General features: G+C 58.9%; 40 protein-coding genes (1 of these 40 cut by a window edge). 20 read left to right on the plus strand and 20 right to left on the minus strand.

The genetic code is table 11. From position 1 onward, the window contains the following. Both AB9K37_RS13135 and AB9K37_RS13140 read right to left on the minus strand, forming a co-directional pair. Nucleotides 1-1,176 carry the 5' portion of an MFS transporter gene (locus AB9K37_RS13135; protein WP_369839502.1) on the minus strand. 177 nt of this gene lie to the left of the window's left edge, so the window shows 1,176 of its 1,353 coding nt (coding positions 1-1,176); its start codon is at nt 1,174-1,176; its stop codon lies beyond the left edge, outside the window. 56 nt (nt 1,177-1,232) lie between these two features. Next, nucleotides 1,233-1,769 (minus strand): thioesterase family protein, encoded by a 537-nt coding sequence (locus AB9K37_RS13140; RefSeq protein WP_369839504.1) that lies wholly within the window; start codon nt 1,767-1,769, stop codon nt 1,233-1,235. Between the two features lie 136 nt (nt 1,770-1,905). On the opposite strand from AB9K37_RS13140, the gene AB9K37_RS13145 reads away from it, so the two are divergent. The 3 genes from AB9K37_RS13145 to yaaA all read left to right on the plus strand — a co-directional run bounded on the left by AB9K37_RS13145 (nt 1,906) and on the right by yaaA (nt 5,101). Continuing rightward, nucleotides 1,906-2,193 carry a YggT family protein gene (locus tag AB9K37_RS13145; protein ID WP_072709199.1) on the plus strand — a complete coding sequence of 96 codons (288 nt, stop codon included), beginning with the start codon at nt 1,906-1,908 and terminating at the stop codon, nt 2,191-2,193. Nucleotides 2,194-2,277: 84 nt separating this feature from the next. Then, the gene (gene recQ, locus AB9K37_RS13150; protein WP_369839507.1) at nt 2,278-4,317 is read left to right on the plus strand and encodes a DNA helicase RecQ; all 2,040 of its coding nucleotides are present in this window, start codon (nt 2,278-2,280) and stop codon (nt 4,315-4,317) included. A gap of 28 nt (nt 4,318-4,345) precedes the next feature. Next, a complete protein-coding gene (gene yaaA / locus AB9K37_RS13155; RefSeq protein WP_369839509.1) occupies nt 4,346-5,101 on the plus strand; it encodes a peroxide stress protein YaaA in 756 nt (251 codons plus the stop codon). Here yaaA and AB9K37_RS13160 read toward each other — a convergent pair. Further along, the gene (locus AB9K37_RS13160; protein WP_369839512.1) at nt 5,047-7,596 is read right to left on the minus strand and encodes a response regulator; all 2,550 of its coding nucleotides are present in this window, start codon (nt 7,594-7,596) and stop codon (nt 5,047-5,049) included. The two genes, yaaA and AB9K37_RS13160, sit on opposite strands and share 55 nt — an antisense overlap. A 72-nt stretch (nt 7,597-7,668) precedes the next feature. Further along, a complete protein-coding gene (locus tag AB9K37_RS13165; RefSeq protein WP_369839515.1) occupies nt 7,669-8,841 on the minus strand; it encodes an acetyl-CoA C-acyltransferase family protein in 1,173 nt (390 codons plus the stop codon). A gap of 128 nt (nt 8,842-8,969) precedes the next feature. On the opposite strand from AB9K37_RS13165, the gene AB9K37_RS13170 reads away from it, so the two are divergent. From AB9K37_RS13170 to tdh, 3 genes are all read left to right on the plus strand, one after another. Continuing rightward, nucleotides 8,970-9,548, plus strand: a complete 579-nt coding sequence (locus AB9K37_RS13170; RefSeq protein WP_303961742.1) for a helix-turn-helix domain-containing protein — start codon at nt 8,970-8,972, stop codon at nt 9,546-9,548. 115 nt (nt 9,549-9,663) lie between these two features. Then, nucleotides 9,664-10,851, plus strand: coding sequence for a glycine C-acetyltransferase (locus AB9K37_RS13175; RefSeq protein WP_369839518.1), 1,188 nt, complete (start codon nt 9,664-9,666; stop codon nt 10,849-10,851). Nucleotides 10,852-10,865: 14 nt separating this feature from the next. Beyond that, a complete protein-coding gene (gene tdh, locus AB9K37_RS13180; RefSeq protein ID WP_369839618.1) occupies nt 10,866-11,891 on the plus strand; it encodes an L-threonine 3-dehydrogenase in 1,026 nt (341 codons plus the stop codon). Between the two features lie 247 nt (nt 11,892-12,138). On the opposite strand, the gene AB9K37_RS13185 is transcribed toward tdh, so the two are convergent. The 3 genes from AB9K37_RS13185 to AB9K37_RS13195 form a co-directional block, all read right to left on the minus strand. After that, a complete protein-coding gene (locus tag AB9K37_RS13185; RefSeq protein WP_369839521.1) occupies nt 12,139-12,891 on the minus strand; it encodes a metallophosphoesterase in 753 nt (250 codons plus the stop codon). A 70-nt stretch (nt 12,892-12,961) separates the two neighbouring features. Beyond that, nucleotides 12,962-14,557, minus strand: a complete 1,596-nt coding sequence (serA, locus tag AB9K37_RS13190) for a phosphoglycerate dehydrogenase (RefSeq protein WP_369839524.1) — start codon at nt 14,555-14,557, stop codon at nt 12,962-12,964. A gap of 72 nt (nt 14,558-14,629) precedes the next feature. Then, nucleotides 14,630-15,775, minus strand: a complete 1,146-nt coding sequence (locus tag AB9K37_RS13195; protein ID WP_369839527.1) for a phosphoserine transaminase — start codon at nt 15,773-15,775, stop codon at nt 14,630-14,632. A gap of 158 nt (nt 15,776-15,933) precedes the next feature. Here AB9K37_RS13195 and serB point away from each other — a divergent pair, with 158 nt between their 5' ends. After that, nucleotides 15,934-16,809 carry a phosphoserine phosphatase SerB gene (serB, locus tag AB9K37_RS13200; RefSeq protein WP_369839530.1) on the plus strand — a complete coding sequence of 292 codons (876 nt, stop codon included), beginning with the start codon at nt 15,934-15,936 and terminating at the stop codon, nt 16,807-16,809. Nucleotides 16,810-16,894: 85 nt separating this feature from the next. Here serB and AB9K37_RS13205 read toward each other — a convergent pair whose 3' ends face one another. Together AB9K37_RS13205 and AB9K37_RS13210 are read right to left on the minus strand one after the other, a co-directional pair. After that, a complete protein-coding gene (locus AB9K37_RS13205; protein WP_369839533.1) occupies nt 16,895-17,446 on the minus strand; it encodes a 2OG-Fe(II) oxygenase in 552 nt (183 codons plus the stop codon). A 152-nt stretch (nt 17,447-17,598) separates the two neighbouring features. Further along, nucleotides 17,599-19,257 carry an NAD+ synthase gene (locus AB9K37_RS13210; RefSeq protein WP_369839536.1) on the minus strand — a complete coding sequence of 553 codons (1,659 nt, stop codon included), beginning with the start codon at nt 19,255-19,257 and terminating at the stop codon, nt 17,599-17,601. Between the two features lie 166 nt (nt 19,258-19,423). Between AB9K37_RS13210 and AB9K37_RS13215 the strand changes: the two genes are divergently transcribed. Beyond that, nucleotides 19,424-20,944 (plus strand): MORN repeat-containing protein, encoded by a 1,521-nt coding sequence (locus AB9K37_RS13215; RefSeq protein ID WP_369839539.1) that lies wholly within the window; start codon nt 19,424-19,426, stop codon nt 20,942-20,944. Between the two features lie 12 nt (nt 20,945-20,956). Here the strand turns inward: AB9K37_RS13215 and AB9K37_RS13220 are convergent, their stop codons facing one another. Beyond that, nucleotides 20,957-22,489, minus strand: coding sequence for a cryptochrome/photolyase family protein (locus AB9K37_RS13220; RefSeq protein WP_369839542.1), 1,533 nt, complete (start codon nt 22,487-22,489; stop codon nt 20,957-20,959). Continuing rightward, nucleotides 22,486-23,151, minus strand: coding sequence for an SDR family NAD(P)-dependent oxidoreductase (locus AB9K37_RS13225; protein WP_369839545.1), 666 nt, complete (start codon nt 23,149-23,151; stop codon nt 22,486-22,488). The genes AB9K37_RS13220 and AB9K37_RS13225 overlap by 4 nt, the downstream gene beginning before the upstream one ends. A gap of 344 nt (nt 23,152-23,495) precedes the next feature. Here AB9K37_RS13225 and AB9K37_RS13230 point away from each other — a divergent pair, with 344 nt between their 5' ends. Next, nucleotides 23,496-25,055, plus strand: coding sequence for a 2-isopropylmalate synthase (locus tag AB9K37_RS13230; protein ID WP_369839547.1), 1,560 nt, complete (start codon nt 23,496-23,498; stop codon nt 25,053-25,055). A gap of 128 nt (nt 25,056-25,183) precedes the next feature. Here the strand turns inward: AB9K37_RS13230 and AB9K37_RS13235 are convergent, their stop codons facing one another. Next, entirely contained in the window at nt 25,184-25,966 is a 783-nt protein-coding gene (locus tag AB9K37_RS13235) for a 23S rRNA (adenine(2030)-N(6))-methyltransferase RlmJ (RefSeq protein WP_369839550.1), read from the minus strand. A gap of 158 nt (nt 25,967-26,124) precedes the next feature. Between AB9K37_RS13235 and AB9K37_RS13240 the strand changes: the two genes are divergently transcribed. The 6 genes from AB9K37_RS13240 to AB9K37_RS13265 are packed head-to-tail and all read left to right on the plus strand — an operon-like array spanning nt 26,125 to nt 32,688. Further along, on the plus strand, nt 26,125-27,171 hold the full coding sequence (locus tag AB9K37_RS13240; protein ID WP_072709162.1) for a rod shape-determining protein: 1,047 nt from the start codon (nt 26,125-26,127) through the stop codon (nt 27,169-27,171). Nucleotides 27,172-27,208: 37 nt separating this feature from the next. Continuing rightward, nucleotides 27,209-28,168: a rod shape-determining protein MreC gene (gene mreC, locus AB9K37_RS13245; protein ID WP_369839554.1), complete on the plus strand. Its 960-nt coding sequence runs from the start codon at nt 27,209-27,211 to the stop codon at nt 28,166-28,168. Continuing rightward, on the plus strand, nt 28,158-28,697 hold the full coding sequence (locus AB9K37_RS13250) for a rod shape-determining protein MreD (RefSeq protein ID WP_369839557.1): 540 nt from the start codon (nt 28,158-28,160) through the stop codon (nt 28,695-28,697). The genes mreC and AB9K37_RS13250 overlap by 11 nt, the downstream gene beginning before the upstream one ends. Next, entirely contained in the window at nt 28,694-30,619 is a 1,926-nt protein-coding gene (gene mrdA, locus AB9K37_RS13255) for a penicillin-binding protein 2 (RefSeq protein ID WP_369839559.1), read from the plus strand. The genes AB9K37_RS13250 and mrdA overlap by 4 nt, the downstream gene beginning before the upstream one ends. Beyond that, nucleotides 30,616-31,755, plus strand: coding sequence for a rod shape-determining protein RodA (gene rodA, locus AB9K37_RS13260; protein ID WP_072709154.1), 1,140 nt, complete (start codon nt 30,616-30,618; stop codon nt 31,753-31,755). Before mrdA ends, rodA begins: the two co-directional genes overlap by 4 nt. 3 nt (nt 31,756-31,758) lie before the next feature. Further along, on the plus strand, nt 31,759-32,688 hold the full coding sequence (locus AB9K37_RS13265) for a 2-hydroxyacid dehydrogenase (RefSeq protein ID WP_369839562.1): 930 nt from the start codon (nt 31,759-31,761) through the stop codon (nt 32,686-32,688). A gap of 66 nt (nt 32,689-32,754) precedes the next feature. Here AB9K37_RS13265 and AB9K37_RS13270 read toward each other — a convergent pair whose 3' ends face one another. The 4 genes from AB9K37_RS13270 to AB9K37_RS13285 are packed head-to-tail and all read right to left on the minus strand — an operon-like array spanning nt 32,755 to nt 35,892. After that, nucleotides 32,755-33,315, minus strand: a complete 561-nt coding sequence (locus AB9K37_RS13270) for a sulfotransferase family 2 domain-containing protein (protein ID WP_369839565.1) — start codon at nt 33,313-33,315, stop codon at nt 32,755-32,757. A gap of 8 nt (nt 33,316-33,323) precedes the next feature. After that, nucleotides 33,324-34,142 carry a 3-deoxy-8-phosphooctulonate synthase gene (gene kdsA, locus AB9K37_RS13275; protein WP_369839568.1) on the minus strand — a complete coding sequence of 273 codons (819 nt, stop codon included), beginning with the start codon at nt 34,140-34,142 and terminating at the stop codon, nt 33,324-33,326. Beyond that, nucleotides 34,139-34,939 carry a 3-deoxy-manno-octulosonate cytidylyltransferase gene (locus AB9K37_RS13280; protein ID WP_369839571.1) on the minus strand — a complete coding sequence of 267 codons (801 nt, stop codon included), beginning with the start codon at nt 34,937-34,939 and terminating at the stop codon, nt 34,139-34,141. The genes kdsA and AB9K37_RS13280 overlap by 4 nt, the downstream gene beginning before the upstream one ends. Further along, the gene (locus tag AB9K37_RS13285) at nt 34,936-35,892 is read right to left on the minus strand and encodes an SIS domain-containing protein (RefSeq protein ID WP_369839573.1); all 957 of its coding nucleotides are present in this window, start codon (nt 35,890-35,892) and stop codon (nt 34,936-34,938) included. The genes AB9K37_RS13280 and AB9K37_RS13285 overlap by 4 nt, the downstream gene beginning before the upstream one ends. 210 nt (nt 35,893-36,102) lie before the next feature. On the opposite strand from AB9K37_RS13285, the gene AB9K37_RS13290 reads away from it, so the two are divergent. After that, complete coding sequence (locus tag AB9K37_RS13290; RefSeq protein WP_369839576.1) at nt 36,103-38,262, plus strand: YjbH domain-containing protein; 2,160 nt, start codon at nt 36,103-36,105, stop codon at nt 38,260-38,262. Beyond that, nucleotides 38,259-38,918 carry a YjbF family lipoprotein gene (locus tag AB9K37_RS13295; RefSeq protein WP_369839579.1) on the plus strand — a complete coding sequence of 220 codons (660 nt, stop codon included), beginning with the start codon at nt 38,259-38,261 and terminating at the stop codon, nt 38,916-38,918. The genes AB9K37_RS13290 and AB9K37_RS13295 overlap by 4 nt, the downstream gene beginning before the upstream one ends. Nucleotides 38,919-39,001: 83 nt before the next feature. Here AB9K37_RS13295 and AB9K37_RS13300 read toward each other — a convergent pair whose 3' ends face one another. After that, entirely contained in the window at nt 39,002-39,256 is a 255-nt protein-coding gene (locus AB9K37_RS13300; RefSeq protein ID WP_369839582.1) for a hypothetical protein, read from the minus strand. A 148-nt stretch (nt 39,257-39,404) separates the two neighbouring features. On the opposite strand from AB9K37_RS13300, the gene AB9K37_RS13305 reads away from it, so the two are divergent. Together AB9K37_RS13305 and AB9K37_RS13310 are read left to right on the plus strand one after the other, a co-directional pair. Further along, complete coding sequence (locus AB9K37_RS13305) at nt 39,405-40,079, plus strand: sugar transferase (protein WP_369839584.1); 675 nt, start codon at nt 39,405-39,407, stop codon at nt 40,077-40,079. 141 nt (nt 40,080-40,220) lie between these two features. Further along, nucleotides 40,221-42,104, plus strand: coding sequence for a polysaccharide biosynthesis protein (locus tag AB9K37_RS13310; RefSeq protein WP_369839587.1), 1,884 nt, complete (start codon nt 40,221-40,223; stop codon nt 42,102-42,104). A 3-nt stretch (nt 42,105-42,107) separates the two neighbouring features. Here AB9K37_RS13310 and AB9K37_RS13315 read toward each other — a convergent pair whose 3' ends face one another. Beyond that, the gene (locus AB9K37_RS13315) at nt 42,108-43,181 is read right to left on the minus strand and encodes a DUF2793 domain-containing protein (RefSeq protein WP_369839589.1); all 1,074 of its coding nucleotides are present in this window, start codon (nt 43,179-43,181) and stop codon (nt 42,108-42,110) included. Nucleotides 43,182-43,328: 147 nt separating this feature from the next. Next, nucleotides 43,329-44,435, minus strand: a complete 1,107-nt coding sequence (locus AB9K37_RS13320; protein WP_369839592.1) for a polysaccharide biosynthesis/export family protein — start codon at nt 44,433-44,435, stop codon at nt 43,329-43,331. A gap of 155 nt (nt 44,436-44,590) precedes the next feature. Between AB9K37_RS13320 and AB9K37_RS13325 the strand changes: the two genes are divergently transcribed. Further along, entirely contained in the window at nt 44,591-45,415 is an 825-nt protein-coding gene (locus AB9K37_RS13325) for an NAD-dependent epimerase/dehydratase family protein (RefSeq protein WP_369839595.1), read from the plus strand. A 1-nt stretch (nt 45,416) separates the two neighbouring features. Here AB9K37_RS13325 and AB9K37_RS13330 read toward each other — a convergent pair whose 3' ends face one another. Beyond that, entirely contained in the window at nt 45,417-45,692 is a 276-nt protein-coding gene (locus AB9K37_RS13330; protein ID WP_369839597.1) for a hypothetical protein, read from the minus strand. Nucleotides 45,693-45,852 lie beyond the last annotated feature (160 nt).

Here is a 45,852-nt window from a genome sequence, read left to right on the forward strand (position 1 = left end):
GGCATAAAGCCCAAACGCCTCGGTCATCCGCGCAGGGTTCGCCTGCCTAGCCAGCATCGTACGGCTCGCAGACTGCAATACGCCGCCCGCGGCACCGATCAGCACCCCGACAAACATGAAGGCCTTGTCCGGTAGGGTGGAGCCTTCGGGCACAGGCACAAGCATCACAGAACTCCGAGAGATCGTGACCGTCAACACCGAGGCCACGAGCAGCACGATGATCGACATGATGATCACGGGTTTGGGGCCAAACCGCACGTCAAGCCGCCCCCCGAACCATGCAAAGATTGCCCCGGATATAATCGCCAGCAAGCCAAAGACACCGGTTTGCTGAACGCTCCAATCCAGCACCCCCGCCGCATAGATACCGCCAAAAACATACATCCCGTTCAAAGCGTCACGATACAACATCGAAGACGCCAGATAAGCTGCAAGAGACGGATGCTTGGGCAGGCCCCGCAAAGTCCGTCCCAGATCCTTGAGCGCCGCGGAAATCGCACCATTCGGCGCGCGGACAGGCTTTGGGTCGCGGACAAAGGCAAAGAACGGAATCATGAAGACCGCGTACCAGATGGCCGTCAGCGGCCCGACAAAGCGGGTGCCTTCGCGGGTGTTTGCATCCAGCCCGAACGCCGGATCTAGGCCCAAAAAGGTTTTGCCCGTGATCGCATTATCCGCAAACAGCGCCAGCACGATCACCAAAGCGATCAACCCGCCAACATAGCCAAAGGCCCAACCGTTGCCGGAAATACGGCCCACATCGTCCCGCTCACCAAGGTCAGGCAGCATTGAGTTAGTAAAGATCGTTGCAAATTCCATCCCGATCATGCCGACCGCGAAACTGGTCATCACAAAGACCAAATTGAAACTTTCTGGATTGGCAAACCAGAGGCCCGACGCGCCCAAAACGTACATGACCGAGAATACCCAGATCCATGTTCGCCGATTCCCCGAGGTGTCCGCCATCGCCCCCAGCACGGGCGCAAGAACGGCAATTACGATGCCAGCGAGCCCGACGCCAAAGCCCCAAGCCGTCTGGGCCTGAGCGCCGTCATTAAGCAGTTCTTTCATGTATGGCGCGAAAATGAACGTCACCAGGAGGGTGGCATACGGCTGGCTGGCCCAGTCAAAAAAGTACCATCCCCATATGCGCTTACGCACATTCTCAGTTGCCATCTGACCCATCCATTCTTGTTGCCTTGACAGAACAGAATTGGGGCGCGCAGTGCAAGCTATTCTTGCATAGGTGGCCAAGGCCGAACGGCCTCTGCGCTGATCCACGCAGCAACCCAATCGGGGATTGGCGGGCTTTCAGAGGGCACATTCATCGCCGCACAGACACGTTCAGGCGCGACGATGCCGTTTCGATCCGTCACAGCCGTGCGGTACAACACGTGGCTCGCGCATTCGCCGTTCGTCTTCCACATGCTTTGCTCGATGTAGATAAACTTGTCATCCCAACACAGGCCGCGACTGCGGATCGTAAACTTGTCGAACATACGGACGCGGCGGCGCCAGCGGACCGTCACTCCGGCCATCGTCATCAGCCAGCCCTCTTTGCGCAGCGCTTTCCACAGCGGGGTGCGCATCGCCAAGGGAATGCGGGCCAGATCATAGAGCGACAAGGACCGACCGTTGTTCAGTTCCATCCAGATATCGATGTCCCAAGGCCAACAGATGTGCTGCGTTTCCATCGTCTCGGTCAAACCGATGGGCGGCTGTTTACGCTGTTTTAGGACACCGTAGGCTAGACGAATGAATGGGTACATGGGGCTCTCCGTTCCGCATTGCAGCATGACGCGTGCAATTGTCGGGTCAACGCGCAACGTTGCGTCACGCGGCACCCTTGCCCTCGGGCGTTCGGTCGCCTACCTATTTTGCGATGAAATTTGACAGGATGCGCCGATGACTTCGCTTTACCAGATCCTCATGCTGATCCTCGACGTGGTGTGGTTCATCATGATCGCCCATATCATCATGAGCTGGCTGATCAGCTTTCAGGTTCTGAACCTGTACCAGCCTTTGGTGCGTCAGATCTGGGACGGCCTGAATCGTTTGCTCGAGCCGATTTATGGGCCGATCCGCAGCATCCTGCCTGCAACGCCAGGCTTGGACCTTGCGCCGCTGGTCGCGTTCATCATCCTGATCGCGATCCGGATCATCTTGCAGAACAACGTCGGGCTGTTCCTCTAAATCTGGGGGCTGCGGCCCCTTGCCTGCCGAGTCTTGGTGTTGGACAGTCGCGCCCACCTCGAGCAGTATCCCAGAAGACACCCCATGCAGCACGCACATGATCTGTTGCGGCAGGTATTCGGATTCGATGCCTTTCGCCCCGGACAGCAAGATATCGTCGAAGCCGTAACAGGCGGCCAGAATGTGCTGGCCATCATGCCCACTGGTGGCGGCAAATCCCTGTGCTTTCAGCTGCCGGCTTTGGTACGCGATGGCGTCACGGTGGTGATTTCCCCTCTGATCGCCCTCATGCGCGATCAGGTACGAGGGTTGCGCGAAGCAGGTGTTGGTGCAGGTGCCCTGACATCCGGCAACACCGCCGAGGAAAACGATGCTGTGATGGAGGCTCTGCACCGCGGCGAAATCAAGCTGCTGTATATGGCGCCCGAACGCCTTGCCTCAATGGGGACAGAGCGTCTGTTGCGCAACGTTGGCACCAGCTTGATTGCGGTGGACGAGGCGCACTGCGTCAGCCAATGGGGCCACGATTTCCGCCCCGACTACCTACGGATCGGTGAGTTGCGACAGGCTCTGGACGTGCCCTTGGCCGCCTTTACCGCCACAGCCGATGCCGAAACCCGTGACGAAATCGTCCAAAAGCTGTTCGCCGGTGTCCAACCCACCTCTTTCCTCCGCGGCTTTGACAGACCCAACATCCATCTGGCCTTTGCTGCCAAAGACAGCCCGCGCAACCAAATCCTGTCCTATGCCGCCGCACGACGGGGCCGCTCTGGTATCGTCTATTGCGGGACACGCGCGAAAACCGAAGGGCTCGCCAAGGCCCTGCGCGACGAAGGACATCTGGCCTGCCACTATCACGGCGGGATGGAAGCCGACGACCGCCGCGATGTGGAACGCCGCTTCCAGCAAGAAGACGGTCTGATCGTCGTCGCCACTGTCGCCTTCGGCATGGGGATCGACAAACCGGACATCCGCTGGGTTGCCCACGCAGACCTGCCCAAGTCCATCGAAGCCTACTATCAGGAAATTGGCCGCGCTGGCCGTGACGGCGCCCCAGCCGAGACATTAACCCTGTTCGGTCCTGACGACATCCGCCTGCGCCGCAATCAGATCGACGAAGGGCTCGCACCACCTGAACGCCGCGCTGCCGACCATGCCCGCCTGAATTCGCTGCTCGGACTGGCCGAAGCTGTCACGTGCCGCCGCCAGTCCCTGCTGTCCTATTTCGGCGAGGACAGTGGACCTTGCAGTAATTGCGATCTGTGTGACCAGCCGCCAGAGACCTTTGATGGCACCGAAGCCGTGCGCAAAGCCCTGTCCGCGATCCTACGCACGGGCGAATATTTTGGTTCGGGCCATCTGATCGACATTCTGACCGGCAACGCGACAGAAAAAGTCCGCGATCGCGGGCACGACGGCCTACCGACCTTTGGCGTGGGCAAGGAATTCGACCGTCGCGGCTGGCAGGCTGTGTTTCGCCAGATGATGGGCCATGATCTGGTGCGGCCCGATCCTGAACGCCACGGTGCCCTGCGCATGACCGATCCAGCGATCCCGATCCTCAAGGGTGAGCAATCCATCACACTTCGCCGCGACACAATATCTGTCACGTCACGCAGACCCGCCATCAAGATGATGGTGTCCGAAGAAGACATGCCTCTACTGTCCGCGCTCAAGGCCAAACGCCGCGCATTGGCCGAAGCCGCAAGCGTGCCCGCTTATGTCATCTTCAACGACAAGACCCTGATCGAGATGGCAGAGCGCCGTCCATCGAACCTTGACCAGATGGCGCGCATCTCTGGCGTTGGGGCGAAAAAGCTGGAACGCTATGGGACAGATTTCCTCGAAGTCATCAACGGCGAGGCGGCAGCCTTGCACCCCAGCCGACGGAAATTGGCAGGCCGTAGCGCTGCGAACCTCTACGACGCATTGCTAGAGGCGCAGGCCGATCTGCTACGGGGATCAGACGGATTGGACAAACCGCTGAGTTGCTCTGCCTCGCAGCTTGCCAAAATCGCGGAACTCCGCCCTCGGGACAATCAAACACTGGTTCGACTGCTCGGGGATCGCCGTGCCGAAAGATTTGGCGAAGCATTTCTGGACGTCCTACGGGAGGCGGGCTAAATCCGAGCGAAAGACTAAGGAGACAGAGATGCTGGCCGTTCTATCCCCCGCTAAAAAGATGGACATGGAGCCCCGCGACGGCGCCACAACCACGCCCGATTTCTGGGACAGTGCCGTAGAACTGGCAGGCGTAGCCCGCGATCTGACCGCCGCCGATCTGTCCAAGCTGATGCACATCAGCGACAACCTCGGGAAATTGAACGAAGAGCGTTTTGCCAATTTCGGCGAACAAGGGCGCAAGGCCGCCGTCTATGCCTTTGCCGGTGACACCTATCAGGGTCTAGAAGCCAAAACTCTAGACGATGACGCCATGCGGTGGGCCGACGACCATCTGCGGATTTTATCCGGACTTTACGGGGTATTGCGTCCGCGCGACGCGATCGAACCCTACCGCCTAGAGATGGGCAGCCGCCTGAAAAACCCGCGCGGCAAGAACCTGTATGAATACTGGGGCCCACGCCTGTCTGAAGCGTTGAATGCTCAGGCGGAAGCTGCCGAAACAGATGTTCTGGTGAATTGTGCCAGCCAAGAATACTTTGGCGCTGTTGACCAAAAGGCTTTGAACCTGCGCATCATCACGCCCGTTTTCATGGAAGAAAAAAACGGAACGCCCAAGATCGTCAGCTTCTATGCCAAAAAGGCGCGTGGCTCGATGGCACGCTATATGATGGAAAACCGTCTGACCGATCCAGCCGCGCTGCGCGACTTTGACGTCGGTGGATATGTCTATCAGCCCGACTTGAGCGAAGACGACAAGCCGGTATTCGTGCGCCCCGCCTCCTGAAGCGTTTCTCTGCGCTGGTCGATCTGCTCCAGAACCTCTGCCTTGCGCAGGGGTTTTGTCAGATAGTGATCGGCCCCTGCTGCGATCATTTTCTCCCGATCTTCGGGCAGCGCATGGGCGGTCATCGCGATCACAGGGGTCCGCGGCCAACCCTGCGCCTCTTCCTCATGGCGGATTATCCGTGTCGCCTCCATCCCGTCCATGCCGGGCATCGAGATATCCATAAAGATCAGATCAGGCCGAATTTTCGGGAACAGATCGACCGCCTCGGCACCATTGTCGGCAAACGTCAGCTCGATTCCCGCCGCTTTGACCATCTTGGAAAAGACGAGTTGGTTGGTTTTATTGTCCTCGGCAGCAAGGACGCGCAGAACCATCTGCTCGGTCGGCACCGGTGGCTCAGGCACGACGGCAGGCGCGGGGGCGGTCTCGGCGATGTCTTGCAAGGTAGCATACAGGAATTCACGGGGGATCGGCTTCTGCAGGATGCGCTTGAACAGGTGCTTTGAAGGATCGTTCGCCGCCGCCCCAGGGTTTGATGACAAGAGGACCATGGGCAACCGGATGCCCGTATCCTCTAGGGCCTGCGCGAGCTCCAGCCCGTCCATCCCCGGCATTCGGTGATCGGTCAGCAGGATATCAAACTCCTGATCCGCCTGAATCGTGGCGAGTGCGGCCGGCCCGTCCGCAACGGCGGTAACCTCTACTCCCATCAGCGAAAGCTGCTTTTCCAGAATGCACCGGTGTCCTTGTTCGTCGTCCGCGACCAAAGCTCTGCGAATGCGCTCACCAATCGCAGGCGGCGCGGGCAGTTCCCCGTTTTCGGGCAGAGGCAGGCGGAAGCCAAAACATGTTCCCTTGTCAGGTTCGGATTCGCACCAAAGCTCGCCTTGCATCATGTCGATCAAGCGGCGCGTAATGGCCAACCCAAGGCCTGTGCCTTCGAATTTGCGGTTCCTGTCATCCTCGACCTGATTGAACTCGCCAAAAATGTGCTCGATCATTTCGGGCAGAATGCCGATGCCGGTGTCTTCGATCAGGACGTGGATGTTGGATTTCTTGTCGTCTTTGTGGCCAGTGACGCGTACCCGCACGTGACCCGTTTCCGTAAACTTCACAGCATTCCCGATCAAGTTCGTGAGAATCTGCCGGATACGGCCGGGATCGCCAACGAACTGGGTCGGCATAAACAGATCATAATCCAAGAGCAGCGCCAGCCCCTTTTCCCGCGCTTTGGGTTGCAAGAGCATCAGGATCTCGTGGATGCAGCGCTCCAGATCAAAGGTGACAGCGTGCAGAGCCATCTTGCCCGCTTCGATCTTGGAGTAATCCAGAACGTCGTTAATGATGACAAGCAGTGCCTCGGCGGAATTGCGGATCGTATCCACATACAGTCTCTGTTCGTCATCGAGCTGCGTGTCACCAAGCAGGTCCGCCATTCCCATGACACCGTTCATCGGCGTGCGGATTTCGTGACTCATGTTCGCCAAGAAGCTGGATTTCGCCCGAGAGGCTGCCTCGGCTCGGACTTTGGCATCCTTGAGTTCGGCTTGGTTTTTCTTGGTTTGGGTAATGTCCACGCGCAGACCCACACGGCCACCATCCGGCGTTTGATGCTCCAGGATGCGCAGCCAACGCCCGTCGCTCATCTGCTGCTCGCGCTCGGCACCCGTCCGGTGATGCGACAGCCGCGCCTCCAGCCACTCTTTCTCGTGTCCCAGAGCCTCGGCGTATTGTCCGCGATCCAATCCAAAACGCAAAATCTCTTCGAACGAGGCACCGGGCACCAACGCTGGCGCCGTGTCCGCATAATATTGCCTGAACGTGTCGTTACAGGTGATCAGGCGGTCATCTTGGTCGTACAGGATAAAGCCGTCCGGAACCGAATGCACAGCAGCCCAAAGCCGCATCAGATCCGTCACGTCGACCCCAAGGGTCACCATACCACCTTGGGGCGTCCGTTGATCCACCAGCTTGATGAACTGGCCATTCCAGAGACGGAGAACCTCTGGCTCGGTCGCTTGGGATTGCCATCTTTGGATCATCCTCTGACACCAATCCATGGGCGTCTCACCCTGCAAATCCACAGTGCCCTCGAACGCAAGCGCATGGATGATACCGGTGTAGCTGACCCCTTCTTGGATCTCGGCCAGTCCGTCAAAAATCTGCAAATAGGCACGATTGGCAAGGATCAGCCGCGCGTTTTCATCAAACAGCGCAAAGCCGTCCTGCACTGCTTCGATCGCTTGCCACAGACGCATTTCTGCGACCTCGGCCTTGGTCATCGCGACACCTAGGTCGACCAGAACACGGCTGTGGTCTTTGCGGATCGTCTCGACTTCATTGCGGGTTTCGGCAAGGTCGGCGGACAAGGCCTCGGCATGACGCCCCAACTTGCGATTGGCCGCACTCAACTCTTCCTGCTTCATCTCGAGCAAGCGTTCCGCCGCCAGTCGCGCGCGTCGTTCCTGAGCCAGTCTGGAGGCCAGATCCATGAGCCGATTCCCTGTTCCGAATAGGGGCAACCTGACGGAACAGGGTGAATAGGCTCTTAAATTGCGGTGACTTTAGCGTTCAATCGCCAGCGCAATGCCCTGCCCGCCGCCGATACACATGGTGATCAGGGTGCGCTTGCCGCCAATCCGCTCGAGTTCGTACATCGCTTTGACGGTGATAATCGCGCCAGTTGCGCCAACCGGATGACCCAACGCTATCGCGCCCCCGTTCGGATTCACCTTGGCCGGATCAAGTGCCAGTTCGCGGTTCACAGCGATGGCTTGCGCGGCAAAGGCCTCGTTCGACTCGATGACGTCGAAATCATCGACAGTCAGTCCGGTTTTCGCCAACAAGGCTTGCACGGCAGGGACAGGGCCAATGCCCATCACCTCAGGGCGTACACCTGCGTGGGCATAGCCGATGATGCGCGCCCGAGGCGTCAGGCCCGCGGCAGTTGCTGCCTCTTCTCGCGCCAGAACCAAGGACGCCGCGCCATCATTCAAACCACTCGCATTGCCTGCGGTGACAGAGCCATCCTTGCGGAAGGCGGGGCGCAGTCCGGCCAGCGTTTCCAATGTGGTCGCCTTAGGGTGCTCATCGGTGTCAAAGGGGACCAACTCGCGCTTGCGCTTCACCTCGACCGGCACGATTTGATCTGCGAAATAACCCGCTTCGATTGCGGCGGCTGTGCGGCGTTGGCTTTCGACCGCAAAGGCGTCCTGATCTTCGCGGCTCACGCTATGCTCACTTGCCACGTTTTCAGCGGTGATCCCCATGTGCCCCGTGCCAAAAGGACAGTTGAGCGCCCCCAGCATCATGTCCTGCGCCTGCATATCCCCCATTTTGGTGCCCCAGCGCGCGCCGGGCACGATGTAGGGCGAACGGCTCATACTCTCGGCACCGCCCGCCAGCGCATAGTCTGCATCCCCCAGCATCAGCGATTGCGCCGCAGAGATAATGGCCTGCACACCCGATCCGCAGAGCCGGTTCACGTTCATCGCGGGCACGCTGTCGGGAATACCCGCATCCATCGCAGCGACGCGCGACAGGTACATGTCGCGCGGCTCGGTGTTGATGATGTGGCCATAGGCGACGTGACCGATCTGCTCCGGCGCGACGCCAGCCCGCTCCATCGCCGCTTTGGCCGTGATTGTCCCCAAAGCCGCTGGCTCGATCCCCGCCAAGCTGCCGCCGAACGTGCCAATCGCGGTGCGTGCGCCGCCTAGAATTACGATACCTGTCATGGGTGCTCCCTCCCCCTGTGATTGCAGGTAGGTTAACCCTGCAAAGAGCAGCATGTCATAAAAACGTGGGGTCATATTTCGCGGCAGGATCGCTTGACTTGGCGCCCGCGCAGGGGCTTAGTTCCGCTATGACGGATGAAGCCTCCACCCCCGATACCGAAGTCCTCTCCCTTCTGCCCACCCGCCTGCGCGCTGCGCGTCGGGACAAGGGGCTGTCGCTGGATGCGGTCGCCAAACTGTCAGGCGTATCGCGTAGCATGGTCAGCCAGATCGAGCGCGGGGAATCCAGTCCCACCATTGCGACCCTGTGGAACCTGACGCGCGCGTTGCAGGTGGATTTCGCAGGGCTGCTGGAAGGCGTGGATGAGCCAGCTGGCATCGAAGTGCTACGTAACGCGAACGTCCCGCTGATCGCCAACGCGGGCCAAGGATGTTCGATTCGCATTCTGTCCCCACCCGAGGAAGTCGGCCGCCACGAAGTCTACGACATCCGGTTTCAGGACAGCGGGATTCTGGACAGTGCCCCGCATAAACGCGGAGCGCGGGAACATTTGACCGTCATTAGTGGTAATGTTCGTATCAAGGCGGGCGACAAGGTCGAGATGCTCGGACCCGGAGACACGGCCCGTTACCCGGTCGACCAGCCCCACACGATCAGCGCCGAGGCTGGCCCTGCACAGGTGTTTCTGGTGGTTCAGGATGCCTAATTCCGTCGTGCAGTCGCGAATTTCTGATATCACGGAAATTTTCCCTTAAAGCAGATTTCCGGTATTTTGGAATTCCGTCCGTCATGCTACCTTTGTGGAAACACGGAGGTGATTCATGACGACCGCATTTCTGAACCAGATCACAGAAACCCTGCACGAGATCGAAAAAGACGGTCTGTATAAACGGGAGCGGATGATCACTTCGCCCCAGTCCGGTTGGGTGTCTGTGGGCGATCGCAAAGTGCTGAACCTGTGTGCGAACAACTATCTGGGGCTTGCGGACCACCCCGACCTGATCGCCGCCGCCAAGGGCGCGATGGATGATCACGGGTACGGCATGGCCTCGGTCCGGTTCATCTGCGGCACGCAGGACCTGCACCGAGAACTGGAGCATCGGCTGGCAGACTTTCTTGGCAAGGACGACGCGATCCTGTTCACCGCCTGTTTCGACGCGAACGGCGCGCTGTTCGAACCTCTGTTGGGCCCCGAGGACGCCATAATCTCGGACGCGCTGAACCATGCGTCGATCATCGACGGCATTCGGCTGTGCAAGGCGCAGCGCTACCGCTACGCCAATTCCGACATGGCGGATTTAGAGGCCAAACTGATCGAGGCTAAAGAGGCCGGTGCGCGTCACATCATGATCGCCACTGACGGCGTCTTCAGCATGGACGGCTATTTGGCCAAGCTGTCCGAGATCACGCATCTGGCTGCCCAATACGGCGCGGTGGTCATGGTGGACGACTGCCACTCGACCGGCTTTATGGGCCCAAAGGGCGAAGGCACCGCATCGCACCAAGGGGTCGACGTCGATATTCTGACCGGCACCTTGGGCAAGGCTTTAGGCGGCGCTTTGGGCGGCTACATTGCAGGCCCCCAGCCTGTGATCGACCTGCTGCGCCAGCGCGCGCGGCCCTATCTGTTCTCGAACGCGCTACCGCCGTCTGTCGTGGCTGCGGGGATCAAGGCGCTGGACCTTGTGGAACAGGGCGACAACCTGCGGGCTCAACTGTTCGAGAATGCCAAATACTGGCGGGCGGGGCTGACCGATCTGGGTTTTGACCTGTTGCCCGGCGAACACCCCATCATCCCCGTCATGCTCGGCGAGGCGCAAAAGGCCCAAGACATGGCGAACGCCCTGTTCGAAGAGGGTGTCTACGTATCCGGCTTCTTCTTCCCCGTAGTGCCCAAGGGCCAAGCCCGCATCCGCACCCAGATGAACGCCGCCCTGACCCGCGATGATCTGGATTTCGGCCTGAGTGCTTTCGCCAATGCGGGCCGCAAGATCGGAGTGATCGCATGACCCGCCCCAACACCATGAGCGCGCTGGTTAAGGCGCAGCCTGCTGTTGGCCTCTGGCAGGAACAGCGCCCTGTTCCCGAGATTGGTCCCGATGACGTGCTGATCCGCGTCAAGAAAACCGGCATCTGCGGCACCGACATCCATATCTGGAACTGGGACGCGTGGGCGCAGAAAACCGTTCCTGTCCCCCTGATCACGGGCCACGAGTTCGCTGGCGAGATCGTCGATATGGGCCGCAATGTCGAAGGGCTATCGATCGGCCAACGTTGTAGCGGCGAAGGGCACCTGATCGGCAAAACCAGTCGCCAAAGCCGCGCGGGACGTTTTCACCTCGACCCTGAAACGCGGGGGATCGGGGTGAATGAACAAGGTGCCTTTGCCGAATACCTACGCCTGCCCGCTTTCAACGTGGTGCCCCTGCCCGACGAGATTAGCGATGACATCGGGGCGATCCTCGATCCCTTGGGCAATGCTGTGCACACGGCGCTGAGTTTCGATCTGTTGGGCGAGGACGTGTTGATCACCGGCGCGGGCCCCATCGGGATCATGGCTGCCGCGGTCGCCCGCCATGCCGGTGCGCGCCATGTGGTAATCACGGATATAAACCCCGACCGTCTAGCGTTAGCCGGTCAGGTCGCTGACATCACGCCAGTGAACGTCGCCGCAGAAGATCTGCAAAGCGTGATCGCACGGCTCGGGATGAAGCAAGGATTTGACGTCGGCCTAGAGATGTCCGGCAACCAGCAAGCCCTCGACCAGATGGTAGAAGCACTGGTGATGGGCGGGCGGATTGCCTTGCTCGGCATCCCGCCGGGCAAGAGCCCGGTGGCTTGGTCTCGAATCGTTTTCAAGGCGATCACAATCAAAGGCGTCTATGGCCGAGAAATTTTCGAGACGTGGTACAAGATGATTGCGATGCTGCAAAACGGGCTCGACGTGAGCCGCGTCATCACACACCGGTTTGCGAAAGATGACTACATTCAGGCCTTTGAGATCATGCGATCAGGCAAGTCCGGAAAAATTGTTTTGGACTGGACATAAGGCCCCTCGAAATCCGCAATCTCGCGCGTGCAGCATGCGATATTTTTAGGTCGGAACCTTTGGAGTAGTGTGAAGTTATCAGACTGAGTGACTGATTTTCAGACTGCTCTGCCGACAGCCTGACCCGCAATTTGCGCGGCACGGTGGCAATTCCCGCGATTGCGGGCTGCATCGCCCCAACGATGCCATGTAGTTAAAGACCTTTGAAATCAAAGGGGGAGAGTTGCGAAGCCTCTCCCCCTTTCTTTTACTCGACCGTCACACAAGGCCGCACAGGCACGCGCCCCTCTTCGGTCAATTGCCAGATGTCTCGCCCCTCGACCACGACGACCGAAATCGGTCCGCCATACGCGGCGCCTGTGTCAACATCGATACGGTTCCCGAAATGCGTGATCCGATCCAAGTGCGTGTGGCCATGCAGAATTAGGGGACCAAAGCTGTCTTTGTGCTCGTGAAACGGGCCACGAATCCACACCAAGTCGTCCTGCTCCTGTTGTTCAAGCGGCACCCCGGGGCGCACTCCGGCGTGGCAAAAGAAGACCTCGTCAGTCGGGTAGTATTCTCGCAAGCCGGCGATGAAGTCCAAATGCTCAGTAGGCACTTTTGCGCGGCCTTCGGCGTGGATTTCGTGGATCGGGCGGTCTTCGGACACATCGACACCATAGGACGCCAGCGTTTTGCGCCCCCCGATATTGATATCTTGCATCAGCCAATGCAGATCGTGGCGCAAAGGGTCAGGTTGCTCGACCGGTTGCAGAAAGTGCCACATCATGCGGTCGTGATTGCCCAAGAGATTGATCCAAGGTTTTCCCTCTGCCTCCCCGGCCATCAGGTAATCCAACACGCCGCGCACATTTGGTCCGCGGTCGGCGTAGTCCCCCAGATGGATCACTGGCGCGCTCGTATCTCCGATCCGCTCGCGGTCCAACTCAATCAAGCGGTGCACGCCTTGCAGTTTGTCCAGATGACCGTGGATATCGCCAATCGCGTAGCAGCGCATGAAACCTCCGAAATGAAAAAGCCTGCCGCATTTCTGCGGCAGGCCGATCTCTAGCACACCTAAATGGCGATTACTTGACGTCGAATTGAAGCGGCTTGACCTGCTTGAATTTTCCGGTGCCTTTCAGCGCGCTGACAACAGTCTCGTCGATCGGTGCATCGACATAGAGCAGAGCGATTGCTTCGTCGCCCGATGCCTTACGGCCAAGGGTAAAGTTCGCGATGTTGACGCCGTTCTCACCCAGAACACCACCCAGAGTACCGATGATACCCGGTACGTCGTCGTTGGTGGTGTAGAGCATGTGCTCGCCGATCTCGGCGTCGATGTTGATGCCTTTGATCTGGATGAAGCGGGGCTTGCCGTCGCTGAAGACGGTGCCTGCGATCGAACGCTCACGTTTCTCGGTGACAACGGTCACTTTGATGTAGCCTTCGAATGCGCCCGACTTGTCCTGCGTGGTGGTCGAGATTTTCACACCGCGCTCTTTGGCGATGACCGGTGCGGAAACCATGTTCACGTCAGGGTTAGTCGCCTGCATGATGCCAGCCACAACAGCCGAGGTCAGCGCGTCTGTGTTCATGTCAGCCGACACACCGTCGTACAGAACGTTGATCGCGGTGATCGCTTCGTCGGTCATCTGGCCGATGAACGCACCTTCGTGACCAGCCAGTTCGATCCAGGGGCCCATGACCTTGGCTTCTTCGGCAGTGATCGAGGGCATGTTCAGCGCGTTTTCAACAGCGCCGGTCAGAAGGTAGTTCGACATCTGCTCGGCGACCTGAAGGGCGACGTTTTCCTGTGCTTCGGTGGTCGATGCGCCCAGGTGAGGGGTGCAGACTACGTTGGGCAAGTTGAACAGAACGTTCTCTTTTGCGGGCTCTTCCGCGAACACGTCGAACGCCGCGCCAGCCACGTGGCCGGACTTCAGCAGTTCTGCCAGAGCCCCTTCGTCAACCAGACCGCCGCGGGCACAGTTGATGATGCGAACGCCCTTCTTGGTCTTCGCAAGGTTCTCTTTGGACAGGATATTGCGGGTGCCGTCGGTCAGAGGAACGTGCAGAGTGATGAAGTCAGCGCGCTTCAGCAGGTCTTCCAGTTCCACTTTCTCGACCTGCATCTTTTCGGCTTTTTCTTCCGACAGGTAGGGGTCGAATGCGATGACCTTCATCTTCAGGCCGCGGGCACGGTCGCACACGATGCCACCGATGTTGCCTGCGCCGATGACGCCAAGGGTCTTGCCGGTCAGCTCAACGCCCATGAACTTGGACTTTTCCCACTTGCCCGCGTGGGTCGATTCCGACGCTTCGGGAATCTGGCGGGCAACAGCGAACATCATAGCGATGGCGTGCTCGGCAGTGGTGATCATGTTGCCGAAGGGTGTGTTCATGACGATCACACCTTTTTTCGACGAGGCTTCTTTGTCGACGTTGTCAGTGCCGATGCCTGCGCGGCCAACGACCTTCAGGTTGGTGGCATGCTCGAGCAGCGAAGGCGTGACTTTGGTCGCCGAACGAATGGCCAGACCGTCATACTCGCCGATGACTTCGGCCAGCTTTTCTTTGTCCTTGCCCAGTTCGGGCATGAAGTCGACGTCGATGCCGCGATCGCGGAAGATCTGGACGGCGGTTTCGGACAGCTTGTCGGATACGAGAACTTTGGGAGCCATTTTGATGGTCCTTTGATCTGAGAATTCTATGAGGATGTTCGGGGGCGATACAGCACCCCCAAAAGGGAAAGCTTAGGCTTGCGCTTCGATTTCAGCTTCGAAGGCCCACTCGAGCCAAGGCATCAGAGCCTCAACATCAGCGGTTTCCACGGTGGCACCGCACCAGATACGCAGACCTGCGGGCGCGTCACGGTATGCACCGATGTCCAGCGCAACGCCTTCTTTTTCCAGACGCTTTGCGACGGCCTTGGCGAATGCAGCGCCGTCCTGAATGCGGTCGTCAGTGAACTTCAGGCAGACCGAGGTGTTCGAACGGTTTTCGTCGTTCACGGCCAGGTTCGCGACCCAGTCTTTCTGCCCGCAGAAGTCCCAGATGACTTTGGCGTTTGCATCTGCGCGCGCCATCAGAGCAGGCAGGCCACCGATTTCGCGAGCCCAATTCAGAGCAACCAGATAATCCTCAACAGCCAGCATCGAGGGGGTGTTGATGGTCGCGCCGGTGAAGATACCGTCGATCAGCTTGCCACCTTTGGTCATGCGGAAGATCTTGGGCAGGGGCCACGCGGGGGTGTAGCTTTCCAGACGCTCGACCGCGCGGGGGCTCAGGATCAGCATACCGTGGGCCGCTTCGCCGCCCATGACCTTCTGCCAAGAGAAGGTGGTCACATCCAGCTTGCCCCAAGGCAGGTCCTGCGCAAATGCGGCCGAGGTGGCATCGCAAATGGTCAGACCTTCGCGGTCGGCGGGGATCACGTCGCCATTGGCCACGCGCACGCCCGAGGTGGTGCCGTTCCAAGTAAAGACGACGTCGGTGTTGTAGTCGATGGACGCCATGTCAACGATCTCGCCGTAGCCGGCTTCTTTGACCTCTGCGTCGATTTTCAGCTGCTTGACCACATCGCTAACCCAGCCAGCGCCAAAGCTTTCCCAAGCAACCATAGTTGCCTTGCGGGCACCCAGAAGCGACCACATGGCCATCTCTACCGCACCAGTGTCGGATGCGGGAACGATGCCGATTTTGTAGTCAGCGGGGATGCCAAGAATGTCACGGGTTTCTTCGATGGCAGCCTTCAGCTTGTCCTTGCCCACAGCGGCACGGTGCGAACGGCCCAAAGCAGCGTCCGACAGCAGTTCCAGCTTGAATGTGGGGATTTTGGCGCAGGGGCCAGAAGAAAAACGCGGGTTTGCCGGCCGCGTTGCCGGTTGTGCGATAGCCATTGCTGGTACCCTTCCAGATAATCGCCTCTCGTTGGGGAGAGGTGTCCCGCTGACGCAGATACGGGGCTTCGCGCTCTTTCACAATAGCCAATTTGTCGCTATAGCGCCGCTTGAGTGACGAAAAACGACGACATTGTTCCCTATAGGAAACTTCCCCCATGTATGTGGCAACTCTACTGACCAATCCTGCCAATCCTGCGCTGGACGCGATGCTTGTTGATTCTCTGCGCAATGCGTGGGGTGGTGGGGCCGTTCAGTGGCTGTGCCCCGACGTGGCCGCAGAGTTCGGTCTGGACGTGTTGCCTGACAACCAGTGGGATGTGTGGGAAGACCTGCAAAAGCAAGGCGTTGATCTGGTGATCCAGCCTGCGGAAGGTCGCAAAAAGAAGATGCTGCTCGCGGATATGGACAGCACCATGATCCAGCAAGAGTGCATCGACGAATTGGCGGACGAAGCAGGTGTCGGCGAGCGCGTTAAAGACATCACCGCGCGCGCGATGAACGGCGAGCTGGACTTCGAAGGTGCCCTGACCGAGCGCGTGGGTCTGCTGAAAGGTCTGCCCGAGAGCGTGATCGACAAGGTTCTTGCCGAGCGCATCACCTTTATGCCCGGTGGCCGCGAATTGCTGGCAACCATGAAGGCGAACGGCGGCTACTGCGCGCTGGTATCTGGCGGGTTCACGGCGTTCACCGCCAAAGTGGCTGCAGAGTTGGGCTTTGACGAAAACCGCGCGAACACCCTGATCGCCGAGGGTGGCGAGCTGACCGGTGACGTTGGTCGCCCGATTCTGGGCCGCGAAGCCAAAGTTCAGGCTTTGGAAGAGATCACAGCGCGTTTGGGGATCACCGAGGCGGATGTTGTGGCCGTGGGGGATGGTGCGAATGATCTGGGGATGCTGGGTCGGGCTGGCGCTGGCGTGGCTCTGCACGCCAAGCCCTCGGTCGCGGCGGAGTGCGATATCCGCATCAACAACGGCGATCTGAGTGCGCTGCTGTACATTCAGGGCTACGCTAAAACGGAATTCGCTGGATAACGGGGGCGCGGCTGGCGCCGCGCTGCCTTCGGCGAGGGTATTTTCACCAAGAAAGAGGGGCCTGTGTGGCCCTTTTTGCTTTACGTCAGCGGAACGGAGTTCCATGGCTCCAGATCGTCAGGCTCTGGCGGGTGCCGTCGGTAACAGGGGTTACGCGGTGCATCATGAAGCTGGGGAACAGGGTTGCGGTGCCGCGTACGGTGTTTGCTGCGACACAATCGCGGCCGGTCATGAGCTCGAGCTTGCCGCCTTGGTAGGCGTCGGTTTCGGAGAGTTGGACCACCATGGTGAGCTTGCGACGGCTGGCGATGCGGCCCTCGCCAATGTCAGAGTGCCAGTCGAAGTGCCCACCAGCGCTGGCGCGATAGGTCGCGACTTGGGCGCTTTCTGCAAATTCGCTGATCTCGAAATCAAATACGTCGCGGTTGGCCACGCGCACCAACTGTAGGATACGATCCATTACCCACTCTGTGTCCGACACTTCATCTAGCCAAACCAGTTCAGCGCGACGATAATTGTGATCTTTCTGAGCCCGAACCAGCTTTGCATCACTCGGGATAGCGGCATTTGCGATCTGGGTGATACGGTCGCATTCGGCCGAGGAAAAGGCGTCCGGTATCTGGTGCACGGCGATCATTTGGGGGCATCCGTAAAAGTTGCGTTCGGAAGCGTCCCGTTATGCGGCAGACTTGAACAGGTCTTGCCGAATTTCGACATCATCGACAAAACACGACGATAAAATTCGGTTTAGGTGAGAATGCGAGCGGACCACGCGCGCAGATGTTCAGGTCACCGGCTCGTACGGAAGCGATTCACGATGGGATAGCGGCGGTCCATCCAGAACGCCTTTGTCGTGAGACGCGTGCCAGGGGCTGCCTGATACCGCTTCCATTCATTGATGTAGAGCAGATGTTCCACCCGTTTGACGTCGTCTCGATCATAGCCGCGCGAGACGAGATCATCGACGGACTCTTCGTGATCCACGAGGCCGGTCAGGATCGCGTCCAGCACGTCGTAGGGGGGCAGGCTGTCCTCGTCCTTTTGGTCGGGGCGCAGCTCGGCGCTCGGGGGTTTGGTGATGATGCGGGGCGGGCAAACTTCGCCATCAGGACCCTGCATCCAGTCGCGGTGGTGGGCGTTGCGCCAGCGACAGGTCTCGAACACACGGGATTTGTACATGTCTTTGATCGGGTTATAGCCGCCGTTCATGTCGCCATAGATCGTGCAGTAACCGGTGGCCATTTCCGATTTGTTGCCGGTGGTCAGCAGCATTTCCCCGAACTTGTTGGACAGCGCCATCAGGATGGTGCCGCGAATGCGGGACTGGATGTTTTCCTCGGTCACGTCTTCGGCCAAACCCTCGAACATGGGGGCCAGCGTTTCGGTAAAGGCATCGCGGGCAGGCGTGATCGGGACGGTGTGATATTTCACGCCAAGGTTTTCAGCGATCTCCTTGGCGTCCTCGAGTGAGTGTTCGGAGGTGTATTCGGAGGGCAGCATGATGCAGCGCACATTGTCCGCTCCAATGGCGTCCACAGCGACCATCGCGACCAAGGCCGAGTCGATGCCGCCGGACAGGCCCAAGAGCACCTTCTTAAAACCGGATTTACCAAGGTAATCGCGCAAGGTGACGACCATCGCGTGGTAGTCTTGCTCCCACGCGTCGGGGTGATCGGCCAATTGGGCTTGCTCCGCGTCCCATCCGTCATCGGTGCGGTTCAGGGTGATGTGGGCGACAGCCTCTTCGAACACGGGCAATAGGACGGCCAGTTTGCCACCACGATTCAGCACGAACGAGCCGCCGTCAAAGGCCTGATCGTCTTGGCCGCCGACCATGTTCACATAGACCAGCGGCATGTCATTCTCGATCACACGGGATACCATATGGGTCAGACGCGTGTCGTACTTGTCCCGGCGATAGGGCGAGCCGTTGGGGACCACCAGAAACTCTGCGCCTGTTTCGGCCAGTGTTTCGGCGACGTCTTCGTGCCAAGCATCCTCGCAGATTGGGGTGCCGATGCGGACGCCGTTCAGCACATAGGGGCCGTTCATCTCGCCAGATTTGAAAGTCCGCTGTTCGTCAAACACGTTGTAGTTCGGCAGGTGATGCTTCAGCAGTTGGGCGCTGATCTTGCCGCCGTGCAGGACAAAGTACCCATTGTGCAGGTTCGGACCGACCATCACAGGCGCACCAATCCCGATGGCAGGGCCGTTGGCGCAATCGGCCGCCAGTGCCTCCAGATGCTCCATGCAAGCGTTCTGCAGGGCAGGCTTCATCACAAGATCCTGCGGGTTGTAGCCAAGAAGGAACATCTCGGGGCAGACCACATAATCAGAACCGGCCTCTTTTGCCTCGGCCCAGACCTGACGCACGCGATTGGCATTGCCCGAAAGGTCCCCCATCACTGGGTTCAACTGGGCCATGGTCAGGCGGAAACTCTGGGTCATGTCGATAGCCTCTTGCGGTCATATGCAGGGGTCGCGTCCCCACCGCTTTACCAGAATGCGGCCCGAGGGAAAGAGATCGCGCGAAATCCGTTGCCCGAAGTCGGGGGGTGAATTAGGGTCCGGTGTAGGTTGTTTACTGGGATCTTCCCCGTAAGAGGAGTGAAAGATGCGCGATTTCAAAAGCTTTGCGGCGACGACAGCACTTGCCGTGATGTTAGGCGGATCGGTTCTGGCACAAGACGCGGGCGAGGTAATTACCAAGCAATATGACGACGGCGGCATCTACGAGGGCACGTTCAAAGACGGTCTTCAGGATGGCACCGGCACCTATCGTTTGCCGAACGGATTTACTTACACGGGCGATTGGGTCGCGGGTGAAATCCGCGGCGAAGGTGAGGCGCGTTTCCCCAACGGATCAGTCTATGTGGGCCAGTTCGCCAAGGGTAAACCCGATGGCGTCGGCAAAATCACCTTTGCCGATGGCGGCACCTACGAAGGCGAATGGGTCCAAGGTGAGATCACCGGCCAAGGCGTCGCCGACTACGCAACCGGCGTCCACTACGAAGGCGGCTTCCTAAAGGCGATGCATCACGGCAAAGGCCGGATGGAGAGCCCCGGCGGCTATGTTTACGAGGGTGACTGGGCCAACGGCGTCAAAGAGGGGCGCGGCACGATCACCTACCCCGACGGCGCGGTCTACGAGGGCGAAATCAAGGACGGCACCCGCGCGGGCGAGGGCACTTTGACCATGTCCGACGGACTGACCTATCAGGGCAACTGGTCCGACGGTCAAATCAACGGCGTGGGCAAACTGACTCTGGCCAACGGCGACGTGTACGAAGGCGAACTGGTCGACGGCAAGCGTCAGGGTCAGGGCAAAGTCACCTATGCCAACGGCGACACCTACGAAGGTGCGTTCGAAAATGACCAGCGCCACGGCCAAGGCACGTTCACCGGCGCGGACGGCTACGTCTACAACGGCGACTGGGTCAGCGGCGAAATTCAGGGGCGGGGCAAGATGACCTACCCCGACGGCTCGGTCTATGTGGGCGAAGTCGCCAAGGGTTTGCCCGATGGGCGCGGCACCATCCGCTATCCCGATGGCAACAGCTACACGGGCGACTGGGAATCCGGCGTGATCGAAGGCGAGGGCAAGATCACTTATACCAACGGCCTGGTCTACGAGGGCGGCTTCAAAAACGCCCGCAACGATGGCCAAGGCGTCCTGACCATGCCCGACGGCTACCGCTACGAAGGAGAATGGTCGAACGGCGAACGTCAGGGCAAAGGCACAGCAACCTACGCAGACGGCACTGTCTACGAAGGGGACTTTGTCGCGGGCAAACGCGAGGGCACCGGCACCATCACCATGCCCGATGGCTTCCGCTACGAGGGTGAGTGGAAGAATGGCGAAATCAGTGGCGAAGGCACGGCGACCTATGCCAACGGGGACGTCTACCAAGGCACCTTTGTCGAAGGCAAACGTCAGGGCTTTGGCGTCATGCGCTACACCACCGGCCAGCAGACCGAAGGGCAGTGGGACAACGGTGCGCTCGTTACCGAAGGCGCAGAGGAGGTGCCAGCTGACACCGCGACCAATGCGCCCGAAGTTCCTGCAGAGACTGAAACCGAGGCGCCTGCAAACGACGACGCAGAGCCTGAAGCAGAGGTCCCAGCAACCGAGTGACTTAAACGGGTGTCAGATAACCCCGCCCTGATCCATTCGGCGCAGCAGGCTATCGGCTTCAGAGAGCACCGTTTCGCGGTGCTCTTCGTCCATCCGGTCCCACGTGCGATACATATTCCCCATGCGCGGGTTCTTTTCGAACCGCTCTCGGTGACGATCCAGAAAATGCCAGTACAGCAGGTTAAACGGGCAGGCCCCCTCACCCGTCTTCTTGCTGACTTTGTAGTGGCAGGATTTGCAGTGATCCGACATCCGATTGATGTAGCTGCCAGAGCTGACATAGGGCTTGGATCCCAATAGCCCCCCGTCGGCGAACTGGCTCATCCCGATTGTGTTCGGTGCCTCGACCCACTCATAGGCGTCCGCATAAACGCCCAAGTACCATTCGTGCACCTCGGCGGGATCAACACCCGCGAGTAGCGCGAAATTCCCCGTGATCATTAGTCGTTGGATGTGGTGCGCGTAGGCCTCTTCCTGAGTAACCTTAACCGCACATTCCACACACTTCATCTTGGTCTCTGCGCCCCAGTAAAACGCGGGCAACTTGCGGCCATGCTCCAGCGCATTGCTCTGCATGTACTCGGGCCCCTGCAGGAAATAGATGCCGCGCACGTATTCCCGCCACCCAATGATCTGCCGGATGAACCCCTCGACCGCATTGATCGGCGCATTGCCGTTATCGTATTCCTTTGCAGCCGCCTCACAGACCTCCAGCGGGTTCAACAGTCCCGCGTTGATGTAGGGCGACAGGATCGAATGATAGAGCCACTTCTGGTCCGTGAGCATTGCGTCCTGAAAGTCCCCAAACTTGGGCAGCGCGTTCGTCATGAAGTCCTTCATCGCATCCAGCGCTTGCTCCCGCGTGGTCGCAAAAAAGAAGCCATCCAGATTGCCAAGATGGCTGTCGAACCTGTCACCAACCAGATCCAGAACCTTCCGAACGTCTTCATCGGGTTCGAACCTTAGCGGGCCGTCGTGGCTCACATCGTCTGGCGCGGGCTTGCGGTTGTCGTGGTCGAAATTCCACTTTCCCTCGACCGGATCGTCGCCATCCATGAGCAAACCGGTCTTCCGCCGCATATCGCGATAGAAATACTCCATCCGCAGGGATTTGCGCCCCTCGGCCCAGTCCTGAAATTCGGTGTGCGATGCCAGAAAGCGATCATCGTTGAACATGTGCACGCTGACCGGACAATTCTCGAGCGCACTGATCAAGCGGAACTCCCCCGGCTCGGTCGCGATGACCTCATGGGCGTCGAACTGTTTTGCGCGACGCATCAACTCACCGCAAATGCTATCACTGCCCTCGTCTTCGAACCGCTTGTACGCAACCTGCCAGCCGTCCGCCTCCAAAGCCTTCGCGAATTTGCGCATCGCAGCGAACAGAAAAGCAATCTTCTTCGGGTGATGCTTCACATAGGTCGCCTCGTCTCCGACCTCAGCCATCACCACAACATCGCGGTCCTTATCCCCTTCGCGCAGGGCAGACAGGTCCATGGACAGCTGGTCCCCCAGAACCAGAATCAAGCGTCGTTTCTGGCTCACCACGGAATCTCCTTCATCGCGTAGTCGTAAAATCCACCGGACTGCTCGACTGTCAGCCCTTCCAGCACATCCACCAGACGCACAGCTGCGTCCTCGGGCGAAACCGCGGGATGCCGACCCAAATACTTGCGAGTGAACTCGGTCGCGACAGTCCCCGGATGCAAAGCGACGCAGATATGCTCTTTGTGCGTCCGCCCCAATTCAATCGCTGCCCCCCGCACGATCTGGTTCACCGCCGCTTTGGCCGCGCGATAACTGTGCCAGCCGCCCAACCGATTATCCCCAATACTGCCGACACGCGCGGACAACACTGCCAGCACCGACCGCCCCTCTTTCGGCAGCAACCGCACCGCATGCTTTAGAACCAAGGCCGGCCCAATGCAGTTCACCGCAAACTGATCCGCCATCGCCTTGGCATCCAACTGGCGCACAGACTTCTCTGGCGCTGCGCCATCCACCTCAAGGGCACCCGTGGCGTTGAACACCACATCAAACGGCCCCTCCAGACGCCCGAGAACTTCGGCAACAGAGGCCTCATCCGTGACATCCAGCCCATCCGCCGACCGCGACACACCAACGACATCATATCCGCGACGCGAAAACTCCGCGCGCATAGCCGATCCGATTCCCCCCGATGCCCCGATCACCAATGCCCGTTTCATGCACGCCCCTTGCAGACTTCTTTTTGCGATAAATACTCAACAGCGTGCGGCCCGAAGCCCGCAAACACCTTCTGGACAAGGCACCTAGCCTTGATGCAGGCCCAATCAACAAATCGGCTCTTTTCTTCCCTGCATCGGCATGTATAGATGCGCGCCATGATGATGATGGGACATATTGCGTCGAACGCACCTGCTGGCCGTGCTCTTGCACAGGCCCTGTCCCTACTTCTCCTAACTCGCCTCTGAGCGTGCCCGATGGGCGCGTCCGCTCAGAGGAGTTATCTATCGCGCCCCTGTTTACCCATGAACAGCCCTCGGGCTCCGGAGAATAAAGCGAGATTCCTATGACTACTGCGACCAACCGCGTCAAAATTTTCGACACCACCCTGCGTGACGGCGAGCAAAGCCCCGGCGCGACCATGACCCACGATGAGAAGCTCGAAATTGCAGAGCTTCTGGATCAGATGGGTGTCGATATCATCGAAGCGGGCTTCCCGATCGCATCCGAAGGCGACTTCCGGGCCGTATCCGAGATCGCGCAGCGCAGCCAGAACGCCACCATCTGTGGCCTTGCCCGCGCGAACTTCAAAGATATCGACCGCTGCGCCGAGGCTGTGCGCAACGCCGCCAAGCCGCGCATCCACACCTTTATCGGCACATCACCCCTGCACCGCGCCATCCCGAACCTGACGCAGGATGAAATGGCCGAGCGTATCCATGACACGGTGACCCACGCCCGAAACTTAGTCGAAGACGTGCAGTGGTCGCCCATGGACGCGACCCGCACTGAGTGGGACTATCTTTGCCGTGTGATCGAAATCGCGATCAAAGCTGGCGCAACCACCATCAACATTCCTGACACCGTGGGCTACACCGCCCCGCGTGAAAGCGCAGACCTGATCAGCCGCCTGATCGAAACCATACCCGGCGCGGACGAGATCACATTCGCGACCCACTGCCACAACGACCTTGGCATGGCGACGGCAAACTCGCTGGCTGCTGTCGAAGGCGGCGCGCGCCAGATCGAGTGCACCATCAACGGCCTTGGCGAACGTGCGGGCAACACCGCACTCGAAGAAGTCGTGATGGCGCTGAAAGTGCGCAACGATATCATGCCTTTCACCACGGGCATCGACACCACCAAGATCATGAACATCTCGCGCCGGGTTGCTTCGGCGTCGGGCTTCAACGTTCAGTACAACAAGGCAATCGTCGGCAAGAACGCCTTCGCCCACGAAAGCGGCATCCACCAGGATGGCATGCTCAAGAACGCTGAAACATTCGAGATCATGCGCCCTGCCGATGTGGGTCTGTCGGGCACTTCGCTGCCCCTTGGTAAGCACTCGGGCCGCGCTGCGCTGCGTGCGAAGCTCAAAGACCTTGGCTATGACGTTGCTGACAACGAGCTGATGGACATCTTTGTCCGCTTCAAAGAGCTCGCTGACCGCAAGAAAGAGGTCTACGACGAGGATATCGTCGCGTTGGTCCAGGCTGGCGCACCCGCGAGCGAGCATCTGAAGGTCAAGTTCCTGCGGGTGATCTGCGGCACCGAAGCGCCTCAGTCCGCCGACCTGACCATGACCGTCGATGGTGAGGACAAACAGGTCACCGCACAGGGTGACGGCCCCGTCGATGCGACCTTCAACGCGGTCAAAGCTCTGTTCCCCCACGGCGCGCGCCTGCAGCTTTATCAAGTGCACGCCGTGACCGAGGGCACGGATGCACAGGCCACCGTCACCGTGCGTCTGGAAGAGGATGGTTTGGTTGTTACCGGTCAGTCAGCGGACACCGACACCGTGGTCGCCAGCGCAAAAGCCTATGTCGGCGCGCTGAACCGACTGATCGTCCGCCGCCAGAAATCGGGCAAAGACACCAAAGAGGTCAGCTACAAAGACACCGTTTGATCGGGTTTTTGACCTCACAGTCTTGGGGCTGGCCATTGGGCCGGCCCTTTTCTTTGTCAGCGGTGCGCTTGGCCACTGATGCGACGTGAGTATTTTCGCAAAGCAGAAAGAGCAGGTGCGGCGAAAGCTCAGCGGTTGAAGAGCTTGTCGACCTGCTTCATCGCGTCTTCGGTCCCCCAAGGCGCGTTCGCGATGTACATGCCAGAGCCGATCATGCGGTGCCCTTCTCGGACGGGCGGGAAACGGACCTCGTGCACCATAGCGTTCGGCAGGTCTTGGGACTTCAGCGCAGCGATCATCGGCTTGTGGGCGTCCGAGGTCAGGATTGGATACCACAGGGCGATGATCCCCACGTTCCACTTGCGATGCAGGTTCGCAATCTCGCGCGGGATACGCGCGTAGTCCTCTTTGACCTCGTAGCTGGGGTCGATCAGGCAGAGCCCGCGGCGCGGGGTCGGCGGGCACATGGCTTGGGCCAGTTCAAAGCCATCCTGTTTGTGCACTTTGGCACCCGTTCCGCGCATCGCCGTGCGCAGGGCATCGAATTCACGCGGGTGCAATTCGGCCAGATTGATGCTGTCCATCGGCCGCAAGAGCTGCGCCGCGATCATCGGAGAACCCGGATAAGCCGTCGCGCCATGCTGTTCGCGGATCGCAGTCACAGCCCGCACGTAGGGATGATCTGCGGGCAGAGCCTTGCGGGCCAGCGCAGACGTGATCCCTGCCTCGGCCTCGCCTGTTTTCACCGCCTCTGGCGCGTCCAACATGTACAAACCGCGCCCCGAGTGGGTCTCGACGTAGGACAGGGGTTTGTCCTTTTGCGTCAAATAGGACAGGACCGCCGCAAGAAGCATGTGCTTTTGCAGATCTGCGGGATTACCGGCGTGGTAGATGTGTTGATAGGACAGCATAGCGCCTCTTACCCGTGCAAGTGGCCCCAAGGAAAGGCGGAATGGTGCTGATTTGACCGTTCTGGCCCCTTTTCCGCGGCGAAATGCGCCCCTATAAGGTCTCACGCCTGCCTCTCTGAAGTCGCGGGTTTCGAATTATTTAATGTGAGGCCTCCACAATGGCGTTCCTTGGAAGTTTGCAGGGCGTATTTTCATCTGACATGGCGATCGACCTCGGCACCGCCAACACTCTGGTTTACGTGAAGGGTCGCGGTGTGATCCTGTCCGAGCCCTCTGTGGTCGCTTATCACGTCAAGGACGGCACCAAGAAAGTGCTGGCTGTCGGCGAAGATGCAAAGCTGATGCTGGGCCGTACTCCTGGCAGCATCGAGGCCATCCGCCCCATGCGCGAAGGTGTCATCGCGGACTTCGACGTCGCCGAAGAGATGATCAAGCACTTCATCCGCAAAGTGCACAAGCGCTCGACTTTTTCGAAGCCCAAGATCATCGTTTGTGTCCCCCACGGCGCGACCCCTGTTGAAAAGCGCGCGATCCGCCAGTCGGTTCTGTCCGCAGGTGCCCGCCGCGCTGGCCTGATTGCAGAGCCCATTGCGGCCGCGATCGGTGCAGGGATGCCCATCACCGACCCGACCGGCAACATGGTCGTGGATATCGGCGGTGGTACCACCGAAGTTGCGGTTCTTTCGCTGGGTGACATCGTTTACGCACGTTCGGTTCGCGTCGGTGGTGACCGGATGGACGAGGCAATTATAAACTATCTGCGCCGCCAGCATAACCTGCTCATCGGTGAAGCCACTGCAGAGCGTATCAAGACCAGCATCGGCACCGCCCGTATGCCCGACGATGGCCGCGGTGCATGTATGTTGATCCGTGGTCGCGACCTGCTGAACGGTGTTCCCAAAGAGATCGAAATCAGCCAAGGCCAAGTTGCCGAAGCCCTGAGCGAACCCGTGCAGTCGATCTGCGAAGCCGTGATGACCGCGCTGGAAGCGACACCGCCGGATCTGGCGGCGGACATCGTGGACCGCGGTGTGATGCTGACTGGCGGCGGCGCGCTGCTGGGTGAACTGGATCTGGCCCTGCGCGAGGCAACAGGTCTTGCGATCAGCGTTGCGGACGACAGCCTGAACTGTGTGGCCTTGGGCACCGGCAAAGCGCTGGAATACGAAAAGCAGCTGCGTCACGTCATCGACTACGACAGCTGAGGTGGGCCGCTGCGGCGGCTGCGTGCTGGAGTAAATTTTGGCAAAGCACGGAAACAACGGCGAAGACTATTACGCACCGCTACGCAGATTGGGCTTGGCGGTGCTTATACTTTTGCTGTCTGCGATCTTCTTGGTCTGGCGGGTCGACTCGCCCCGTGTCGAACGCTTTCGGATGGCAGTCATCGACCGCGTTGTGCCGAGCATGGATTGGGCGATGGCCCCCGTGACCGCGACGGTCGAACTGTTTCGCGACCTGCAGAGCTATCGCCGCCTGACCGAACAGAACACCGAGCTGCGCCGCGAATTGCAGCAGATGAAGGCGTGGAAAGAGGCGGCACTTCAGCTAGAACAAGAGAACGCGCGCCTTCTGGACCTGAACAACATGCGGTTGGACCCCGCGCTGACCAAGATCTCTGGCGAGGTTCTGGCCGATAGCGGCTCGCCCTTCCGTCAGTCGGTGCTGCTGAACGTGGGTGCACGTGACGGAATCGTTGACGGGTGGGCCACCATGGACGGGATCGGCCTTGTGGGCCGTATCGCAGGCGTGGGGGAGCGCACCAGCCGCGTGATCCTGCTAACCGACACCAACAGCCGTGTGCCCGTCAGTGTGCAGCCCTCTGGCCAACGCGCGATGATTGTGGGTGACAACACCCCCGCCCCGCCGCTGGAGTTCATAGAAAACTCCGATCTTGTGCGCCCCGGAGACCGCGTTGTGTCGTCTGGTGACGGCGGAGTGTTCCCCGCCGGCCTCTTGGTCGGTCAGGTTGCCCAAGACCGCAATGGGCGCCTGCGTGTGCGTCTGGCTGCCGATTACGAACGGCTCAAGTTCCTTAAGGTACTACGCAGCCAACCGGCCGAAGATATCGGCACACATGGGGGTCTTGTTGCCCCTCTGACATCGTCCGAGGGTTTTCCCGATGCAGTGGATTTGGGTGTCCCCGTCGAGGCGCCCGAGCTGAGTACCGGCGCGCCAGAGGCCAATGCCAATGGCGGATAGCGAGTTTCCAGGCCGCTGGGTCCTGACCCTTGGCTATGTGACGGTGTGCGCGGCCTTGATGTTTACGCGCCTTTTGCCGCTCGACTCGTTACCGCCATCATGGGCGGGGCCTGACCTCGTGATTTGCGTGACAATGGCGTGGATGCTGCGCCGCCCCGATTCGGTCCCGATGATCGTCATCGCTGCAGTTGCGCTCATGGCCGACTTCCTCTTCCAGCGCCCGCCCGGATTGTGGGCCGCGATCACGCTCGGGCTCAGCGACTTTTTGCGCAGACGCGAAGAGGGCCTGCGGGATGCGCCCTTTCCCATCGAATGGGGCGTCGTCAGTCTGGCATTTGTGATCTCCAAGGTGTTGTACCGCGTGATGCAGACATTATTTGTGGTGCCCAACGAGCCTCTGGGGCTAACCTTGACCCAGATCGTTGTCACAATCGCAGCCTACCCGCTGGTCGTCCTGACGCTGAACACCGTTTTCAAATTGCGCAGGGCCGCCCCCGGTGAGGTCGATTCTCTGGGGCACAAACGATGAGACGCAGTGAACGGGATACCAGCCTGAGCCATCGACGCATTACACGGCGTGGCTTGATCGTGGGCGGCCTTCAGGTCAGCTTTATCGCGCTGCTGGCCGCGCGCATGCGGCATATGCAAGTCAATCAGGCCGAAGAATTCCGTCTGCTGGCCGAAGAGAACCGGATCAAGGTCCGTCTGCTGCCCCCTGCCCGCGGCCTGATCATGGACCGCGAAGGCACTCCGATCGCCACCAATGAACCCAGCTACCGGATCGTGATCGTTCCCGAAGATGCAGGCGACGTCGAAGAGGTTCTAAGCCGCCTATCGCAGATCATCGAACTTAGCGAAGATGAACTGAACCGCGCCCGCCAAGAGATGGAGCGGACGCGTTCCGCCCCCTTCTTGCCCGTCACAATTGCAGACCGCGTCAGCTGGGATGCAATTTCCAAGGTCGCTGTAAACGCCCCCGCCCTGCCCGGCATCACGCCCGAGGTTGGGCTGTCGCGCAAATACCCGTTGGGCGGCGATTTCGCCCATGTGGTAGGCTATGTCGGCCCCGTTTCGGACTACGACCTGTCCAAGATCGAAGAGCCTGATCAGCTCTTGCGTATCCCGCGGTTCCAGATCGGAAAGGTCGGCGTCGAAGCCAAGATGGAGGACATGCTGCGTGGCTCAGCCGGTGCCAAGCAGGAAGAAGTCAACGCAGCGGGCCGCGTCATGCGCGAGCTCGACCGCCGCGAGGGAATCGCCGGCGCAAACCTGCAGCTGACCATTGACCACAAACTTCAGGGCTACATCCAAGCCCGTCTCGGCAGCGAGAGCGCCAGCGCCGTGGTGATGGACGTCGAAACGGGCGATATCCTGTCCATTGCATCAGCGCCTAGCTTCGACCCGAACCTTTTTGTTCGCGGCATTTCGGTAGCGGACTACTCGATCTTGCGGGACAACGATCATCGCCCCTTGGCCTCGAAAACCGTGCAGGATGCCTATCCGCCAGGATCGACCTTCAAGATGGTGACCGCTCTGGCCGGACTGGAAGCGGGGGCCATTACCTCGAACGACACGGCCTACTGCCCCGGCCATTTCGAGGTCGGCGGGCGCCGTTTCCACTGCTGGAAGCGTGGCGGGCACGGCTCGATGGACCTGATTTCGTCCCTGCGTCACAGCTGCGACGTCTACTATTACGACCTCGCCCTGAAAGTCGGCATCGAAAAGATCGCCGAAACGGCCCGCAAACTGGGACTGGGAGAGCGGTTCGACGTGCCCATGTCCGCAGTTGCCGAAGGTTTAACCCCAGACAAACAGTGGAAGCTGGAAGCGCGCGGCGCAGAATGGCTCATCGGTGACACGGTAAACGCCAGCATCGGTCAGGGTTTTGTTCTGACGACCCCGCTGCAACTTGCGGTGATGACGTCTCGGATCGCGACAGGCCGCAGGATCATGCCGCGCCTGATCAAGTCCGTCGACGGCAAACCGACAGAGCCCGAAGGCGGCGAAGATCTGGGTCTGAACGAAGATTACCTGCGCCAAGTCCGTCGCGGCATGTTTGCCGTGGTCAATAACCGACGAGGCACGGCCTATCGGTCCCGCATCGCGGACGAAGCAAACCGGATGGCGGGCAAGACCGGCACCGCGCAGGTCAGCAACCGTGTTGTCCGCAATGACGAAGTCCCGTGGGAAGAGCGGGACCATGCCTTGTTCGTGTCGTTCGCGCCCTATGAGCGGCCCAAAATCGCCGTGGCGGTTGTGGTTGAACATGGCGGCGGCGGCTCTTCGGTTGCGGCCCCTATTGCGCGCGACATCACGCTCGAGGCCCTATTCCGCGGACCGCCCCCACCCGAGGCGTATCCCGCAAGCGATCGCGAAAAGAAGATGGAAGAGCGCCAAGAGATTGAGGAACGGCTCAATGCCCTCGGGTCCGAAGGCAGCACACGCGCATGAGTTACCTCGAGTATAATGTCAAATACGTGCCTTCGGGCGCACGCAAGATCCTCTATTTAAACTGGCCCCTGATCCTGCTGATCACTGCTGCGGCCTCTGCGGGCTTTCTGATGCTGTACTCCGTTGCTGGGGGCTCTTTGCGACCCTACGCGTGGGCGCAGATGATCCGTTTCGGCATGGGCATGTTCGCGATGTTCGTTATTGCGATGGTCCCAATCTGGTTCTGGCGCAATGTCTCGGCTGTGGCTTACGGGATCTCGATCGTACTGCTGCTGGTGGTCGAACTGTTTGGCACGGTCGGCATGGGGGCGCAGCGTTGGATCGATATCGGATTCATGCGGCTGCAGCCGTCCGAGTTGACCAAGATCACAGTGGTCATGCTGTTGGCGGCCTATTACGACTGGCTGCCCGTGACCAAGACGTCGCGGCCCCTGTGGGTCTTTATCCCCGTCATGCTGATCATGATCCCGGTTGCATTGGTTCTAAAGCAGCCAGACCTTGGGACGGCTTTGCTGCTGATGATCGGTGGCGGCGCAGTGATGTTTATGGCCGGTGTCCATTGGGCCTATTTCGGCGTGGTTATGGCGTCTGGGGCAGGGCTGATTGCCGCTGTTTTCAACAGCCGTGGCACCCCGTGGCAGCTGATCAAGGACTACCAGTTCCGCCGCATCGACACCTTCCTAGACCCCTCCAGCGATCCGTTGGGCGCGGGATATCACATCACCCAGTCTAAGATCGCGCTCGGATCTGGTGGATGGACGGGCAAAGGATTTATGCAAGGCACCCAGACCCGTCTGAACTTCCTGCCCGAAAAGCATACGGACTTTATCTTTACCACGCTGGCCGAAGAATTCGGGTTCATTGGCGGGGTGTCATTGCTGACGATCTACGGTTTGATCATCGTGTTTTGCATTGCAACAGCGCTCAGCAATCGGGACCGCTATGCATCGCTGCTGACGCTAGGGATCGCCATGACATTCTTCCTGTTTTTTGCAGTAAATATGTCGATGGTCATGGGCTTGGCGCCCGTTGTGGGCGTACCGTTGCCGCTGGTTAGCTATGGCGGCTCGGCGATGCTGGTCTTGCTCGTGGCCTTTGGCCTTGTTCAGAGCGCTCATGTCCACAAACAGAGGTAACCGATGATCAACGTCCAACTCGCCGCGCCCGCTGAATACTGGGCCGAATATGAGGCCCCACTGACCAAAGCGTTGAAAGCGGCAGGGGTGGATGCGGATCTTTCTATGGATCATGCGCCCGAGGATGTGGATTACATCGTTTACGCCCCCCATCCCGAGATGCAGGATTTCACGCCTTTTAAGCGCTGCAAGGCGGTTTTGAGCCTGTGGGCCGGTGTGGAAAAGATTGTGGGGAATCAAACACTCACGATGCCCTTGACCCGCATGGTGGACCCTGGATTGAAAAAGGGCATGGTCGAGTTTGTGACCGGCCATGTGCTGCGCTACCACCTGGGGATGGACCAGCACATTCTGGTGCAAGACGGTGTCTGGCGCCACAAGGCGCCTCCCTTGGCACAGGATCGCAAGGTGACCATTCTGGGACTTGGCGAACTGGGCCGCAGCTGCGCTGAGATGCTGGTCCAGCTCGGATTTCAGGTGCGCGGATGGGGACGCAGCCCGCGCGAGCTTGCTGGTGTCGCATGTTTCAGTGGTGCCGATGGAATGAAAGCCGCACTAGATGGGGCAGAGATCATCGTCTTGCTACTGCCAGACACGCCCGAAACCGAGAATATCTTGGATTCAGAGGCTATGTCATGGCTGGCCCATGGGGCATCGATCCTGAACCCCGGCCGAGGACCCTTGATAGATGACGACGCGCTTTTGACTGCGTTGGACAGTGGGCAGGTGGCGCATGCAACGCTTGACGTTTTCCGCGTAGAGCCTTTGCCTGCAGATCATCCCTTTTGGGCGCATCCGAATGTGACGGTGACGCCTCACATCGCGTCGGAAACCCGAGCGGACACTGCGTCCAAAGTGGTTGCCGAGAATATCCGCCGAGCCGAGGCAGGCGAGCCATTGCTTTATCTGGTTGATCGGGCGGCTGGGTACTAAAGGGGGCGCTGCCCCCTCTTGGCCGTTGGCCAATTCACCCTAGGGGTATTTTTCCCAAGAAAGAGTTTAAGGCGAAGGGTAGCCGAGATCAGCGAAATCGCGGGCGTAGAAAGCACAAAGTTGATCCAGCAGCGGGCCAGTGATGTGCTGCTCCCAAGTGCTGTGTTCACTGCGATTGGCGTGGGGCACGCCGTCGAGCGCGAGGCCAACTTTGTTCGCGAGGCGCGCGATTTCGGCATCGTAATTTTCAAAACGGTAGAGGTCGTCCGCCTCTGTCAGACAATAGAACCTGTGCGTCTGCTGGATCGTGTGATGGCGAATGATTTCGGGTTTGGTCCGGCGGGTGCCCGTGTGGTCGATCGTGACGTTCATCGTGATCGCGGCGAAGTCTTCGATCGTGCCTTTGAAACCGCGGTGCTGGTTGAAATAGGAATAGGCCGAGACGAAGCGGTCGAGCGGGTGCCGGACAAACGCGAACTTGTAGAGGTTGCGCCATTCGGGGCGCATTTCACCAAAAGAGCGGCCAGAGAAGCGACCGTCCCACAAGTGCCGGCGGATCGTTGTGCCGCCGGTCTTGTGGATGTGGATGATGACACAGTCCGGATTATGGAGCCGGAAGTTGGCCATGCCTTGGGTCAGCCCTTGGTCAGGTCATCGTAGGCCTTGAGGCGTTTCAAGAGGGCCGTCATCTCTGCCAGCGGGACCATGTTGGGGCCGTCCGAGGGGGCGTTGTCGGGATCCTGGTGGGTTTCGATGAAGACCGCGGCAGTGCCCACCGCCAGCGCCGCGCGGGCCAGGGGTTCGACGAATTCACGCTGACCGCCGGTCGAGGTCCCTTTGGAGCCCGGCATCTGGACCGAGTGGGTGGCGTCGAACACGGTTGGGTAGCCCGTTTCGGCCATGATCGGCAATGCGCGCATGTCGGACACCAGCTGGCCGTAGCCGAATGTGGTGCCACGCTCACAGAGCATGATGTTCTGGTTGCCGGTGCTTTCGATCTTCTTGACCGCGTTGCCCATGTCCCAAGGGGCAAGGAACTGGCCCTTTTTCACGTTCAGCGCTTTGCCGGTTTCACCGGCGGCGAGCAGCAGGTCGGTCTGGCGGCACAGGAACGCTGGGATTTGCAGGATGTCACAGACCTCGGCGGCTTTGGCGCAGTGCCACGGTTCGTGGACGTCGGTGATGGTGGGGACGCCGAATTCCTCGCTGATGGTGTTCAGAACCTCTAGGCCCTTTTCCATCCCAAGGCCGCGTTCACCGGACAGGGAGCTGCGGTTCGCCTTGTCATAGCTGGCCTTGAAGACCCACTGGATGCCCGAGGCCGCGCAGGCTTCGGCGATGCCGGTGGCCATCATGCGCGCGTGCTCCAGGCTTTCGAGCTGGCAGGGACCTGCGATCAGGACGAAGGGCAGGTTTTGGGCGATCTTGATGTCGCGGACGGTGACAGTTTTCATTCGGTGCCTTCCTTTTTCAGCACAGATTCAATGCGTTCCACATCGACGGGGTTGTTCAGTTCCCAGAATACGCGGCCACGGCCTTCGACCTGTACACAGGCAACAGACTGGCCGTTCTCGAGGAAGCGCAACTGCTCCAGCCCTTCGAGCTTTTCCAGCGTGCCTTCGGGCCATGACGTATAGGCTTTCAGGGCGGCGGGACGGTAGGCGTAGACGCCAACATGGTGGAACACAGGGGTGTTGTCGTGGGTCGCGGGATCCTCGCCAGTGTAGGGCACGACCTCTTTGGAGAAGTAGAGCGCGTGGCCGTGGGTGTTGAACACGGCGGTGGTGCCGCCCACGCGGCGGGCGCGGCGGTCTTCGCGGAAGTTATTCAAGGTCTCGGCGTCGCAGCGCAGGACGGGGGTGGCGACAGGCAGATCGGGGTCAGCCTTCATCGCGTCGATCAGGGCGGTCAGAAACCAGACGGGGGTCAAGGGCGCGTCGCCCTGCAGGTTGACCACCAGATCGGTGTCTTCGGGCAGTTGGGCGACCGCTTCGGCGCAGCGCTCGGTGCCGTTCTTGGCGAATTCCGAAGTCATCAGAACGTCGGCGCCGAACGCTTTGGCCGCGTTGGCGATCCGGTCGTCGTCCGTGCAGACATAGACCGCATCAACGTCGGGGGTAGCCTGCGCCACTTCCCAAGAACGCTGGATCAAGGACTTCGCGATGCCAGTCGCGCCATGCAATTGAACCAGCGGTTTACCCGGATAGCGGGTCGAGGCGTAACGGGCGGGGATCAGGATAACAGTGCTCATGCAACACCTGCGCGCAAACAGTCGTGGATGTGGATAATGCCCCGCAGCACACCCTCTTCGGTGGTGACGCAGAGGGTTGTGATCTTGTTGTCGTTCATGATCCCAAGCGCCTCGGAGGCGAGGGCAGTCTCGCGGATCGTGCGGGGGCCACGGGTGGCGACCTGACCGGCAGTTTTTTCCATCAGGCCATCAAGGTTCCGGCGCAAGTCGCCGTCGGTGATGATGCCGTTCAGCTTGCCGGTCTCGGTTAGGGCGACGATGCCAAGGCCCTTGGCCGACATTTGCACCAGCGCGTCGCCCATAGTGGTTTCTTCGTCCACGAGCGGCAGCTCGTCGCCTTTGTGCATCAGGGCCGCAACAGGCAGAAGCTGCGCGCCAAGGCTTCCACCGGGGTGGAACGCCAAAAAGTTCTCTTTCTCGAAGCCACGAATGCGCATCAGGGCAACCGCGACCGCGTCCCCCAGCGCCATGGTCAGCGTGGTCGAAGTGGTCGGCGCCATGCCGATCGCGCAGGCCTCGGGGGCATTGGGCAGTTGCAACAAGTAGTCCGACTGCTGCGCCAAGGTGCTGTCCGCGTTCTTGGTGATCGCGACCATCTTGATCCCGAAGCGGCGGGTGTGGGCGATGATGTCGGCCAGTTCCTTGGTCTCGCCGGAGTTCGAAATCAGGATCACCACGTCGCTCTTGGTGATCATCCCCAGATCGCCGTGGCTGGCCTCGCCTGGGTGCACAAACTGCGCGGGGGTGCCGGTGCTGGCAAAGGTTGCTGCCATTTTCGCGCCCACATGGCCGGATTTGCCCATGCCCGACACAATAACGCGTCCCGTGCTTGCCTGAATCAGGCGCACCACAGCGGGGATCTGTGCAGGGGGCGCGTCTGCCATGAGAGCCAGCGCATCAAGCTCTGCCTTCAAGACATCCTGCGCGAATTGCGAGATTTCGTTCTCTGTCATTTTGACTGTCTATCCCGATATCGTCTAAGGCTCATCCACTAACAGCAATTCTGATCCAGCAAAATGCTTTTCCCCAAATCCTGTAGGCGCTTTGTCTCTGGCCAATGAACAACGATTGGACGGAACGCGCGGCACAGGTTAGTGTCAGGACGGCATGGGCCAAGGGGCGGGGCAGTGCGGATTGGAACAAGCATTTCATGGACGATCACAGTGGTTAAAGTACTGACAGGCAAGACACTCTGCGGCACGTGGCGGCATCTGAAGGGATCGGTTGCACTGTGCTGTCTGTGCGCTGCAAGTAGCGCAATCGCGGCAGATTCCTCTTCGGAAACGAACTACACGATCTGGGGCACACCGGGCCTGATCACCTTGCCCGACGCCCACCTCGCGCCGAACGGTGAAGCGACCTCTACTTTCACGTTCATGGAAGGGACGGGTGCTGCCGCGTTGACCTTCCAGTTCTCGGACCGGATCAGCGCGACCTTCCGCTACGCAGGCGTCGATGGCGCAATCAACCCGTTCCAAGGCCAAGACACCTACTTCGACCGTAGCTTTGATTTGCGGTATCGCATCTTTGACGAGACGGCCTATTTGCCCTCGGTTGCGATCGGTCTTCAGGATTTTGCGGGCACGGGCCTGTATTCCGGCGAATATTTGGTTGCGACCAAAACCATTGCTCCCGGCTTCTCGCTCACCGGGGGCATCGGGTTCGGACGTCTGGGGAGCTATGATCCGATCACGACAATCGGTGACCGTCCAACCCGCCTGATTTCGGAAACCGGCACCGGATCATTCGTTTTCGAAGGACGGGGCGGAACGTTCAACGTCGACAACTACTTCAAAGGCGACGTCGCGCCATTTGCTGGTCTGAGCTGGGACATCAATGACAAATGGCGCTTGGTGGCGGAATACTCCAGCGATGCATTCGACGCCGAAGAGGCTGCGGGTTTCCACGAGAACAAGTCTCCGCTGAATTTCTCTTTGAGCTACGATCTGGGGGGTGACAGCAGTCTGTCGCTCTTTGCCCTGAACGGAGACAAGTTCGGGGTGCAGGCGAGTTTCCGTCTTAATCCGCGCAAAAGCCCCAATCCCACAGGGACCGAGAATGCGCCCCTTCCTGTGCGTGTTCGCGCGCCCGGAGAGGCCGACTTGCTTGGCTGGACAGAGATGGGCGATGCCGCGCTGCCGACCATTCGCGGGAACTTGCAAAAGCAACTTGACCGCGATGGCCTAGAGATTAAGGGTTTGGAAGTTTCAGCGCGTGAGGCAACGCTCCTGCTCGAGAACAGCAAGTACGATGCAGAACCTCAGGCGATTGGACGGGCAGCCCGCGCAATGGCGAGCCAGCTTCCTTATTCGATCGAAACGTTCCACATCATTCCCGTGTCAAACGGCTTGGGCGCATCTCGGATCACCTTCCAGCGCACCGACCTTGAGAATATGCAGTTCACCACGGTGAACGCTATTCGCGAACGTATGGTCGTCGATGACGCTGCCGGAAAGATGCCCGATTTTGATCAGGATCTATATCCCAGCTTCGACTACCAGATCGCGCCCTACTATCAGACAGGCTACTTTGACGTGCACCGGCCCCTCCGCGCGGATTTCGGCGTGCGGTTCCGCAGCACACTGAACCTGAATGAAAACTTCAAGATCGCCGGATCAGCCACCTATCGCTTCTTCGGAGACATCGCCGAGTCAGCTCCGGATTACGGGGGCAAGGTACCGCCAGTCCGGACGTTGGGACCACTGTACTACGACGATCCGTTCGGCATTGAGTCGCTGGCGCTGTACTATCAGGCCCATCCTTTCCGGAATATTTATGTCAGTGGACGCGCGGGTCTGTTGGAGAACATGTACGGCGGTGTCTCGGGTGAAGTTCTTTGGAAGCCAGTGGACAGCCCATTGGCCCTTGGTGTCGAAGTGTCGCGCGTGAGACAGCGTGAATTTGATCGCCGCTTCGATTTCCGTGACTATGAAGTCACGACCGGTCACGCATCGGCATATTATGACTTTGGAAACGGCTATTTCGGACGCCTCGACGTGGGTCAGTACCTAGCTGGCGACAAGGGCGCGACCGTCACACTCCTGCGTACCTTCGACAATGGTTGGACCTTTGGGGCCTTTGCAACCCAGACAGACATGTCCGCCGAAGACTTTGGCGAAGGCAGCTTTGACAAAGGAATCATGTTTACGATGCCGCTCAGCTACATCTTGCAGAGCCCCCGTCGCGCAACCTTTACCGAGGTCATCAGACCACTCCAGCGGAACGGCGGGGCGCGACTGAGCGTCAGGAACAGATTGTATGGCGGATTGGCCGAATACCATCGCCCCTCTCTGGATCAAGAGTACGGGAGGTTCTGGCGATGAAACGAGGCACGCGACTGATTGTGACTGCGGTTTTGGGGCTTGGCGTCTTGAGTGCTTGCGGAACGACTGGACGGCAAGAGTCGCGGCGCGAGCTCTTTGAGCTTGCCTTCACGACCCTGAAACAGAACGTGACGGGAGCTAAGGACGAAAGCCCCTCGATTAGCGACATTCGGGCTCTTGCTCCGACAGTGTTGGAGGCGGTGCCGTTGCCGATTATTCTGGTAAGCAGACGTAAAACCGACGAAGCCGACTTTTACGCGTTGAGCGCGGAAACCGGGGATTATCGGATCTATGCCTCGAGCGACGACGTCACAATAACCCTGCAAGGCGGCGTGCTTGCAGAGACGAGGCGGCTGGGTTCAGACCTGATGTCATCGCAGAACGGCCCACTGCCAAAGCTACTGAAGCGTCGCGCCAGCGGAGACTATCAGCGCGTTCTGCGGACTCTGGACGCAGAGGGTCACGAAATTTCTGTGATGTATGATTGCCGCCTGAGTGCCGGCGATGCTGAACAGATGACAGAAAACTGCACAACACCGGGCAAAGCCTTTAGGAATATTTATGAATATGTTCCCGGCAGCAACATGCTCCTGCGTTCAGAGCAGTGGCTGAATGACACAAACGGTCATCTTACGATCGAACACCTGCGCCACTAAGATCCGCCTGAGGCGAGATTAGCAGGGCACAAATAAAGGCGCGGCCAAGTGACCGCGCCTTTCGAATCCCTGACCAACCTAAATTAGTTGGTGCTGGACGAAGTGGTTGCCGACGAATCGTCGTCCGAGTCGCTGTCCTTGCCACCCAGAGCAATACCCAGAACGATCGCACCGCCGATGATGGCTGCTGCCATGCCGGGGGTTACCGTTGCCGACATCGCGCTGAGTTTGGTGCTTGCGCCGCCCATACCGGATTCTGTGCCCGACTGAGCAACAGCCGCGGTCGAGGTGGATACTGCCAGAGCAGCTACTGCGGTGAGGGTAATAAACTTCTTCATCTTGCTATCTCCAAAGCATGAGGGCCCGTTCGCCCCAGACGCAAACAGGTCTAGTCTAAGAGGTGGCACACCATGGTGTATTTTTCCAGTCCCATTTGCCGGTCAGCCCGCTTCCCGCATCCGAGTGTTGCAAATTCGAACAGGAATGATGCAACAAGGACACGGCTTATTCGTAGCGCCTTCATCAGGAGCGCCTTCCTTCAACGTTTTGGAATTCTCCCCAATGCCCAACTCAAAACGCCTGTTCGATCTGGCGCTAGCTTTGATACTTCTACCCCTTCTTCTTCCACTTATCTGTCTGATTTATATAGTCATTATTGTTAGTGATGGTTTTCCCGCATTTTTCAGATCGGAACGTATGAGGGATACACAGACCGGCTTCACTTTGCTGAAATTCCGCACAATGAAAGTCGTCCCTAAGGACAGCGGTGTCTCAGGCGGAGACAAAAGCGCTCGTATTTTTCCGTTGGGCAAGTTCTTGCGTAGATTTCGCCTAGATGAACTCCCACAAATCTTCAACGTTCTGAAAGGTGACATTAGCTTTGTCGGCCCACGCCCGCCCTTGCGTCAGTATGTCGAAAAGTTCCCCGAACTATATGATCAGGTTCTTCGATCCCGCCCCGGAATCACCGGTTTGGCGACGGTTTTCTTTCATAAACACGAAGAAACGCTGCTCAAAGAATGCGAAAACTCGGAAGAAACAGATGCGGTTTATTCCCGTCGATGTGTTCCGCGAAAGGCAACTCTGGATTTGATTTATCAGGAAAACCGGACCATTTGCATGGACCTTTGGTTGCTCAAACAGACTGTTTTGCGCAAATAGTCGCCGGAAATGTGCGCTGTGGCGGTCATTGGCGCTTTGTAAGGTGGCTTCGAAACAGAGACTCGCGTATATCGGTAGGGACGCTCTGTTTCACGGTTTATTCTTTGCGTGGTCTGAAGTTCAGGCATCCGGAAAATTTAAATGCTACTTTACAATTTACTAATGCGGATGACCCGCGCCCACAAAACGCTTCTGATACTTGCATTAGACGTTGTGGTCGCCCCTATTTCATTACTCATTGCGCTTCATCTCGTCGGCCTCTCTTGGGTTGTCGCGAGCCAGAATGGTATCGAAGCAGCGCTGATGTTTGGAAGCGTGGCTATTGTTGCAATGGGCGCGGCACTGATTCTCGGGCTGCATCACATCCGGCTGAATAGCTATGACATGGCGTGCGCTGGTCTCAGCACGCTTGCGGCACTCGCCGTCGCCGTAATCGGCGGCACGCTTGTTCAGCTTTTTGGAATTGAAATCCCGCTGCGCGCTTGGATCGCGACAGCTGCCTGCAATAGCCTTCTGAGTATCGGAGCTCGCGCATTGGCGCGGCAAGTTCTGTTGGCAGTGTATCGGCGCGGAGATAACCGTCTGCGCATTGTGATTTATGGCGCAGGACAGACGGGCCAACAACTTGCTGCTGCATTGAAAACAGACCGCACCACTGAGATCATTGGTTTCGTGGACGACAATCCAACACTCCAAAGCCAAACCGTCTCGGGTTTGCGCGTTCACTCTCCGATCAAGATCAAATCCCTTTGCGACAAAATGCAGGTTGATCGCGTTATCTTGGCTATGCCGTCAGTCAGCTTGCCGCGGCAGCGGCAGATTTCACGCCGGCTGAACGAAATGGGATGCGAAACGCGTCTTCTGCCCTCGTTTGCAGACATGATGAACCGGTCCGCGGGTAACGAAGAGCAACGTTTTGATGCGAACGCCGTCCTTAACCGTGCGCGTCTCGAAGACCAGATTCCCCAAACAGGCGAGAGCTATGCAGGCAAGGTGGTCATGATCACTGGTGCAGGTGGTTCGATTGGATCGGAACTTTGCCGACAGATCGTCGCCTGCAAGCCGCGCAAAATTGTCTTGGTTGATCACAGTGAATTCGCGCTCTACGCCATTTCCAAAGAGCTCAACGCCCTCAACCGTAAAATCAAAATCGCATCTATCTTGCTCTCTGTCACGGACCGCAAGGGCATCGAGCGTGTCATGCGCAGCAAAGGCGTCCAAGTCGTTTTACACGCGGCAGCCTACAAACATGTCCCAATGGTCGAGAACAACGAGATCGCGGGTCTCTGGAACAACGTTTTCGGAACAAAAATCACCGCTGAAGCAGCGCGTGCCGTGGGTGTCGAACGTTTCATTCTGGTTTCGACAGACAAGGCGGTTCGCCCGTCGAATATCATGGGCGCGTCAAAGCGTCTGGCGGAACTCGTGATCCAAGATTTAGCTACCCGGAATGGTGGTACACGTTTTTCCATGGTCCGCTTCGGGAACGTGCTGGGGTCGTCGGGCTCGATCATCCCGCTCTTCGAAGAGCAGATTGCTGCCGGTGGCCCAGTCACTGTGACACATCCCGAGGTCACGCGCTTCTTTATGACGATCCCCGAAGCCTCGCGCTTGGTGCTCTTGGCAGGATCATTCACCAGAGGCGGGGATGTCTTCGTTCTCGACATGGGGCAGCCGGTACGAATCGCTCAGGTCGCGCGGCAAATGATCGAAGCATCAGGATACTCGGTTCGCGATCACGAAAACAAAAACGGCGATATTGAGATTCGCTATATTGGATTGCGTCCAGGTGAAAAATTGCACGAAGAGCTTCTGATTGGGCAGGACATGTTAACCACGCCCCACCCAAAAATTCTTCGTGCGCGCGAAAGCCACCTTTCTGAAATTCAGGTTGCGTCTGCGCTGAACGACCTCCGACTCGCGATAGAGGCCGGAGACACTGAAGCTGTGCGCGCAGCGGCATTCAAATGGTCGATGCCCGATGACGACTTTGGCAACCAAACCACGGCTCAGCTCATTTCCTAGGACTTACCAGCGCCCGATGGCGATGCAATTAACTTGGATCGAAGCGGTCGTTGAAAGGGCACTGAGAGCCATCAAGGGCGCCTCTGTCACGCTCGGTGTTACATCTGTGGCGCTGGCCCAAACACCATTTGCACCATGCGCCTCGAATGACAGCTTGGGAAGATCAGAGAACGCCGCAGGATAAGTCCAGATCGCAGCGTCAGACGCGTAAATATTGCCAAGTGAAGTCGTAGCGCCTGCAAGAGTCACAGTTTCCGAACAAATCTGAGTACCATCAGCAAAACGTATGACTGTGCCGGATGCGCTCTCGATCCGCTCAATTATCCCACCAGTTGGCGTTGTCCCGTCAAACGAGACAGGGCCAAGAATATTTCCTGGTCCATATCCGTAGTCGGCCCGCATCAGCTTGCCCTGCGTGGTGTCTGTCGGTGAAGACTGAACAGCAGTACCACTGGCGACCCCGTTGGTCGGATCAAAGACCAGCGCATCGAACCATGTTGAGCCATCCGAGACCTTCAGGTGCAGGGCGTTGTCTCCGCACAGACCAATTTCGGCCCGTCCAGCCCAGTTGGTTTGCAAAACTAGGCTTCCCGTATCGGCTGCCGTGGCTTTGTTTATCTTGATCTGCTGGCTGGCGCCCGCATGGGTGAACAACGCCGCCTCAGATGCAACGATAAGGCGGTTCGTGGCATCCGCTGTGGCCCCAATTCCGACCGAAGGCAGGTTCTGCAGGTCAACGGGCAAAGACGACCACGCGTCATTCAGGTACACAACAGCGCGATTTTCAACGGCATCCCAAGCCATCCAACCCGCGAAGGGCTGCAGATAGATCCAACCGCTCTCTGTCCAAGTCGCGACCATGCGCGGATACTCCGACCACGCACCCGTCGACGCGTCCGAAGTGAAATAGGCATGCCCAACAATCGGGGACTCGGGCGGCTCGACCACTGACAGGCCCTGCAAGACCAGTTGGATTGCGCCATCCAGCCTCAGAATCGCCTCGTTATGGGTGACATGCTTCTGAGCCTGGGACGGCTGGATCATCGGCAAATCAAGCCGGGGGGACGCGCTAGTCATTGGGGTTTCTCCGTGGTTGCGATGCCTGCAGCAAACGCACCCAGAGTAAACAAGTGCACAGCTGTGCAACCTTTGGATTTACCAAATCTTTATCAGATGCCAGGCGGTGGCCTTTGATCAATCCACCGCCCCACCAAGAAAGCTCGATTAGTTCAGCAGATTGTTCGCTTGGGTATATGTTGCGCCACTTGCACGGAAAACGTCGAGGAAATTGTTGATCAACACCAGAGGCGAGTCCGACGCGTAAACAATATCTCCTGCGTAAACCTCAAAATCTTGCGCCGCAAACAAACCTTCGGCACGCGTCATATCAAGCGCAAAGATCACCAGATCCTTGTTGGGACCGTGGGTATCCAAGCGCACTGCCGTGTGCGGATAGCGGCGTAGAACCAACAGCCCTTTGGGATTCGCCCGTGCATCGGCCAGACCACCGGCGGTTGTCACAGCCTCGAGCACGGTCACAGGATGCTTGATCGGCACCAGAACTTCACGGCCGATCGCGCCTGTCACGGCAACGTTCTGCGGAACGTCTGCGATCATGACCTTGTCACCACCGCGTAGGGCAGTGTCGAGGTTACCGTTTTCGGTCAGATCAGATGCAAAAACCTCGTAGGTTGCTCCGCCCCGCATGAGGCGCACAACGGGGTTCTGGATCGCATTTGAAATCCCGCCGGCATCTGCAATCAGGTTCAATACGCTATAGCGCCGGTCCGGCAGGGGATAGGACCCGGGCTCTCTGACGCCATCGACTGCGCGTGCGATGTTATTTTGCCCAGGCTCCGCCGAAACCAGAACCTGAACGGAAGGTGCGATCGTTTCCATCCGGCGAGCGATGTCATCGCGCGCAGATTCGATTGTCAAACCAGAGACCTGCACATTCCCGACATAAGGCAGGAAAACACTGCCACCAGAAGACACGCGCACTTGGGAGACACGCGCTTCCTTCTGACCAACACCGGTTAGCAAAGAGTCCTCTTGGCTGTCCCAAATGCTGAGCGAAAGAACGTCGCCAGAGCGGATCACGTAGTTCGAGGCTCCACGATTTCCGCCGATCCATCCGTGCTTCAGACCGCCACCTGTGCGTGGCCACTTTTCCACCATGGCCAAGCTGGCAGGCGTTAGATCCACGACCTCAAAGCTGGCATCCTCACTGTTCGAGCCTCTTAGAATCTCGCCCTTCGTCACCGATCCGCGGGGCACCGCGCAGCCTGCCACGGCCGCAACAAGAACAAGGCTGAAAACCAGACGCAGCATAATGGAACCCTAATTCCTCTGACAATTGGCGATGTTGATGCCATTTTTTCCAGCATCGTCCAAGACAAGCTTTACGAACAGGTTTAGAAAGATGCCCGCATGACACGGGGAAACCCTCGTTTTGGCGGAAAAACTCCGAAAGAAAGGCGTGTTCGGTGAGTGCTTCAGATCCAGTAATTGTGACGGGTGCAAATGGACAGGTCGGACGCCGCATTCTGCGGGCTTGGTCCAGAAAACCGCCTTCTTTTTCTGTTGCCGCCGTCGCTCGTTCGACTGGCCCGGATTGGCAGGAATGGCTGGTCGGCGCTGCACCTATCGTGCCACGCGCGCGCGCTATCGTCGGCCTCTGGGGGGTGTGCTTTGGGACGCTCGAAGAGACGCGCGCCAACTTGACCCTTGCCCAAGAGGCACAGCAGCTTGGGGCGCAGACGGGCGCGGATCGTGTCATTCACCTTTCGACGCAGTCTGTCTACGGTCGAAACTGTAATCAGGCCACAGAGCGCCAGACTCCGACACCGGTAAACAGCTATGGCCAAGCAAAGGCCGAAATGGAGAGCTACCTGCGGTCAGCCGAAGGGCCCCGCCCGATCATCCTGCGCGTGGCAAATGTCATCGGGGCTGACGCGATATCTCGTGCACTTGCAGGGACATCCAAGGTCACACTTGATCGGTTTGCGGATGGCAAAGGCCCCCTGCGTAGCTTTGTTGGGATCGCTGATCTTGCCGACTTGATTGCGTGCGCGATTACCTGCCCGCTGGACACCTGCCCCGACGTGATCAACGTCGCCGCGCAGACACCGCTCCACATGGAGGAAATCCTGAAGGCCGCCAATCGTCCTTTCGAGTGGCGCGACGCACCCGAGAACGCCCTACGGGTTGCCACAGTCTCGACGGATATGCTGCTCCAGACAGCGCTCCCAACCCCGAAAGCGGCGACCGCCGCTGCCCTCTATCAAGATTGGAAAGACCACGCAGACTGACTTAGAGCGCGAAATTCTGGAGAAACGTTCGGGCGTCCTCGTCAGGTAGGCGCCTTAACTGGCTCCGTAGCTTCGACACTGCGACAGCAGTCGCGTCCAACTCTGGAACGGGCCTCTCGCGAAGCATATTTTCGAGATTGGCGAAGAACGGGGTCTTGCCTGTCATGTCGCAGAGAAAATCGTGAACGTCTTCAAACCGCTCGTACATGTCACGCCGCAAATCGGTGCCATACATCTCGACATCCATCGAACGTGGCAGGTCAAGTTCAGGGGTCACAACCTCCAAGAAGTCTCTTAGGTGTCAACGGCGGAGTAAAATTCGGCCATTGTGGCGGAGCAAAAGTCGGCCAGTTTGGGGCGAGCGCCTTGGAGCGTGCGGCCCTCATATAGCAAGCCCGGTCCAAGGCGCATTGGCCGTCAGGCCAATTCTGTGAGGT

This window comes from Donghicola sp. XS_ASV15, assembly GCF_041224595.1.
In the GTDB taxonomy this organism is placed as follows: Bacteria; Pseudomonadota; Alphaproteobacteria; order Rhodobacterales; family Rhodobacteraceae; genus Donghicola.

Coding starts and splice junctions, on each gene's coding strand:
- rodA (WP_072709154.1), top strand. CDS start 30,616: ATGAGTTACCTCGAGTATAATGTCAAATACGTGCCTTCGGGCGCACGC.
- AB9K37_RS13295 (WP_369839579.1), top strand. CDS start 38,259: ATGAAACGAGGCACGCGACTGATTGTGACTGCGGTTTTGGGGCTTGGC.
- AB9K37_RS13225 (WP_369839545.1), bottom strand. CDS start 23,151: ATGAAACGGGCATTGGTGATCGGGGCATCGGGGGGAATCGGATCGGCT.
- tdh (WP_369839618.1), top strand. CDS start 10,866: ATGAGCGCGCTGGTTAAGGCGCAGCCTGCTGTTGGCCTCTGGCAGGAA.
- AB9K37_RS13230 (WP_369839547.1), top strand. CDS start 23,496: ATGACTACTGCGACCAACCGCGTCAAAATTTTCGACACCACCCTGCGT.
- AB9K37_RS13205 (WP_369839533.1), bottom strand. CDS start 17,446: ATGATCGCCGTGCACCAGATACCGGACGCCTTTTCCTCGGCCGAATGC.
- AB9K37_RS13305 (WP_369839584.1), top strand. CDS start 39,405: ATGCAACAAGGACACGGCTTATTCGTAGCGCCTTCATCAGGAGCGCCT.
- recQ (WP_369839507.1), top strand. CDS start 2,278: ATGCAGCACGCACATGATCTGTTGCGGCAGGTATTCGGATTCGATGCC.
- AB9K37_RS13320 (WP_369839592.1), bottom strand. CDS start 44,435: ATGCTGCGTCTGGTTTTCAGCCTTGTTCTTGTTGCGGCCGTGGCAGGC.
- serA (WP_369839524.1), bottom strand. CDS start 14,557: ATGGCTCCCAAAGTTCTCGTATCCGACAAGCTGTCCGAAACCGCCGTC.
- yaaA (WP_369839509.1), top strand. CDS start 4,346: ATGCTGGCCGTTCTATCCCCCGCTAAAAAGATGGACATGGAGCCCCGC.
- AB9K37_RS13235 (WP_369839550.1), bottom strand. CDS start 25,966: ATGCTGTCCTATCAACACATCTACCACGCCGGTAATCCCGCAGATCTG.
- serB (WP_369839530.1), top strand. CDS start 15,934: ATGTATGTGGCAACTCTACTGACCAATCCTGCCAATCCTGCGCTGGAC.
- AB9K37_RS13145 (WP_072709199.1), top strand. CDS start 1,906: ATGACTTCGCTTTACCAGATCCTCATGCTGATCCTCGACGTGGTGTGG.
- AB9K37_RS13195 (WP_369839527.1), bottom strand. CDS start 15,775: ATGGCTATCGCACAACCGGCAACGCGGCCGGCAAACCCGCGTTTTTCT.
- AB9K37_RS13185 (WP_369839521.1), bottom strand. CDS start 12,891: ATGCGCTGCTACGCGATTGGCGATATCCACGGTCATCTGGACAAACTG.
- AB9K37_RS13285 (WP_369839573.1), bottom strand. CDS start 35,892: ATGACAGAGAACGAAATCTCGCAATTCGCGCAGGATGTCTTGAAGGCA.
- AB9K37_RS13170 (WP_303961742.1), top strand. CDS start 8,970: ATGACGGATGAAGCCTCCACCCCCGATACCGAAGTCCTCTCCCTTCTG.
- AB9K37_RS13215 (WP_369839539.1), top strand. CDS start 19,424: ATGCGCGATTTCAAAAGCTTTGCGGCGACGACAGCACTTGCCGTGATG.
- AB9K37_RS13280 (WP_369839571.1), bottom strand. CDS start 34,939: ATGAGCACTGTTATCCTGATCCCCGCCCGTTACGCCTCGACCCGCTAT.
- AB9K37_RS13310 (WP_369839587.1), top strand. CDS start 40,221: ATGCTACTTTACAATTTACTAATGCGGATGACCCGCGCCCACAAAACG.
- AB9K37_RS13265 (WP_369839562.1), top strand. CDS start 31,759: ATGATCAACGTCCAACTCGCCGCGCCCGCTGAATACTGGGCCGAATAT.
- AB9K37_RS13210 (WP_369839536.1), bottom strand. CDS start 19,257: ATGACCCAGAGTTTCCGCCTGACCATGGCCCAGTTGAACCCAGTGATG.
- AB9K37_RS13175 (WP_369839518.1), top strand. CDS start 9,664: ATGACGACCGCATTTCTGAACCAGATCACAGAAACCCTGCACGAGATC.
- AB9K37_RS13270 (WP_369839565.1), bottom strand. CDS start 33,315: ATGGCCAACTTCCGGCTCCATAATCCGGACTGTGTCATCATCCACATC.
- kdsA (WP_369839568.1), bottom strand. CDS start 34,142: ATGAAAACTGTCACCGTCCGCGACATCAAGATCGCCCAAAACCTGCCC.
- AB9K37_RS13300 (WP_369839582.1), bottom strand. CDS start 39,256: ATGAAGAAGTTTATTACCCTCACCGCAGTAGCTGCTCTGGCAGTATCC.
- AB9K37_RS13250 (WP_369839557.1), top strand. CDS start 28,158: ATGGCGGATAGCGAGTTTCCAGGCCGCTGGGTCCTGACCCTTGGCTAT.
- AB9K37_RS13165 (WP_369839515.1), bottom strand. CDS start 8,841: ATGACAGGTATCGTAATTCTAGGCGGCGCACGCACCGCGATTGGCACG.
- AB9K37_RS13140 (WP_369839504.1), bottom strand. CDS start 1,769: ATGTACCCATTCATTCGTCTAGCCTACGGTGTCCTAAAACAGCGTAAA.
- AB9K37_RS13315 (WP_369839589.1), bottom strand. CDS start 43,181: ATGACTAGCGCGTCCCCCCGGCTTGATTTGCCGATGATCCAGCCGTCC.
- AB9K37_RS13160 (WP_369839512.1), bottom strand. CDS start 7,596: ATGGATCTGGCCTCCAGACTGGCTCAGGAACGACGCGCGCGACTGGCG.
- AB9K37_RS13240 (WP_072709162.1), top strand. CDS start 26,125: ATGGCGTTCCTTGGAAGTTTGCAGGGCGTATTTTCATCTGACATGGCG.
- mrdA (WP_369839559.1), top strand. CDS start 28,694: ATGAGACGCAGTGAACGGGATACCAGCCTGAGCCATCGACGCATTACA.